Source organism: Pseudomonas sp. NFPP12 (genome assembly GCF_900103205.1).
Classification (GTDB): domain Bacteria; phylum Pseudomonadota; class Gammaproteobacteria; order Pseudomonadales; family Pseudomonadaceae; genus Aquipseudomonas; species Aquipseudomonas protegens.
In genome coordinates, this window is the sequence record NZ_FMWW01000005.1 from 282,247 (window position 1) to 337,667 (window position 55,421).

Consider the following 55,421-nt stretch of genomic DNA (forward strand, 5'->3'; position numbering starts at 1 on the left):
ACTGCGCCGGGCCTTCCACAGCATGGCGGAGATCCAGTTCGCCGGCGGCGCCAAGGCGGTCAAGCCGCTGCACAGCGATGCACGCTTCGCCAAGAGCCTCGACGAAGTGCGGGCGCAGATCGACGGCCTGGACCTGGCCCTGTACCGCACCCGCCTGGGCAGTGCCCACGTGATGGGCGGTTGCGCCATGGGCGAAGATCCGAAAACCGCGGTCACCGACAGCCTCGGGCGCCACCATCAACTGCATAACCTGTCGGTCCACGACGGCTCGCTGTTTCCCACCAGCATCGGCGCCAACCCGCAGCTGTCGGTCTATGGGCTCACGGCGCAATTGGCCAGCGCCTTGGCGGAGCGCCTGAAATCAGTGTGAAAAAGCGGGATATTCTCGTCGTCTATAGTGCTTTCTTCCCTAAAAGGCGACTTGGCCGACCGGGAAGGCTGCGATACCATCCGACTCCCCAACGGATTCCCGCCAGGACGACGCGATGAACCGAGTGTTGTACCCAGGTACCTTCGACCCTATTACCAAGGGCCATGGCGATCTGGTCGAACGCGCCTCGCGCCTGTTCGACCATGTGATCATCGCCGTTGCCGCCAGCCCCAAGAAAAACCCGCTGTTCCCCCTGGAGCAGCGCGTGGAACTGGCGCGCGAGGTGACCAAGCATCTGCCCAACGTTGAAGTCGTCGGCTTCTCCACCCTGCTGGCGCATTTTGCCAAGGAGCAGAACGCCAATGTCTTCCTGCGCGGCCTGCGGGCGGTTTCGGACTTCGAATACGAATTCCAGCTGGCCAACATGAACCGCCAGTTGGCCCCGGACGTGGAAAGCCTGTTTCTCACCCCTTCGGAGCGCTACTCGTTCATTTCCTCGACCCTGGTCCGTGAAATCGCTGCCCTGGGCGGTGATATCACCAAGTTCGTGCACCCGGCGGTCGCCGACGCGCTGACCCTGCGCTTCAAGAAATAAGCCGCGCGGCCCCGCACCGGGGCCCTCGCCTGACGTCAGCCATCGCGCCCGCGTGCACTGTGGGCGTCAATACGGCACAATTGCGCGCATTCGTTTTTACATGCCCGGGCCTGCCGCCCAGGCCGGAGTACCCCATGTCCCTGATCATCACCGACGATTGCATCAACTGCGACGTCTGCGAACCCGAGTGCCCTAACGCGGCGATTTCCCAAGGCGAAGAGATCTACGTCATCGATCCGAACCTGTGCACCCAGTGCGTCGGCCACTACGACGAGCCGCAGTGCCAGCAGGTGTGCCCGGTGGATTGCATTCCGCTGGACGAAGCCCGCCCGGAAACCGAAGAAGAGTTGATGGCCAAGTACCGGAAGATCACCGGCAAGGCTTGAGTGATATGGCGCCCTTTCGGCTCCCACAAACACCTGTAGGAGCCGGCTTGCCGGCGAAGCTTCTCAGCTCTGGCAACGCGGGCAATAGACACTGGCCCGCTGGCCCAGCTTGATTTCCCGCAGCCCGGTGCCGCAGACCTTGCAGTTCTCCCCGCCACGCCCGTAGACGAACAGTTCCTGCTGGAAGTAGCCCGGCTGGCCATCGCCACCGATAAAGTCGCGCAAGGTGGTGCCGCCGCGCTCGATGGCGGCCGCCAGGATGCGTTTGATCTCGATCGCCAGCTTCAGGTAGCGCGCTCGGGAAATTCCCTTGGCTTCGCGGCGCGGGTCGATGCCCGCGGCGAACAGCGCCTCGGTCGCATAGATATTGCCCACCCCCACCACCACCGCGTTGTCCATGATGAACGGCTTGACCGCCATGGAACGTCCGCGGGACAGCTGATACAGGCGCTCGCCGTCGAACAGGTCGGTCAGCGGCTCGGGCCCCAGGCGCACCAGCAATTCGTGATTCAGCGGGTCGTGGCTCCAGAGCATGGCGCCAAAGCGCCGCGGATCGGTGTAGCGCAGGGCCAGGCCGGACTCCAGCTCGATATCCACATGTTCGTGCTTGGCCGCCGGCAGCCCGACCTCCACCAGACGCAGGTTGCCGGACATGCCCAGGTGGCTGATCAGGGTACCGACTTCGGCATTGATCAAAAGGTATTTGGCCCGCCGCTCCACCAGCACAATGCGCTGCCCGGACAAGCGCACGTCCAGATCTTCGGGGATCGGCCAGCGCAAGCGCCGGTCACGGACGATGACCCGGCTGACCTTCTGGCCTTCCAGATGCGGCGCGATTCCGCGCCGGGTGGTTTCGACTTCCGGTAATTCAGGCATATGCGCCCCTGGTACTCATCGCGAAATGAACGATCAGTGTGCGCCCAGCTCGCGCACGGTTTCCTTGAGGTTCTCGAAGTCGTAGTCCGACAGGCCGACGTAATCGAGAATCAGGTGGCCGATGCTGTTCCACTCGTGGTCTTCCACCTGGTTGCCCAGCACCCGGTAGGACGCGCAGATGTGCTCGGCCATCTTGAGGATCGCTAGCAGGTTCTTCAGCTGGCTGTTGCGCGAGGACTCGTCGCTGAAGATCGCCAGGGCGTTGTGATGGTTGGCGATGGCGTTGGTCACGTGCTCCGGCAGACGCCAGGATTTGGCGGTGTAGTAGCCGACCACCGCGTGGTTGGTATTGAAGGCACGGTTTTCCGTGTCCACCACCCGCTGCTCCGGGCCGGCGCTGCCGTAGGCCTCTTCCAGCACAGTCATGTAGTCGGGGAAGCGCTTGAGCATCAGCGGCACGCCGCAGTCATGGAACAGGCCCAGGGCATAGGCCTCGTCCACAGCCTGGGAGCCGGTGCGCTTGGCCAGGGTCAGGCAGGTCATGGCCACGTCCTGGGCGGTATCCCAGAAGCGGTTGAGGGTGACGATGGTTTCATCGCTCATCTCGCCCTTGATCGACTGCGCATTGATCAGGTTGATGATCGAACGGCTGCCCAGGAGATTCACCGCCCGCTGGATCGAAGCAATCTTGTTGCTCAGCCCGTAATACGGTGAATTGACGATCTTCAGCAGCGCGCCGGACAGGCCCGGGTCCTGGGAGATCAGCTTGGCGATCACCTCCAGATCGGGATCGGGCATGTACTGCTCCATCTGCAAATCCACCATGATTTGCGGTTGGGGCGGCACGCTGATGCCTTGCAGGGCCTGTTGAATCTGTTCGGCTGATAGCTCTTGGGACATAAGTACACGCTCTGGGTGAGCCGGGGATTCTAACCTCTAACACGGGAATGTTGGGCGACCGGACAGGAACTTTACCCAATGGTTGCGGCAAAGGGCTCCCGCCGCAGGTCCATTGGCCATCGCTTGCGCCCCGCGACGGGGTATAATCGCGCCCTTTTTTCCGGAGCGACGTCATGTCCCTGCCAAGCCTGCGCCTCAAAGCCAACGCCGATCGCCGCCTGCGCGCCGGCCACCTGTGGGTCTACAGCAACGAAATCGATGTAGCCGCCACCCCTCTGCACGGCTTCAAGGCAGGCGACCAGGCAGTGCTGGAAGCCGCCGGCGGCAAGCCCCTGGGCGTGGTCGCCATGAGCCCGAACAACCTGATCTGCGCCCGCCTGCTGTCGCGCGATGCCAAGCTGGCCCTGGACAAGTCGCTGCTGGTGCACCGCCTGAACGTGGCCCTGTCCCTGCGCGAGCGCCTGTTCGACAAACCGTTCTACCGCCTGGTATACGGCGACTCCGACCTGCTGCCGGGCCTGGTGGTCGATCGTTTCGGCGACATCCTGGTGGTACAGATCGCCTCCGCGACCATGGAAACCCACAAGGACGACATCATTGCCGCCCTGACCCAGGTGCTCAAGCCCAGCGGCATCCTGTTCAAGAACGACTCCGCCGCCCGTGACGCCGAAGGCCTGGGCCGCTACGTCGAAACCGTGTTCGGCCTGGTGCCGGAGTGGGTCGCCCTGGAAGAGAACGGCGTGAAGTTCGAAGCCCCGGTGATCCAGGGCCAGAAAACCGGCTGGTTCTACGACCACCGCATGAACCGTGCCCGCCTGGCGCCTTATGCCAAGGGCAAGCGCGTGCTGGACCTGTACAGCTACATCGGCGGCTGGGGCGTGCAGGCCGCGGCTTTCGGCGCCAGCGAAGTGTTCTGCGTCGACGCCTCGGCCTTCGCCCTCGACGGCGTGGAGCGCAACGCCGCGCTGAACGGCTTTGCCGAGAAAATGACCTGCATCGAAGGCGACGTCTTCGAAGCCCTGAAGGAACTCAAGGCCAGCGAAGAGCGCTTCGACGTGATCGTTGCCGACCCGCCCGCCTTCATCAAGCGCAAGAAAGACCTGAAGAACGGCGAAGGCGCCTACCGCCGCCTGAACGAGCAAGCCATGCGCCTGCTCAACAAGGACGGCATCCTGGTCAGCGCTTCGTGCTCGATGCACCTGCCCGAGGACGACCTGCAGAACATCCTCCTGACCAGCGCCCGCCACCTGGACCGCAACATCCAGCTGCTGGAGCGCGGCGGCCAGGGCCCGGATCACCCGGTACACCCGGCCATCCCGGAAACCCGCTACATCAAGAGCATCACCTGCCGCCTGCTGCCCAACAGCTGAGGCCGGGCCAATGGCCATTCCCGCCCAGCGCGGGATGGCCAGCACCTCCGATTGACTTTGCAAGGCCACGGCTGGAATCTCGTCCCCCTCTCAAGGATCGAGACTCCGCACCATGGGCCACTCCCCCGCCGCCGCGAAAAAGACATCGGCAATCATCCTGCTGATGACCATGACCCTGCTCGGGGTCTTTCCGCTGGATGTCATCCTCCCCTCGTTTCCAGCCCTGGCAGAGCGCTTCCAGACCTCCAGCGCCGATATCGCGCTGTCTATCAGCCTGTTCGCCATTGGCTTGTCGTTTTCCCTGATGGTGGTGGGACCGCTGTCAGACTCCCTGGGGCGAAAGAAGCTGCTGCTGGCAGGCATGGCTGTGGCCATCGCCGGGGCGCTCGGCTGCATCGCTGCCACGCAATACGGCTGGTTCCTGCTGTTTCGTGTGCTGCAGGCCATCGGCTGCGGCTGCTTCGTGCTGTCTCAGGCATTGGTGCAGGACATGTTCGCGGGCAAGGAGCAGGAACGCCTGCGCATCGCCCTGGTCACCGCCAGCGGCATCTTCATTTCCCTGTCACCGCTGCTGGGCACCTGGCTGCAGGCTCGACTGGGCTGGCAAGGCAGCTTCGAGGTGTTCGTCGGCCTCGGCCTGCTGGTCATCCTCAAGGCCTGTTTCCTGCTGGAAAACACGCCTGGTACGGCCTCGGCAAGCCAGCGCAATATCCTCACCGCCTACCGGCTGGTGTTTGCCGACCTTTCGTTCGTGGGCTACTGGCTGATCTCGGCTCTGGCCTTCGCCTGCCATTTTTCGTTCATTGTCACTTCACCGATCATTTTCATGGAGCAGTTGCAGCTCTCGTCCTACCAGTACTCCCTGGCGCTGCTGCTGTACGGTGCCGCCTACGTATTGGGCGGTGTGGGTGCCGGGGTGATGAACCGCTACCTGCGGGCCAGCCCCCAGATCGTCACCGGGCTGGGGCTGATCGCCCTGTCCGGCTTGCTGATGCTGCTGTTGCAACAGTTCGAGCCGTCCGTGACCACGGTTCTGGTGCCGATGATCGTCTGCACCGCCGGCACCACCATCACCCGCCCGGTGGCGACCTCGCGAGCCATGGGGATTTTCCCGCAGAACGCCGGAACCTCGGCCTCGGCGGGCAACATGCTGATCTTTATCAGCGGTGGCTTGATCAGCGGCTTCATCAACTTGAGCGCCAACAACCTGGTGACGGCCCTGGGCCTGTGCTTCCTGGTGCTGAGCGCTACCGCCCTGGGCCTGAACAGCCTGGCCAACCGTCGTTATCAGGGCGCTTGCGTCTGAAGATCGCGCAGGCGGCACAAATCCCTGAGGTACAGGATGCAGGAGAATGCCAGGGGGGGCCCGGTGAAGTAGCGCAGAGACATGAACCCACTCTTGAAGGGGTCCAGATGATGCTCGTGGGTCCAGAAATCGAACAACGCCTGCACCAGCCACGCAGCGCCAAGGGCCACCAGCATCCAGGCGCCTTCACCCAGCAGCCGTCGTTCAAAGCCGTCACGTCCCTGCAGCCAAGTGGCACTGAACAGCGTCATCAGCAGCAGGAGTACCACCACGCTGCAGATCACCCCATTGGTGAAGGGCAAATCACTGCACGCCTGCACCAGCACCGCCGTCGCGAGGGCCAGCAGCAGGGCTGCTCGCCAGGTGCGCCACTGGCGGCGGCGCCCGGCCAGCAGTTGCACGAACCCGCCGCCCGTCAGCAGCGCAGCTCCCACCACGGCGATGGTACTGCCGGGCCAGTCGCTATAGAGCACCAGCCACATCAGCAGCAGCCCCTGCAGCAGGCCAATGCCCAGGTAGAACCTCAGGGATCGCATGTTTGCGGACATTCCAGCTCCATTGGAAGGTAATCGAAGGGCGGCGAGTCTAAACCAGGATGGCAGCGTCCGGTGATATCCAGGCAATCAATGCCACAGAGCGGCCTCGGCATTCCTTCCTGACGCCAGCGGTGTAGAATCGGCGAATTCATCGCCAGTCATCCCCCGGCGGGTTTATGAGCTCAGGCTGAGGCGCGCGGCGATCCCGCAGCGTCATCGGCAGCTTTCGGACACACGGCCATTTCTGAGTGTTCCCGAGGTCAATAGAAGCTCACTCCCCATTTGTTACCTGATTAGCCGCCCGGAGTGCTCCATGCCTGATTACCGCTCGAAAACATCCACCCATGGCCGCAACATGGCCGGTGCTCGCGCCCTGTGGCGCGCCACGGGGATGAAAGATGACGACTTCAAGAAGCCGATCATCGCCATTGCCAACTCCTTCACCCAGTTCGTCCCGGGGCACGTGCACCTGAAGGACCTGGGCCAACTGGTGGCCCGCGAGATCGAACGCGCCGGTGGCGTGGCCAAGGAATTCAACACCATCGCCGTGGACGACGGCATCGCCATGGGCCATGACGGCATGCTGTATTCCCTGCCGAGCCGCGAGATCATCGCCGACTCCGTGGAGTACATGGTCAACGCCCATTGCGCCGACGCCATCGTGTGCATTTCCAACTGCGACAAGATCACCCCCGGCATGCTGATGGCCGCCCTGCGCCTGAACATTCCGGTGATCTTCGTTTCCGGCGGCCCGATGGAAGCCGGCAAGACCAAGCTCGCCTCCCACGGCCTGGACCTGGTAGACGCCATGGTCATCGCCGCCGACTCCAGCGCTTCTGACGAGAAGGTTGCCGAGTACGAGCGCAGCGCCTGCCCGACCTGCGGTTCGTGCTCCGGCATGTTCACCGCCAACTCCATGAACTGCCTGACCGAAGCCCTGGGGCTCGCCCTGCCGGGCAACGGTTCCACCCTGGCCACCCACAGCGATCGCGAAGAGCTGTTCCTGCGGGCCGGGCGCACCATCGTCGAGCTGTGCCAGCGCTACTACGGCGACAACGACGAGTCGGTCCTGCCGCGCAACATCGCCAACTTCAAGGCGTTCGAGAACGCCATGACCCTGGACATCGCCATGGGCGGTTCCACCAACACCATCCTGCACCTGCTGGCCGCCGCCCAGGAAGCCGAGATCGACTTCGACCTGCGGGACATCGATCGCCTGTCGCGCCACGTGCCGCAGCTGTGCAAAGTGGCGCCGAACATCCAGAAGTACCACATGGAAGACGTGCACCGCGCCGGCGGCATCTTCAGCATCCTCGGCGAACTGGCCCGTGGCGGCCTGCTGCACACCGACCTGCCCACCGTGCACAGCAAGAGCATGGCCGAAGGCATCGCCCAGTGGGACATCACCCAGACCAGCGACGAAGCCGTGCATCACTTCTTCAAGGCCGGCCCGGCAGGCATCCCGACCCAGACGGCGTTCAGCCAGTCGACCCGTTGGGACAGCCTCGACGATGACCGTGAAAACGGCTGCATCCGCAGTGTCGAGCATGCCTACTCGAAAGAAGGCGGCCTGGCCGTGCTCTACGGCAACATCGCCCTGGACGGCTGCGTGGTGAAGACCGCCGGTGTCGACGAGTCGATCCATGTCTTCGAAGGCAACGCCAAGATCTTCGAGAGCCAGGACAGCGCGGTGCGCGGCATCCTCGCCGACGAAGTGAAGGAAGGCGATATCGTGATCATCCGTTACGAAGGCCCGAAAGGCGGCCCGGGCATGCAGGAAATGCTCTATCCGACCTCCTACCTGAAGTCCAAGGGCCTGGGCAAAGCCTGCGCCCTGCTCACCGACGGCCGCTTCTCCGGCGGTACTTCGGGCCTGTCCATCGGCCACGCCTCGCCAGAAGCGGCAGCCGGCGGCGCCATCGGCCTGGTGCAGGATGGCGACAAGGTACTGATCGACATTCCCAACCGCTCGATCAACCTGTTGGTCAGCGATGAGGAACTGGCGGCCCGCCGTGTCGAGCAGGACAAGAAAGGCTGGAAACCGGTGGAAGCACGCCCACGCAAGGTGACCACCGCGCTGAAGGCCTACGCCCTGCTGGCCACCAGCGCCGACAAGGGTGCGGTGCGCAACAAGGCCATGCTCGACGGCCTGTGATCATCGCCTGCCAATGAAAATGCCCCGCCAAGTGCGGGGCTTTTTTTTGACCTTGCCGGCGCTTGCGCTGGCAGCCTGGCCCCGTAGGAGCCGGCTTGCCGGCGAAGGCAGCTTTGAACCTTGCATCGCCCTCGACCGCGCCTTCGCTGGCAAGCCAGCTCCTACAGCAGCATTCAAGGTGGTGGCGCCGCCGCTGAAGCGGTGCCGGGAGCTCAAGGCATGCGTTCGCCCAATTGCCCGCGCAGGAAGCGATACAAGCCATCGGCGCTCTTGCGGTAACCATCGGCGGTCAGGTGGATCAGGTCGTTGCGGGCCAGGTCGCTGCTCTGCCATTTGCTGATGGAGCAGTCCCCCCCCATGAACGCCTGCCAGTCCCAGAACAGGGTGCGACTGTTCTTCGCCACGTCCTTCTGGATCTGGATGATCTGCCGCAACGGCTGGGGTTGGGAGGCCGCGCAGCTGCCAGCATTGCGGCGCTTGATGGAATCCGGCGGCCCCACCAGCAAAATCACGGTCTTGGGCAGGTTCTTGCGCAACAGCGCGACCTTCTGCTGCAACTGGCTGCGGTAGAGCTGCAGATCCAGGTCGTCGTCGAAGGCTTCGTTGGTGCCGTAGGCCAGCACCACCATGTCCGGGCGCAGGGCCTTGAGGGCTTCCAGCCAGCCGGGCTGCCACTTGTCCAGCACGTCCAGGCGCGCGCCGTTGATCCCCAGGGCGGAATAGATCACCCCGGCACTCTTCTGCCCGAGGATGTTCCAGCCGCCCAGGGCCAGGCCCTGGTTATTGGCCACGTTCAGGTCCAGGGGCAGGGTCAGGTTGTTGAACGGCGGGCTGAAGCGCCATTGCCCCCCCGTAGCGGCCAGCATGCGGCTGCTTTTGTTGAGGTTGTCCCGGGCGATCAGGGTGCTGTTGCTGGACGCCTGGTACAGCGCGGAAATCCGGTACTGCTGGTTGCTCGGCTGGCGTTCGGCGATATGCACCCGCGCGCCTGGGGTCAGGGGCAGCGACAGGTAGCCGCCCAGGGGAAACTGGTTGCTCTGCTGGTTGCGTGCCGATACCAGGGACCACTGGCGCTTGGCGGCACCGAGAATCACCCGCTCATAGCGGGTGCCGGGCACTGGCGTGGCTGCCACGAAACCGATGCCGCCATCGCCGTATTGCGCCTGCAGCAGGCGCCGCACCTCACCGCTGAACAGGTCGGCGGCGGTGTGGGAGTCGCCCAGTTGCACAATGGTGATGGGGGTGCGGTTGGAAGTGCTGAATTTGCGTGCCAGCAGCGCCAGGTTCGGGTCGGTCCCGGTGGTCAGGACTTTTTTCGCCGTCATCCCGGACTTGGCCAGCGCCGAAGCGGGAGTGGCCTGGACCTCGGTGGTCGGGCTGCAACTGCTCAGCAAGGTGATGCCCAGCAACAGCGCAATGCCTTGCAGTCGCCCCATAGTCAGTGCTCCGTCAATTGTTGGCTGGGAAAGTTGATCAGCGAGATCACACGCTCAGCGATCAGCTTCTGCCCAGTAGTGGTGAAATGGATACCGTCGTCGACCCGGGTCTTGACCTTCTTGCCATCGCCGGTGGTGCGGTAATAGGAGAATTCGTCGCTCTGGTAACCGAGAATCTCGTTGGCCGAGACGTAGTGCTGGTGGTACTGCTCGATCTGGCCCTTGTACAGCTGGCTCAGGTAGGCCATGGCTGTAGACAGCTTGGGCTTCTCCATGTTCGGCGGCCCGACCCAGATCACCTGCACATTATGCGCCTGGGCGGTGTCGAGGATCGAATCGATGCGCTGGCGATAGGCTTCTTCCCAGTCCGGGGTCTTGAAGCGCAGGAACGGCTTGCCCTTGACCACCGGCATGTCCCAGGGGTCGTTGGGGCCGAGGAAAATCACCATCAGGCGAATGTTGGGGTTGCTGGCCAGGGTGCTTTCAACCGTCTTGGGCCAGTTGAAGAAGCTCGGGTAGGCAAGGCCGGTGCTCTGCTTGCTGAGGTTCAGGCTCTTGACGTTGTAGCGTTTGCGCAAGGTGTTGGCCATGTGTGGCGCCACGCCCTGCATTAGGGAATCACCGACGAAGAACACTTCATCCCCGGTGGCCAGGCTGGCCATCAGCGGCGTGGTTGCCCCCGGCTCGACCTTAGGCGGATGGCTGACCACCGGGGCCACGGCCACCGGCTGCGGGTGCACTGCAGCCGACGCCTGCGGAGCGGGATGCACGGGGGCCGGATGCACCGGCGCAGCATGGGCGGTCGCAACCGGCGCAGGTACGGGCGCAGGCTCCTCGGCCAGCGTCGGCAAAGGAGGCAGCTCTTGCTCCGCGGCGGCCTCGGCCACCATCACCTGGCCGGTAAAGCTGCCGACAAAGGCCACCCGGGCATTTTCCAGGGCCTGGTTGAGTTGCGCGCCAAAGCGCCACTGCGGGTTCTGCGACAACCCGGGGACCTCGCAGTCGTCGTGGTACTTCTGCTGGCAGTAGAGGCGGATCGACTGCTGGTTGAACCACACCAGCAGCAGGCTGGTGACCACCAGGGCGTAGAAGACCTTGGCCGCGCTACCGAGGCTGATCGACAAGGGCGAACGGTTAGAAACTGGCATAGATGAACCCCGGCACGCCCGACGGAGAGGCGAAGATGACCACGCAGATAAACAGCCCCAGCGGCACTGGATAGAACAGCCACGGCAAACCGGTGGCAGCATCGAACAGGCGGCGCAGCAGCGCCACGATCCGTGGGTAGAAGGCCACGAACAGAAGGCAGCCCAGCAGGCTGGCGCCGCCGCCGAGCAGGCCGCCCAAGGACAGCTCGCCCAGGCCCTTGAGCATGTCCATGGCATCGGACAGGGTCGCGCAGCGGAAGAAGATCCAGGCGAACGCCACATAGTGGAAGGTCAGCAGCCGCGCCATGAGGTCGGCGCCGATCCAGCTCGGGCCCCGGGCCAGCAGCGGGCTGCACAGCTTGTACAGGGCCAGGCCGATACCGTGCAGCGCGCCCCAGATGATGAAGTTGGCGCTGGCGCCGTGCCACAGGCCGGAAATCAGCATCGCCAGCAGCATGTTCAGGTTGCCGCGCCACACCGGGCCACGGTTGCCCCCCAGGGGGATGTACACATAGTCCCGGATGAAGGTCGACAGGCTGATGTGCCAGCGGCCCCAGAATTCCTTGAGGTTGCGCGCCGCGTAGGGGTAGTTGAAGTTCTGCGGCAGGCGGAAGCCCAGCAGCAGGGCGATGCCCGTCACCAGGTCGGTGTAGCCGCTGAAGTTGAAGTAGATCAGGAACGAATAACCGTAGACCGCACGCAGGATCTGCTCGGCAGAATAGGCCACCGGGCTGTCGAATACCGGGTCGACCCATTCGTTGGCCAGCCAGGAACTGAGGAAGAACAGCTTGACCACCGCCACCGCGATCAGGCCCAGGGCGCGCTGCGGCTCCAGCACCTCGCGCAACTGCGGCGGGTTGATCTGCGCCAGCATGGGAATCGCCCGGTTCACCGGACCGGCGATCAGGCTGGGGAAGAAGGCCAGGTACAGCGCCAGGTCGAAGGGCGAGCCGGGGGTCAGCTCACGGCGGTTGATCGACACCAGGTAACTGACCGAGTGGAAGGCATAGAACGACAGCCCCACCGGCAGCAGCACCTCCAGCAGCGGTAGCGACACCTCGACACCGAACTGGGCGAAGGCGTTCTGCACCGTACTGGTGAAGAAATCCTGATACTTGAACAGGTAGAACGCCCCGAGCACCAGCAGCAGCATCAGTCCGTTGACCCAGCCGCGCCCGGGGTAACGCTGGCTCAACAGGCCGAGCAGGTACACCAGGGCCGTGTAGCCCAGCAGGATGTAGAGGAAGTTCAGGCTGAAGCTGGCAAGGATCGCGTAACTGGCGACCAGCAGCAGGACGTTCTGCAAGCGCAGGCTGAAGCCCAGGCCCCAGTACAGAACGAAGAACAGGATGAAGCAGAGGCCGAATTCGATCGAGAGATAGCTCACAACGTAGTCCATTACGTGCAGTCGGGGACAAACCCGGCACAAGGGAGAGCAGGCGGGGGGATGGGAAACGGACGCGATTATGGCAGAGGGGGTTTGGCAGTCACAAGTTGAAACATTCTCCGCCTATAGCGGACGCCGGCTCCGCATCGAACGACAGACACCCCTTGCAGGAGCTGGCTTGCCAGCGAAGGCGTCCGCGAGGGCGACGCCCGGCCCAAAGGCCTCTTCGCCGGCAAGCCGGCTCCTACAGAGGGGCGGTGTAGCGGGCAGGCTTACTGGATGTCTTCGGGCTTGACGATCACCCAGTTCTTGTCGGCGGTCACCGGCAACCCTTCCTTGGCCTGGGCCGCGGCGTGCTTGGCGATCATGCCGTTGAGCTGGGTCATGTACTTGTCCTTGCGGTTGATCCACAGGTGGATGCCGCCCTTGGCCACGTCAACATCGTGGAACAGCATGTAGCCGTCGCTGGTGGGGGTGTCGCCGCCCACCAGCACCGGTTTCTTCCACTCGTCGATGTAGGTCAGGATCGCCGCATGCTTGCCCGCCATCCAGGTGGCCGGGGTCCACAGGTAGGGGGTCAGTTCAAGGCCGAGGTTGGCCTTCTCGTCATATTTGCCTTCGCTGATCTGCTTGCGCGCGGTGGTCAGGGCGCCAGTCTTGCGATCCTTGAGCAGGGTGGTCACGCCGATGACGTTCTGCGGCTTGACGTTGTAGCCGTACTTGGGATCGGCGGCGACCATGCGCACCAGCTCTTCGGAGGCGGCGGTCATCACATAGACCTCGATACCGTTCTCCATCAGCTTGTTGTACAGCTCGGCCTGGCCGGTGAAGACCTTGGGCGGGTTGACCTCGATGGTCTTGACCACATCACCGTCGTAATAGGTGCTCGGCACCGGCTTGCCGGAAGCCATCAGCTCATCGACATAGCCCTTGAGCTCCTTGAGGGTAAAGCCGGAGAACACCTGGGCGACCCAGGGGTAGCAGACCATGTCGTCGATTTCACAGAGGCGGTAGTAGTAGCTGAACAGGCTTTCCTTGTGCTCGGCGGTGTCCTTGAACGGGATCAGCTTGAGCGACGGGTCAAGCGTGTCGCGGGTAATCAGGCCCTTGTTTTCCATGAAGGGCAGCAGGGATTCTTCCAGGTCGTAGCGGTAACTGGTGTTGTCCATGTCGAACACCGCGTAGTTACCCTTGTTGGCATTGGCCGCGATCATCGCGTCCAGCTGCTTGGCCTGTTCCGCGGGCCAGTGCTTCAACTCGGTGGCCAGGGCCTGGCCGGCAAGGCCCAGGCAGAGTGCGACTGCGAGCAATTTCGGAGCGAGTTTCATCGGCGGTTTTCTCCCTGAGTGAAAGCCTTCGACGCTAACAAATCCCTGTGACAGTTCTCGTCTCCACGCGACCGCTTGCGTCCCGTAAGCGCCAGCCACATGCGCCTGAACGTCAATCGCTTATTCCAAAAACGACAGTTGCCATGCGATATCGTTATTAATTCAATAGATTTCAAGCTGTTAGGCTTGCCGGTTCGCAATCGCCCTGAGCCGCGATTGGCACAAGCCTTATCGGAGCCCCAATGAATCTGCCGCTGTTCCTCAACCTGCTGGTGTTCCTGGCCTTGCTGCTGGGCCTGGCACAAACCCGCCATACCACCTGGAGCCTGGCCAAGAAAGTCCTGCTGGCCCTGGTGCTGGGCGTGGTCTTCGGCATCGCCCTGCACAGCCTCTACGGCGCCGGCAACCCGGTGCTCAAGGCCTCCATCGCCTGGTTCGACCTGGTGGGCAACGGCTACGTGCAATTGCTGCAGATGATCGTCATCCCCCTGGTGTTCGCCTCGATCCTCAGCGCCGTGGCCCGCCTGCACAATGCTTCGTCCCTGGGCAAGATCAGCTTCCTGACCATCGGCACCCTGCTGTTTACCACTGCCATTGCCGCGCTGGTGGGCATCGGCCTGACCAACCTGTTCGGCCTGACCGCCGAAGGGCTGGTGGCCGGCACCCAGGAGATGGCCCGCCTGCAAGTGATCCAGAGCGACTACGCAGGCAAGGTGGCCGACCTCAACGTGCCGCAGCTGCTGCTGTCGTTCATCCCGCAGAACCCCTTCGCCGACCTGGCCCGGGCCAAGCCGACCTCGATCATCAGCGTGGTGATCTTCGCCGCCTTCCTCGGCGTCGCGGCGCTGCAGCTGCTCAAGGACGATGCCGACAAGGGCCAGAAAGTGCTCAACGCCATCGACACCCTGCAAGCCTGGGTGATGCGCCTGGTGCGCCTGGTGATGAAGCTCACGCCCTACGGTGTGCTGGCGCTGATGACCAAGGTGGTGGCCGGCTCCAACCTGCAGGACATCATCAAGCTGGGCAGTTTCGTGGTGGTGTCCTACATCGGCCTGGGGCTGATGTTCGTGGTCCACGGCCTGCTGGTGGCACTGGCCGGGATCAACCCGCTGCGCTTCTTCCGCAAGGTCTGGCCAGTGCTGACCTTCGCCTTCACCAGCCGCTCCAGCGCCGCCAGCATTCCCCTGAGCATCGAGGCCCAGACCCGGCGCCTGGGCATTCCCCAGTCCATCGCCAGCTTTGCCGCCTCGTTCGGCGCCACCATCGGCCAGAACGGCTGCGCCGGCCTGTACCCGGCCATGCTGGCGGTGATGGTTGCCCCGACCGTGGGCATCAACCCGCTGGACCCGCTGTGGATCGCCACCCTGGTGGCCATCGTCACCCTGAGTTCCGCCGGCGTTGCAGGTGTGGGCGGCGGCGCAACCTTCGCCGCGCTGATCGTGCTGCCGGCCATGGGCCTGCCGGTGTCTCTGGTGGCGCTGCTGATTTCCGTGGAGCCGCTGATCGACATGGGCCGCACCGCGCTCAACGTCAGCGGTTCGATGACCGCAGGCGCGATCACCAGCCAGGTGATGCAGCAGACCGACAAGGCGCTGCTGGACGCCGATGAGCACGAAGAACTGGCTCAGGCCTGATTGATCTCTTCGCCGGCCCGCCGGCTCCTTCGGGAGCCCGGCTGGCTGGCGGAGCGCTCAGCGCTTCTCCCACACCTCGAAGCTGTACGCCGGCTTGTCCCCTTCCGCCGGGTTCGGCACCTCTGACACCCGCTTCCACTGCTGTTCATCGAACTCCGGAAACCAGGCATCGCCTGCCGGGCTCAAGGCTACCCGCGTCAGGTACAGGCGATCAGCCTGCTCCAGGCCCTGGCTGTAAAGCTGTGCGCCCCCGATCAGCATCAGCTCGCTGGCGCCCTGCTCCAGTGCCCATTCCTCGGCCCGTTCCACCGCAGCCTCCAAAGACGGGTAGACCTCGGCACCTTCGAGCACCAGGCCGGTCTGACGACTGACCACGATATTCAACCGCCCCGGCAACGGCCGGCCGAGAGAATCCCAGGTCTTGCGCCCCATGATGATGGGCTTGCCCAGGGTGGTGGCCTTGAAGAATTTGAAATCCCCCGGCAAATGCCAGGGCATGCTGTTGTCGACGCCGATCACGCGGTTTTGTGCGAGGGCCGCGATCAGGCTGAGAGGGAGAGATTTTTTCATGCCGGCGAGGATACCAGAGGACCAGGACCTGGCAACGTACCCCGATCCGCGCTGCAGCAGTTATGCTCAGCGCACTTTTGAGCGATGGAATGACGCGTGACTGCACTGACTCCCCTGCAACGCCTGTGGCTGACCGAAACCGTGCGCCTGCGCGAGGAACACGCCGGCCCGCTGGAAGATCAGGAAGCCAATCGCCTGGCCCGCAACCAGGGCGGCGACCTGGCGACCCGGATCCAGAACCGCGCCCTGTGGCTGGCCCAGCGTGACGGCCTGCACAGCGCCCTGCTGCACTGGCACCAGGGCGCACGCCTGGCCCTGCTGGCGCTCTCGGTTCTGGCGGTGATCAGCGGTGCCGGCCTGGCCTTCAGCGCCCTGGGCAGCACCCAGCAACCGGTGAACGTGTTCTGGGCCCTGGGCAGCCTGCTGGGAATCAACCTGATCCTGCTGCTGAGCTGGCTGGCAGGCCTGCTGTTCGCCGGCGAGCACGGCGCCAGCCTGGGCCGCCTGTGGCTGTGGCTCAGCGAGAAATTCTCCCGCGATGCCAAGGCCGCGCAGTTGCCGCCGGCCCTGCTGCTGTTGCTGCAACGGCGCAAGCTCAACCGCTGGGCCCTGGGCAGCCTGATCAACGGCCTGTGGTGCCTGGCCCTGTTCAGCGCCGTGGTCATGTTGCTGTTGCTGCTGACCACCCACCGCTACAGCTTTGTCTGGGAAAGCACCCTGCTGGGCAGCGATGCCTTCGTGGCCATTACCAACACCTTGAGTGCCCTGCCTCGTGGCCTGGGCTTTGGCGCGCCGAGCGTGGCGAGCATCCAGGCCAGCACCCGGGATGTCTACAACACCGAACTGATCCGCCAGTCCTGGGCCATCTGGCTGGTGGTGCTGGTGACGATCTACGGCGTGCTGCCGCGCCTGCTGCTGATGCTGTTCTGCCGCTGGCGCTGGAAACACGGGCAGGCGCGCCTGCAACTGGACCTCAACCTGCCGGGCTACGCCCAATTGCGTGAGCGCCTGATGCCCAGCAGCGAGCGCCTGGGGGTCAACGATGCGGCCCCCGAGCAGTTGCACCGGGTCGAAGGCGGCGTCAGTGCCCAGGACAGCAGCGGCGCCCTGCTGGTGGCCATCGAACTGGACAACCAGCGCCCCTGGCCGCCGCAACTGCCGGAGAGCGTCAAGGACGCCGGCATCCTCGACAGTCGCGAGTCGCGCAGCCGCCTGCTGGAGCAGATGAGCCGTTTCCCCCCGGCGCGCCTGGTGATCGCCTGCGACCCGCGGCGCTCGCCGGACCGAGGCAGCCTGGGGCTGATCGCCGAACTGGCGCGCAACGCCAGCGCCACCCGGGTCTGGCTGCTGCAAGCCCCGCCCGGCCAGGCCCTGGACGCCGATCGCCTGGGCGACTGGCACAGCGCCCTGCACCAGCTGCAGCTGCCCTTCGCCGATTGCGCCCCCCTCGACTGGCTGGAGAACGGTCATGACTGATACCCGCCACAAGCCACTGAAACTCGCCGTGGTCGGCCACACCAACGTCGGCAAGACCTCGCTGCTGCGCACCCTGACCCGGGACGTGGGTTTTGGCGAGGTCTCCCATCGCCCCAGCACCACCCGGCACGTGGAAGGCGCCCGCCTTTCGGTGGATGGCCAACCCCTGCTGGAGCTCTACGACACCCCCGGCCTGGAAGATGCCATCGCCCTGCTGGATTACCTGGAGCGCCTGGAGCGCCCGGGCGAACGCCTGGACGGCCCGGCGCGGATGGCGCGGTTTCTCGACGGTAGCGAGGCTCGCCAGCGCTTCGAACAGGAAGCCAAGGTCCTGCGCCAGCTGCTGGCCTCGGACGCCGGCCTGTATGTGATCGACGCCCGCGAGCCGGTGCTGGCCAAGTACCGCGATGAGCTTGAAGTGCTCACCGGTTGCGGCAAGCCGCTGCTGCCAGTGCTGAACTTCGTCAGCGCCGAGCAGCGCGAAGGCGACTGGCGCGATGCCCTGGCCCGCCTGGGGCTGCACGCCCTGGTGCGCTTCGACAGCGTGGCGCCACCGGAGGACGGCGAACGGCGCCTGTATGAAAGCCTGGCGCTGCTGCTGGAGCACGCACGCCCGGCCCTGCAACGCTTGATCGACGACCAAGAGGCCCAGCGCCTGGCCCGCCAGCACAGCGCAGCGCGGCTGATTGCCGAGCTGCTGGTGGACTGCGCCGCCTGCCGCCGCAGCGTAGCCAGCGATGCCCAACAGGAACAACAGGCCATAGGCGAACTGCGCCAGGCCATCCGCCAGCGCGAGCAGCGCTGCGTCGAGGCCTTGCTCAAGCTCTACGCCTTCCGCCCCGAGGATGCGTCGGCCAGCGACCTGCCGCTACTGGACGGGCGCTGGGGCGACGACCTGTTCAACCCGGAAACCCTCAAGCAACTGGGGGTGCGGGTGGGCAGCGGCATCGCCGCCGGAGCCGCAGCCGGCGCTGGGGTGGATTTGCTGGTGGGTGGTTTGACCCTGGGGGCCGCGGCGCTGGCCGGGGCTATTGCCGGCGGCGCCCTGCAGACCGCCCGCAGCTACGGCAGCCGCCTGCTGGACAAACTCAAGGGCCAGCGCGAGCTGACCGTGGACGACAGCGTGCTGCGCCTGCTGGCCCTGCGTCAGCGCCAGCTGGTACAGGCCCTGAACCTGCGCGGGCATGCGGCCATGGACAGCATTCGCCTGGCCACGCCGGAGGACAAGAGCTGGCGCGAAGGCAAGTTGCCAGAGGCCCTGAACAAGGCCCGGGCGCACCCGCAGTGGTCATCGCTCAATCCGCAGAAGCGCCTGAGCCAGGCCGAGCGCCAGGAGCAGATCGAGGGGCTGGCTCAACATCTGCTGTAGCCGCTGCCGAGCCCGCGAGGCTGCGCAAAGGGCCGCAGGACCTTCAACAACCCCAAAAGCGGCGCCTCCTTCGGAGCCGTTCGCAGCCTACGGCAGCGGCTACAAAAACCAAGCCTGTACCCGCTAAAGCAATGCCAGCGCCTTGTCCTTGAGCACCTGCAAATCCATCACCGGCACCCACATTTCCTTGGCCTGCTCGTCCCAGTGGCGCATGCGCAAACTCACCGCCCACAACGGGTCGAGTTCGAAGGCTGCCGCCTCTGCCGCGCTCATCACCCCACCCTGGTACTCCAGGGTGCGCCGGCTGGCTTCGCTCAGCCGCTGGTAATAACCGGGGTCCTTGAAGGTCAGGTAGCGCTTGGCCTGGACGTGGTATTCCACCAGCCGTGCCAGGCGTTCGCTGAAACCCGCCCGGCGCAGGTAGTCCGCCCCCAGGCGCTCATGGCTGACCACGCCGAAGCCGCCCATGTTCTCGGCATCCTGCTGGCAGATATGCCCGATATCGTGGAAGAACGCCGCCAGCACCACCTCGTCGTCATAACCTTCCGCCAGGGCCAACTGCGCGGCCTGGGACATGTGCTCGATCTGCGACACCGGCTCGCCGATGTAGTCGCAGTCGCCGAAACGCTCGTACAGACCGAAGACCTCGTCGACCACCTGCTGTCGCCGCTCCATCACGCTTCCTCCAGCAGTCGGGCGATATTGCCCTCGGCCATGGCCGGGCCAACGCTCATGCCGACCCCGGTGTGCATCAGGGCCACATGGACCCCGGGGGCCGCCTCCAGGAAGGAGAACGGCGCCGGGCCGCGCGCGCCGTAGACACCCTGCCAGCGCTCCACCACCCGGACCCTGCAACCCAGGGTCTGCTCGGCCAGTTCGAGCAGCCAGTTATCCACCTGTTCAGCATTGAACGGTGAAGGATCGCTACCGTAATCGTGGGAATCGCCGATGATCAGTTCACCGTAGGGAGTCGGGCTGATCAACAGGTGGATACCATGCTCGTGCAGATGGGGCGCCTCGCGCAGAATCTGCGCTTGCACCGCGGCGGCTTCCGGCAGGTCGGCGAAGGCCCCGTAGTGCACGCAACTCAGACCGGTCAGCAAGGCATGTTGCAGGTTGAGATTGGCCTCGGGCCGCGCCCGGAGCATCTGCAAGCGGCAGATCTGCGGCTGCAAGGCAGCGATCTGATCCGCCAGCAGGGTCTGATAATCGTGCCCCGAACACAGCACGATCCGCGGCGCGTGGAAGTTGCCGGCGGTGCTGCGCAACTGGCCCGGCTGGATATCCCGCACCAGGGTCGAGAAGTGAAACTGCACCCCCAGGTCCCGGCGCAGGTAATCGATCAACTGCGGGATCGCTTCACGGGAATACAGCTGCTGGTCGTCCAGGCCGTGCAAGGCCGCCCGGTGATGGCGGAACTGGCCGCCGTACAGATCATTCAGCGCCGCGCCCTGGAGCAGCTCGACGCGGTAGCCGTGCTCCAGCGCACGCCCGGCGCAGAAGGCTTCGAGCAACTGCTCCTCGGCTTCACTGCGGGCGAACAGGAAAGAGCCGTTGCGCTTGAGTTGCAGGCCTGCCAACTGTTGCCAGTCGGCCCAGATCTCGCGGCTGGCCCTGGCCAGCTCCAGCATGGTGCCCGGCGGCTGGCCGGTGACCAGGGCCTGGCCGAAGTTGCGCACCGAAGCGCCCAGGGGCGTGGCGCTGCGCTCGAAAACGTGCACCCGCAGACCGCGTTTGGCGGCGGCATAGGCATGGGACAGGCCCAGGATGCCGGCGCCGACGATCAGCAGATCGCTGTGATTGGTCATGAGTTGTTTCCTGGATGGGGAGCGCCTTCGCCGGCAAGCCGGCGAAGGCGATTGATCGGCTACTGCTTGGCAACCTTTTCCGACTTGCCGTCATAGCGCTTGCGCCATTCGGCGAGGATCTCGTCGCGGTTCTTCGAGGCCCAGGCAAAGTCGTTCTTGATCAGGCGCTGCTCGTAGTCGGCCGGCAGTTCGGTCTGCGGCTTGGCGATGCCCGGCTGGGCCAGCACGGCGAAGTTTTCCTTGTACAGCTCCATGGCCTCGGGGCTGGCGGAGAAGTCGGCGAGTTTCTTCGCCGCCTCTTCATGAGGCGTGCCCTTGATCACCGCGGTGGCTTCGATTTCCCAGCCCAGGCCTTCCTTCGGCAGGACAATGTCCAGCGGCGCGCCCTGGCGCTTGAGCTGCACGGCCGGGTACTCGAAGGAGATGCCAATCGGGAATTCACCGGCCGCGGCCAGCTTGCAGGGCTTGGAACCGGAGTGGACGTACTGGCCGATGTTCTGGTGCAGCTCATCCATGTACTGCCAGCCCTGCTTCTCGCCGAAGGTCTGCAGCCAGGCGCTGACGTCGAGGAAGCCGGTACCCGAGGAGGCCGGGTTGGGCATGACGATCTTGCCTTTGTACTCGGGCTTGGTCAGGTCCTGCCAGCTCACCGGCTTGGTCAGGCCCTGCTTTTCGGCCTCCACGGTGTTGAAGCAGATGGTGGCGGCCCAGACGTCCATGCCGACCCAGGCCGGTGGGTTGGCGGCGTCGCGGTAGTTCGGGCCGATCTTGCCCAGATCCTTGGGCGCATAGCTTTGCAGCATGCCCTGCTGGTCGAGGATCGCCAGGCTGGACGCGGCCAGGCCCCAGACCGCATCGGCCTGCGGGCGGGCTTTTTCCGCCAGCAGCTTGGCGGTGATGATCCCGGTGGAATCACGTACCCACTTGATCTCCACGTCCGGATTGGCCTTTTCGAAGGCTTGCTTGTAGGACTTCAGTTGCTCGGCTTCAAGGGCGGTGTAGACCGTCAGCTCGGTTTTCGCAGCAAAGGCGTTCAGGCTGACAGCAGAGAGGACGGCAGCGGCAAGAGCCAGGGGCTTGAACATGGTGCGGTTCCTTAGTGAGTGCAGATCAGAGTGGGGGTGGGTGAAGCGCATCAGTGGCCCGGCGTGCCCTGGCGCCAGGCCTGGGAGCGGCGCAGCAGACCGCGCGAAGCCCAGGCCAGGAGCAGCGAGACGCCGGCCGAAGTGAACAGGATCAGAGTCGACATCGCCGCGGCGCCGCCGACGTTGCCGGCGTCGTCCATGTTCAGCACGGCCACGGCGGCAAGGATGGTGTCCGGGCTGTAGAGGAAGATCGCCGCCGACACCGTGGTCATGGCCGAGACGAACAGGTAGCGCACGATGTCCAGCAGCGCCGGCAGGCAGATCGGCACGGTAACCCGCAGGTAATGCCGGTACAGCGGCGCCTTGAGCGACAGCGCGGCCGCCTCGAACTCGGCATCCAGCTGGCGCAGGGCGGTGGTGGCGGTCATCTGCGCGGTGGTCAGGTAGTGGGCGATGGTGCACACCACCAGCAGGGTCATGGTGCCGTAGAACACATGCAACGGATTGCCATTGAGGTTGAAGAAGAAGACGTAGCCCAGGCCCAGCACCAGCCCGGGCACCGCCATGGGCACGAAGCTGAGCATGCGCAGCGCCAGGTTCAAGCCGCGCTGGCCGTTGGTCTTCTCCATCAGGTAGGCGCCAGTGAAGATCACCACGCTGCCGATCAGCGCCGTGCACAGGGCCATGGTCAGGCTGTTGCGGTAGGCCAGCCAGCCACCGCCGGCGGTGTCGTTGAACTGGTAGTGGTTCAGCGACAGCGACAGGTTGTAGGGCCAGAATTTCACCAGCGACGAAAACACCGCCATGCCGAACACCAGCAGCAGGGCAGCGCAGATCAGCAGCACAATGGCCAAGTAGCAGCCATCGCGCAGTGGCGACGGCGCAGGCTTGAATACCTGGGCACGGCCGCTCATGGAGTCGCCATGGCGCCGGCGCAGCCAGGCGTCGACACCGAAGCTGAACAGGGCCGGCAACAGCAGGATCATGCCGATCAACGCGCCGCGGCCGAACTGCTGCTGCCCCACCACCGCCTTGTAGGCTTCCAGGGCCAGCACCTGATAGTCGCCACCCACTACCACTGGCACGCCGAAGTCGGTGATGGTCAGGGTGAACACCAGGCAGAACGCAGCGAACACCGCCTGCCGGGTCGCCGGCCAGGTGATGCTGCGAAAGGCCTTGGCGGGGCTGGCGCCCATGCTCGACGCGGCGTCGAACAGCCGCGCGTCCGCCAGGGACAGCGCCGAGAGCAGGATCATCAGGGCGTGGGGAAAGGTGTAGATGACCTCGCCGAGGACGATGCCCCAGAAGCCGTAGATGTTCTCGGCGAACAGGCCACGCAGCATCCCCTGATTGCCAAACAGATAGACCAGGGCAATGCCCGGGAGCATCGACGGCGCCATCAGCGGCAACAGCGACAGGCCGCGCCAGATGCCCTTGCCGGGAATCAGCGTGCGTTGCAGGGCGTAGGCGAACAGGTAGGCCAGGGGCACGACGATGGCGGCCACGCTGAGGGAGACTTTCAGGCTGTTGCCCAGCAACCAGTGGAAGTTTTCGCTGGCCACCAGCTCGCGAGCCGCCAGCCAGCCTCCGCCCTGCCCGGCCTCGGCGCTGAAGCCGCGCCAGAAGATCGCCAACAGGGGCAACAGCACCGCTACACCCAGCAGGAGCAGAAGCAGGACCTTGCCGCCGACGACAAAAATGCGGTCGCCGATCTCGGCACGAGAAGCCTGGCGCGCCCGCTTGGCGGGTAGCGGCAGGGACATGTGCGCAGTCATCTTAGGCAAACACCTGGAGGCTGCGCGGCGGCAAGGCGACCCAGATATCCTGGGCCCCCAGGCGCGGCATGGCTTCCGGTGCCAGCTCGGCCAGCAGCGCATGCCCCGGCAGTTGATTGAGTTCGAAGCTCATGCGGCAGCGATTGCCGAGGAAGGTGATCTCGCGGACCTTGGCCGGGAACAGGTTTTCCTCGTGCACCAGCGGATTCACGCTGATGGCTTCGGGACGGCAGAACAGCCGGCCCGAGGCGGTCTTGGCCGAGCCGTCGGCCAGGCGCACATTCATGCCGCCAACCTGGGCATGGCTGTCGCTGTTGCGGCTGAAGGGCAGCCAGTTGCCCTGGCCGACGAATTCGGCGACGAACGGCGTGGCCGGACGGTCGTAGATTTCCTGGGGCGTGGCGTACTGCTCGACCTTGCCGTTGTTCATCACGGCAATGCGGTCGGCCATCAGCATGGCTTCGTCCTGGTTGTGGGTAACCATCAGGGTGGTGATCCCCAGGCGCCGCTGCAGCTGGCGCAGCTCGGTGCACAGGTGCTCGCGGACCCGTGCGTCCAGCGCCGACATCGGCTCGTCCAGCAGCAGCAACGACGGCGCCGGGGCCAGGGCACGGGCCAGGGCCACGCGCTGCTGCTGGCCGCCGGACAGCTGACCGGGGTACTTCTTCTCGCTGCCGGTCAGCCCCACCAGTTCCAGCATCTGCGCCACGCGCTTGCGCGCTTCTTCGCGGCCACTGCCGGACAGGCCGTAGGCGATGTTGGCTTCTACCGTGAGGTTGGGGAACAGCGCGTAGGACTGGAACAGGATCCCGTAGTCCCGGGCCTGGGGCGCCAGCAGCGACACGTCCCGATCCCCGAGGTACAACTCGCCCTGGTCCTGGCGTTCCAGGCCGGCGATGCAGCGCAGCAAGGTGGTCTTGCCGCAGCCGGACGGCCCCAGCAGGCACACCAGCTCACCGGCAGCGACGTCCAGGGACACGTTATCCAGCGCGGTGAAGGCACCGAAGCGCTTGTGGATACCGCGCACCTTCATCGGTGCACCGGGGTTGCTCAGGGCAGTTGCAGCGGAGTTGTTCATGGACGCACCTCATCTAGCAGATGAGGCAAATCCTAGAGTTGCAATGCGTCGGTCATATGGCAGTAAGGCAAAAACGACCGATAGTGGTATTCAGGGATTTGGGTTCACTTGTAAATCATGTGCTCGCGAAGGCATCGGCATGGCCGATGCAGATCTTTCAGGCGGGAGCCATTTCCTGGGCCAGGCCGAGAAAGGCGGCGGGCAGGCGCGCGTTCTTGCGCTCCTTGAGGCAATACAGGTACTCGGCGATCTGCGGCGCGTTTTCGATGGTCAGGACCCGCAGTTGCGGGTCGTGGGGCACTTCCTGGCGGGCAATGATGCTGATGCCGATATTGCGCAGCACCGCCTCGCGGATCGATTCACGGCTGCCGATCTCCAGCAGCGGGCCAAAGCTGACGTTGGCGTTCTTCAGCAGACCTTCGGTGAGGCTGCGGGTGGTGGAGCCGGGTTCGCGCATCAGCAGCGTGTGCCCGGCCAGGGCGTTGAGGGGCACGTGTTCCAGCGCCGCCAGGGGGTGATTGCGATGCACCGCCAGCACCAGCGGATCGCTGCCCAGCACCCGGCGGACCAACCGCGAATCCTCCAGCAGTTGCGAGGAAGCGGCCACATCCACCCGATAGTCTTCCAGCGCCTCCAGGACCTGCTGGGAGTTGCCGATTTCCACCGAGACCTCCACCTGGGGCAGGCGCTGGCGGAAAGTCTTCACCAGATCGAGGATGTAGTACGGCGCGGTGGCGGCGATGCGCAGCGTGCCCTGCACCTGCCCACAGTTGCGCAGGAAGAATTCGATGTCCGACTCTTTCTGCAGCAGCTCCTTGACCATCGGCAGCAGGCGCGCGCCCTCATCGCTCAGGCTCAGGCGGCGCCCGCCTCGGTAGAACAGCTCCACCGCGTACTGGCTCTCCAGGTTGCGGACCTGGGTAGTCACCGTGGGCTGGCTGAGGCCGAGCTTCTTCGCCGCCTGGGTAATGCTGCCCAGGCGGGCGACCATGTAAAAAGCCTTTAGCTCGGCACTCAGCACAGGGTTCTCTCGTTGCTTATTTGCGCAGCAGGCGCAGACCGTTGAACACCACCAACAGGCTCACGCCCATGTCGGCGAACACTGCCATCCACATGGTGGCCAGCCCGGCAAAGGTTACCCCAAGAAAGATCGCCTTGATGACCAGGGCCAGGACGATATTTTGCTTGAGCACCACCGAGGTCTGGCGCGACAGGCGGATAAACGCCGGGATCTTGCGCAAATCATCGTCCATCAGGGCAACATCCGCGGTCTCGATGGCGGTGTCGGTGCCCGCCGCAGCCATGGCGAAACCGATTTCGGCGCGGGCCAGGGCCGGTGCGTCGTTGATCCCGTCGCCGACCATGCCCACCCGGTGGCCCTGGGCGTACAGGTCTTCGATGGCCTGCAGCTTGTCGGTGGGCAGCAGGTCGCCCCGGGCCTGGTCGATACCCACCTGGGCCGCGATGGCCTGGGCGGTATGCGGGTTGTCGCCGGTGAGCATCAGGGTCTTGATCCCCAGCTCATGCAATTGCTGGATGGCTTCGCGGCTGGATTCCTTGACCGTGTCTGCCACGGCGAACAGCGCCAGCGGGCCATTGCGGTCCAGCAGCAGGACCACGGTCTTGCCCTGCTTCTCCAGGGCGAAGAGTTTTTCTTCCAAAGCCGGGGAGCACAGTCCCAGCTCTTCCACCAGACGATGGTTGCCCAGATGGTACAGCTCGCCATTGATCTCGCCGCGTACGCCTCGGCCGGTCAAGGCCTCGAAGTTATCCACAGGGTGCATGGCCAACTGCTTATCCACAGCCGCCTGGGCAATGGCCAGGGACACCGGGTGGTCGGAACGCCCTGCCAGGCTTGCAGCCAGGGCCGGGGCGGTGTCCTGGGCCAGCGGGTCCAGGGACAGGAAGTCGGTCTGCACCGGCTTGCCGTGGGTGATGGTGCCGGTCTTGTCCAGGGCCAGGTAGTCGAGCTTGTAGCCGCCCTCCAGGTAGACCCCGCCCTTGACCAGAATGCCCTTGCGCGCGGCAGCCGCCAGGCCGCTGACAATGCTTACCGGGGTGGAGATCACCAGGGCGCAGGGGCAAGCCACTACCAGCAGCACCAGGGCGCGGTAGATCCAGTCGAACCAGACGCCGCCCATGAACAGCGGCGGAATCAGCGCCACCGCCAGGGCGAAGGCGAATACCGCCGGGGTGTAGATTTTCGAGAAGCTGTCAACGAAGCGCTGGGTCGGAGCCCGGGCGCCCTGGGCCTGTTCCACAGCGTGGATGATCCGCGCCAGGGTCGAATTGTTGGCGGCGGCAGTCACTCGGTATTCCAGGGAGCCGGCCTGATTGATGGTGCCGGCGAAAACCTTGTCGCCCACAGTCTTTTCCACCGGCAGGCTTTCACCGGTGATCGGCGCCTGGTCGATGGTGGAGTTGCCGGACACGACCTCGCCGTCGAGGCCGATGCGCTCGCCGGGACGCACCCGCACCAGTGCGCCCAGTTCGACGCTTTTCGCTTCCTGTTCGCTCCAGTTGCCGTCTGCCTGCTGCACCGTGACCCGTTCCGGGGTCATCTGCATCAGGCCGCTGATGGCGTTGCGCGCCCGATCCAGGGAACGGGCCTCGATCAATTCCGCCACGGTGAACAGGAACATCACCATCGCCGCTTCCGGCCATTGGCCGATCAGCACGGCGCCGGTCACGGCGATGCTCATCAGGGCATTGATGTTGAGGTTGCGGTTCTTCAGGGCGATCCAGCCCTTCTTGTAGGTGGTCAGGCCACCACTGAGGATCGACACCAGGGCCACCAGGGCAATCACCCAGTCGGGCGCGGCATTGGTGAAATGGATGACCTCGGCAGCCAGCGCGCCGATACCGGACAGGGCCAGCGGCCACCAGGGCTTCTTCACGGGCGCTGCGGCAGGCGCGGCTTGGTCACCCTCCTGTTCCAGGGGTTCGGCGTGCATGCCCAGTGACTTGACCGCCTCGATGATAGGCGCGGTGCTCGGCAGGTCGTGGGTCACCCCCAGCACGCGGTTCATCAGGTTGAACTCCAGCGCCTGGACCCCGGCCAACTTGCCCAGCTTGTTCTGGATCAGGGTCTGTTCGGTGGGGCAGTCCATGGCTTCGATGCGAAAGCTGCTCAAGCGCGCGCCGGCGGTCGGGGTCTCGCTCAGGGTGACCCTGGACGGCGCCAGGTCGGCGGAACCGCAGCAGGAAGCGCCATGGGCGGCATGATCGTGTGCCTTGACCGGCTGCAGCTTGCCCGCGTGCGCATGGGAATGGCTGTGGCCATGGCTGTGATCGTGATCGTGATCGTGATCGTGATCAGCCTGGGGCTGCTGATCCGCGGTTTTGCGCGGGCTGTGGAGAGAATCGCTCATTAGGGTCCCTTCCGAATTAAGGTGCTTGTTGCCAAGTGAACACCCTGTAGCCACTATAGGGTCAAGCACCCATTCGGAGACGACGGCAATGAAGATTGGCGAACTGGCGAAACTCACCGACTGTCAGGTCGAGACCATCCGTTACTACGAGCGCGAAGGGCTGCTGCCCGAACCGGCCCGCAGTGAAGGCAACTATCGCCTCTACACCCAGGCCCACACCGAGCGCCTGACCTTTATCCGCAATTGCCGCAGCCTGGACATGACCCTCGAGGAGATCCGCAGCCTGCTCAACCTGCGCGACAGCCCCCAGGACCAGTGCGCCAGCGTCAACGCCCTGATCGACGAGCATATCCATCACGTCAAGGCGCGCATTGACGGCTTGCTGGCCCTGCAGGAACAACTGCTGGACCTGCGCCAGCGCTGCAGCGAGGGCCCGGACCTTGAGCACTGCGGAATTCTCCAGCGCCTGGAAGTCAGCGGCTCGGTGGCCCCCAATGAGAGCGAGCCCTCCCATGTCGGGCGCAGCCACGGGCACTGAACCCCTGGCGCGGTTTCAGGCGCCGCGCCGAACGCTGGCCGTCAGCCGCAGATAAGCCCCTTCGAGGATTGCCAGCAGCCGCTGGTCCAGATGCTGCCAGGCCAGCCCCTGGCGCACCAGCCAGGCGCTGAGCCCCCCCACCAGGCAGCCACCCAGAATGTCGAAAGGGAAATGCACGCCCAGGTAGACCCGTGCCCAACTCACCAGGATCGCCAGGCCCAGCATCACCAGCCCGGTCTTGCGCAGGCTGGCCAGGATCAGCGCGAAAGCCATGGCGAACATGCCACTGGCGTGGTCGCTGGGGAAAGACGCCCCGGGCGCGTGGGCGAGGAAGTTCTGCCCCAGGCCGATCATGAACGGCCGCGGATGGAACCACAGCTCACGGATCAGCAGGTTGCAGACCAGGGCCAGGACAATGCTCAGGCCGGCGAGCAACACGATCATGCGCTGGCGGCGCTCGCCGAAAACCCAGAACACCACCAGCAGCAGCGGCACGCTGAGTACCACCCATTGCGCGAGGAAAACCGCCAGTGCACGCATCGGCATGGACGCCCCGGCACTGGCGTTGATGGCCAGGAACAGGCTGTGATTGAGTTCTTCCATTCGGAGCTCACGTTGAATGTCACAAGGACCACACCCCGCACCTGGCAGGGCTGCTACTCAGAGCGTAGCTGGCCGCCGGGCACAGCCATGCCCGGAACGGCTCCGGGCACAGGTCGATAAGGGCAACAGGATCAATCGACAAGGGCCGCGCGGCCCTTGCTGCAGTAGCTGGATGCTCAGACCGCCATCGGCGCCGTCATGGGCGCGTGGTGCTCATAGCCTTCCAGGGAGAAGTCGCTCGGCTCGATCAGCTCCAGCCACTCCGGCTGGTAGACGCCGGTCTTGGCGAACTCCGGCACACGCTCGGAAATCACCAGCTTGGGCATCGGGAACGGCTCGCGCTTGAGCTGTTCGTTGAGCATGTCCAGATGGTTTTCATAGACGTGGGCATCACCGATGAAATAGGTGAACCAGCGCGGCGTGTAGCCGGTCAGGCGGCCGATCAGGCTCAGCAGCGCAGCACCCTCGGTGAGGTTGAACGGCGTGCCCAGGCCCAGGTCGTTGGAGCGGATGTAGAGGGTCAGGGAGATTTCCCGGGTCTGGACATTGGGATGGAACTGGTAAAGCAGGTGGCACGGCGGCAAGGCCATTTCATCCAGCTGGGCGCAGTTCCAGCCGTGGAACAGGATCCGCCGGCTGCCCGGGTCGTTGATGATGGTGTCGACGCACTGGCGCACCTGGTCGATGGCCTTGTACAGCACCACGTAGCCCTGGCCGTCTTCCTCGCCCGCGGCGATCTGCCGGTAGCCCTGGCTCAGCGCCAGGTCGATGGCCGCCTGGTTGCTGGTCTTGATCTGTTTGTAGGCCGGCCACTTGCGCCACTGCACGCCGTAGATCTCGCCCAGGTCGTCATCGCCCTGGCGGAACGGGTTGGCCAGCCACTGGGCGTTTTCGTTGGCGTTCTGGTCCCAGACCTTGCAGCCCAGCGCACGAAACTCGGCGGCGTTGTTCACCCCGCGCAGGAAGCCGACCATCTCGCCGATGGCCGACTTGAAGGCCATCTTGCGGGTGGTGATGGCCGGGAAACCTTCCTTGAGGTCGTAGCGCAGCATGGCCCCGGGGAAGCTGATGGTGTTCACACCGGTGCGGTTGGCCTGCTTGGTGCCGTTGTTGATGACGTGGGCCACCAGATCAAGATATTGCTTCATGAATTACCTGCATCCTTGAACCCGGGGCACGCCCCGGGGTTCGAATTTATTGCGCCGCGCTCTTGGCCGGAGCGCGATGATAAGCCAGCCAGATCAACCCCAGGCCACCGAGAATCATCGGCACGCACAGGACCTGACCCATGGTCAGCCAGTTCCAGGCCAAGTAGCCCAACTGGGCGTCCGGCACCCGGACGAACTCGACGATGAAACGGAAGATCCCGTAGAACAGGGCGAACATACCGGAAACCGCCATGGTCGGCCGGGGTTTGCGCGAGAACAGCCAGAGGATCAGGAACAGCGCCACGCCTTCCAGGGCGAACTGATACAGCTGCGAGGGATGGCGCGGCAATTGCGCCGGATCGCTGAACGGCGGGAACACCATGGCCCAGGGCAGATCGGTGGGCTTGCCCCACAGTTCAGCGTTGATGAAGTTGCCGATGCGCCCGGCGCCCAAGCCGATCGGCACCATCGGCGCGACGAAATCCATCAGCTCGAAGAAGGTCTTGTTGTTGCGCTTGCCGAACCACCAGGCCGCCAGCATCACCCCGATGAAACCACCGTGGAACGACATGCCGCCCTTCCACACCTCGAAGATCAGCGTCGGGTTGGCCAGGTAGGCGCTCAGGTCGTAGAACAGCACATAACCCAGGCGACCACCGACTATCACCCCCATGGACATCCAGAACACCATGTCCGAGAGCTTCTCCTTGCTCCAGGTCGGATCGAAACGGTTCAGGCGGCGCGACGCCAGCAACCAGGCACCGCCAATGCCGATCAGGTACATCAGGCCGTACCAGTGGATTTTCAGCGGGCCGATGGCCAGGGCCACCGGATCAATCTGCGGGTAAGGCAGCATTGCGACTCCTCGTAAGGGTTAGAACTTCAGATTCCCGGGGCAAACTGCCAGCCCAGGATTAAGCCAGGATTGCGTCACCACTCAGAACAGGAAGCTGAGCCCCACGCAGAACAGTAGCGCGGCGAACATGCGTTTCAACAGGCGTGGCGACAGTTTGTGGGCCAGGCGCGCGCCGATGCGGGCGAACACCATGCTGGTCAGGGCAATGCCCAACAGGGCCGGCAAATAAACGAAACCGAGACTATGGGCCGGGAGCAGCGGATCATGCCAGCCCAGAATCATGAAACTTAAGGCACTGGCCAGGGCGATGGGCAAACCGCAGGCCGATGAGGTAGCCACCGCCTGCTGCATGGGCACGCTGCGCCAGGTGAGAAAAGGCACGGTGAGGGAGCCCCCGCCGATGCCGAAGATCGCCGAGGCCCAGCCAATCACACCGCCGGCGGCCGTCAGGCCCAGCTTGCCGGGCACCTGGCGGCTGGCCTTGGGCTTGAGCTCCAGGGTCATCTGCAGAGCCACCACGAGGGCGAACACACCGATGATTTTCTGCAGGTGCGGGCCGGAGATAGCCTCGGCGGTCAGTGCGCCGAAACCGGCGCCCAGGAGGATACCCACGGTCATCCAGGCGAAGATCGGCCAGCGCACAGCGCCACGCCGATGGTGCTCGCGCACCGCATTGACCGAGGTAAAGATGATGCTGGCCAGGGAGGTGCCGACCGCCAGATGGGTCAGCACCGAGACATCGAAGCCTTGCAGAGTGAAGCTGAACACCAGCACCGGGACTATGATGATCCCGCCGCCCACGCCGAACAGCCCGGCCAGTACGCCCGCACAGGCGCCCAGCAGCAGATAGAGCAGAAATTCCATGGGAGCATCCGAAAAATAGATCGGCATGGTAACGGAAGCGCCGCCCCGGACTCCACTGGATGGCGATGGATACCCGCCGGATCTGTGCGTAAAGTGGGCAAAAACACACAGGGGGCCACCTTAATGTGCTTGATCGTTTTCGCCTGGCGGCCGGGTCATGCTCAGCCACTGATCGTCGCGGCCAACCGTGATGAATTCTACGCGCGGCCGAGCCTGCCCCTGGGGCAGTGGCCGGAACTGCCGCAGATCCACGCCGGTCGCGACCTGGAAGCCGGCGGCACCTGGCTCGGGGTCGGCGCCGAGGGCCGCTTTGCCGCCCTGACCAATATCCGCAACCCGCACCAGCCTCCGGCGCGGCGCTCGCGGGGTGAACTGGTGGCGCGCTTTCTCGCCGGCGACGTGCCCCTGGATGATTATTTGCGCGATGTAGTCGGGCGCTCGGTGGAGTACGCCGGGTTCAACCTGCTGCTGGGCAATGCCGAGCAGCTGTGGCACTACAACGCTCGGGACCCGCAGCCGCAACGGCTGGAGCCTGGGGTCTACGGCCTTTCCAATGCCGGGCTGGATACGCCCTGGCCCAAGCTGCTCAAGGCCAGGGCGGCGTTGCAGGAGGTGTTGCATGATCCACAGCCCCAGGCACTGCTGGCGCTGTTGAGCGACCCGCAGACAGCGCCCTTCGCCGACCTGCCGGACACCGGCGTGGGCTTGGCCACCGAAAGCCTGCTGTCCAGCGTGTTCATCGCCAGCCCCAGCTACGGCACACGAGCCAGCACGGCACTGATCGTCCACGCCGATGGCTCGCGGCATCTGCTGGAGCGTAGCTTCGGCCCCTATGGCGGGCATCTGGGAGAGGTCGAACTGAAGGTCTGAAGCGTTCCCCGGCACGCCGGCTCCCACGAACGCTTCTGTAGGAGCCGGCTTGCCGGCGAAGAAAACAACCCGGTTACAGGGTCTTGCTCGAAGCCGGATTGATCATCCGCGCCAGCCCGAGTTTCTTCAGCGCCAGTTGCAGCGAACTGTGGATAACTTGCGGGTTGTCGATGGTCATCATTTCCGCCAGCAGTTCCTTGGCCTTGGTCATGCTGACCTGACGCAGCATCCACTTCACCTTCGGCAGGTTGGTGGCGTTCATCGACAGGCTGTCGAAGCCCATCGCCATCAGCAGCACTGCCGCCGCCGGATCACCGGCCATCTCGCCGCAGATGCTCACTGGCTTGCCTTCGGCATGGGCATCACGCACCACGTTCTGCAGCGCTTGCAGCACCGCCGGGTGCAGGTAGTCGTAGAGATCGGCCACCCGTGGGTTGTTGCGGTCCACCGCCAGCAGGTACTGGGTCAGGTCGTTGGAGCCCACCGAGAGGAAATCCACCTGGCGCGCCAGTTCCTTGGTCTGGTACACCGCGGCGGGGATTTCGATCATCACCCCCACTGGCGGCATCGGTACGTCAGTGCCTTCATCGCGCACTTCGCCCCAGGCCCGGTGGATCAGGTGCAAGGCTTCTTCCAGCTCGTGGATGCCGGAAATCATCGGCAGCAGGATGCGCAAATTGTTCAGGCCTTCGCTGGCCTTGAGCATCGCCCGGGCCTGTACCAGGAAGATCTCCGGGTGGTCGAGGGTCACGCGGATCCCGCGCCAGCCAAGGAAGGGGTTGTCTTCCTTGATCGGGAAGTACGACAGCGACTTGTCGCCGCCGATGTCCAGGCTGCGCATGGTCACCGGTTGCGGGTGGAAGGCCGCCAGCTGTTCGCGATAGATCGCCAGCTGTTCCTTCTCGCTGGGGAAGCGCTGGTTGATCATGAACGGCACTTCGGTGCGATACAGGCCCACGCCTTCGGCCCCGCGCTTCTGCGCCCGGGCTACATCGGCCAGCAGGCCGGTGTTGACCCACAGCGGCATGCGATGGCCATCGGGGGTGATGCAGGGCAGGTCGCGCAGGGCATCCAGGCCCTGGGCCAGTTGCCGTTCTTCTTCCACCACATCGGCGAACTGCTTGCGCAGCACGTCGCTGGGGTTGGTGTAGACCTCGCCGTGGTAGCCGTCGACGATCATCTGGATGCCGTCGACCTTGGAGTACGGCAGGTCCACCAGGCCCATCACCGTCGGGATTCCCATGGCCCGTGCCAGGATCGCCACGTGGGAGTTGCCCGAACCCAGCACCGAGACCAGGCCCACCAGCTTGCCTTCCGGCACTTCGCCGAGCATGGCCGGGGTCAGTTCTTCACTGACCAGGATGGTGTTGTCGGGATAGACCAGGGTCTGCTGGCGCTCTTCCTGCAGGTAGGCCAGGAGCCGGCGGCCCAGGTCCTTGACGTCCGAGGCCCGCTCGCGCAGGTAGGCATCGTCCATCAGTTCGAAACGGTTGACGTGATCGGTGACCACCTGGCGCAACGCGCCCTGGGCCCATTGCCCGGTCTTGATCACGGCCTTCACTTCACTGCCCAGGGAGGCGTCGTCGAGCATCATCAGGTAGACGTCGAACAGCGCGCGCTCTTCAGGGCGCAATTGAGTGGCGAGCTTTTCCGACAGCGCGCGCATATCGGCCCGCACCCCTTCCAGGGCGCTCTTGAACAGGGCCAGTTCGGCGTCGATGTCGGTGACGTGCTTGTCCGGCACCACATCCAGGTCGGCCGGCGGCAGCATCACCACCGCGCTGCCCACCGCCGCGCCGGGCGAGCCCGGTACGCCGACGAACTTGGCTTCCTGAATGCCCTTGCCCTGGCGACCCAGGCCACGGATCGAACCGGTGGCCTCGGCATGGGCGATAACCCCGGCCAGTTGGGCACTCATGGTCACCAGGAAGGCTTCTTCGCCTTCGTCGAACTGGCGCCGCTCCTTTTGCTGGATAACCAGCACGCCCACCACCCGGCGGTGGTGAATGATCGGCGCACCGAGGAAGGAGGCGTAACGCTCCTCACCGGTTTCGGCGAAGTAGCGATAGCGCGGGTGGTCGGCGGCGTTTTCCAGGTTGAGGGGTTCTTCGCGAGTGCCCACCAGGCCTACCAGGCCTTCGTTGGGCGCCATGCTGACCTTGCCGATGGAGCGCTTGTTCAAGCCCTCGGTGGCCATCAGGACGAAACGGTTGGTTTCCGGGTCCAGCAGATAGACCGAGCAGACCTGGCTGCCCATGGCCTCTTTGACGCGCAATACAATAATCCCCAACGCCGCCTTGAGATCCTTGGCGGAGTTAACTTCCTGGACGATCTTGCGCAGCGTATTGAGCATGGCTCGGGGTCGAACTCCGTCGTCAGTCGCGCACTAGCAGGCGCGGGGCAAGCTCTTTGAGAGCGCGGCGATACACTTCGCGCTTGAATGTCACCACCTGGCCCAACGGATACCAATAACTGACCCAGCGCCAGCCATCGAATTCCGGTTTACCGGTCAAATCCATCCGCACCCGCTGCTCGTTGGAGATCAGGCGCAGGAGAAACCATTTCTGCTTCTGGCCGATGCACAGCGGTTGGCTGTGGGTCCGGACCAGACGCTGCGGCAAACGATAGCGCAACCAGCCCCGGGTGCAGGCGAGAATTTGCACATCTTCGCGCTCCAGACCCACTTCTTCGTTCAACTCGCGATACAAGGCGTCTTCCGGCGTCTCATCGGGGTTGATTCCCCCTTGAGGAAACTGCCAGGCATCTTGATTGATACGGCGAGCCCATAGCACCTGTCCGGCATCATTGGTCAGAATGATCCCGACATTGGGGCGGAAACCATCGGGGTCGATCACGGCTACAACCTCGCAAACGCATGTCGCCGCATTGTTCCACAAAGCTTGGGAATGCAGCAACGAGGCTGCTTACCTTATGTGCACTCTTGTGAAAAGACCGTATTCTGGGCACCTTTTTCCGCGACTTTTCAGCGAGTAACTGCAATGCGCCTGGCTTTATTCGACTTGGACAACACGCTTTTGGGCGGCGACAGCGACCACGCCTGGGGCGACTATCTGTGCGAGCGGGGCTTCCTCGACGCCGTCGCCTACAAGACCCGCAACGACGAGTTCTATCAGGATTACCTGGCCGGCAAGCTCGACAATGCCGCCTACCTGAACTTCTGCCTGGAAATCCTCGGCCGCACCGACATGGCCGTGCTCGAAGAGTGGCACCGCGACTTCATGCGCGACTGCATCGAGCCGATCCTCCTGCCCAAGGCCCAGGCCCTGCTGGACAAGCATCGCGCTGCCGGCGACAAGCTGGTGATCATCACCGCGACCAACCGTTTCGTGACCGCGCCGATCGCCGAACGCCTGGGCGTGGAAACCCTGATCGCCACCGAATGCGAAATGCAGGATGGCCGCTACACCGGGCGCAGTACCGATGTGCCGTGTTTCCGTGAAGGCAAGGTCACCCGCCTCAACCGCTGGCTGGAAGAGACCGGCCACAGCCTGGAAGACAGCTACTTCTACAGCGACTCGATGAACGACCTGCCCCTGCTGGAGCAAGTGACCACCGCCGTGGCCGTTGACCCGGACCCGAACCTGCGGGCCGAGGCCGAGAAACGTGGCTGGCAGGTCATCAGCCTGCGCGACTAGAAAGCTCGCCGGCGAGCCGGCTGTAGGCGCTGGCTTGCCAGCGAAAAAACCTACGCCGGCTTGGCCACCATCAGATAGAAAATCGCCATGAAGGCCAGGAACGCCGGCCAGCCCAGGGCGAACCACCAGCGCATATAAAGGGTTGCCCGCAGCGGCATCGGTGTCCCGTCCTGCAGGGCCTGCTCGGCCATCTTGTGCACTCGGATCTGCAACCAGACCACCGGCAGCCAGCACAGCCCCGCCACCACATACAGCCCCAGGCTCCACATCAGCCACGCCTGCTGCAGCGACCAGCCTGCCAGGTGCACCAGCCCCAGCCCGCTCAACGGCTGGAATACCGCCGTGGTGGCGGTAAAGGCCCAGTCGGCGAACACCAGGTGCTTGAAGGTCACGGCGATCACTTCCACCCGGCCACTGCGCCAGGCCCGCAGGGCGTAATAGGCCGACCCCGCGCCGAGGCCGAACAGCACGGTGGAGGACAGGATATGCAGGGTTTTCAACAGCAGGTAAGCGCTCATTGGTGGGGTTCGGTCCACAGCAGCCATAGGGTCGCCACCATCAGCACCAGGTTCTTGGCGACGGCGGCATAAGGGTCAAACCAGAAGTGCGGCAGGATCAGGCTGATGATCAGGGTGTAGCCGAGCATCAGCCCCAACTGCGCTTGCAAGGCCCGCCGGCGCCAGCGCCGCAGCAGCAGGCCGACACCCAGCAGCGCATCACAGAGTGAACCGCCGATCACCGCCAGGGCCGCCCAGATGCCCTGCACGCCAGCCTCGGCCATGATCCGCAGGCCCCAGTCGTAACCCGGGCCGATGCACACCAGCGCGGTACCCAGCCAGATCAGCACCATCACTGCCAGCAACAGCGGGCGCAGGGCCAGTTGGGTGCTTTGCGCCGTCTGCGGCCAGTCCTGCAAGCGGGCCGCCAGCGGCGCCGCGTGATACCCGCAGACCGAGGCCAGCACCTGCGGATCCGCCAGGTTGTCGTGGTGGGCCATGGCCAGGCTCTGCCGGTTCAAGGCTCGCCAGCCCAGACGATCGCCAGCAGCGGCCACCAGCCGCAGCAAGACCGCTGGCAGCTTGAAGTAGCGCGCCGGGCCCCAGCCCTGGGCCGACCGCAGGCGATCGAGCAGTTGCGCCATGGTCATGCGTTCCGGGCCGACCAGGGGCAGAACCATGGATTCCTGCGGCCACTGCCTGAGCAGCGCCAGCACCGCGGCGCTCAAGTCCTCTATATGCAAGGGCTGCATCTGCGCCTTGGCGGACAGCAAGGGAATCAGCGGCCAGGGCGACAGCCTCGTCAGCCAGCCGCTGCTGGCACCGCCAGCGCCGAGCACCAGCGAGGGCCGCAGCACCACCGCCGGTACTCCCAACTGCAGCAGGTAATCATCCGCCGCCGCCTTGCTGGCAAGGAACGGCACCTGGGGCAGGATCCCGGCCCCCAATGCGGAAATCTGCAGTACCCGCACGCCCCGGGCCGCCGCCAGATCGAACAGCGCGCGGGTACCCAGGTCCTGGGTCAGGCTCAACGCCCGCGCATCAGTGCTCAACAGCCCCGCGGCGTTGATCAGCAGGTCGGTGTCGGCAGGCAGGGCAAAGGGCTGGGGCTCGCGGCCCAGGCAATCGAGATCCAGCTGGCGCCACTCCACCCCGGGCAACCCCTGGGGCTGCGGGCGACGGCTGGTGGCAATCAGCTGATGGCCGGCAGCGTGCAATGCCGCCAGCAGATGACGGCCGACAAACCCTGTGGCCCCCACCAGAACGACCTTCATGGCAATCCTTGAGAGTTAGACCGGCTTGGCGCCCATAAGACCGGCAATGGTCACGAAACATGCGGCGCTGAACACCGCCAGCACCAGGGTGAACGCCAGGCCGCTGGCAACCTTGGCCACCCGCAGGCGGTTGAGGCGCACCATCAGCCACAGCCAGGCCAGGGCCCCCAGGGTATAGAGCACACTGGAACCCAGGACCCAGGTCTGCCCCAGCGGCCAACCCACCAGATGCACCAGCCACCAACCGCTGAACGGCAATGTCAGCATGCCCAGCGCCAGCAACAGCCAGCCGAACAGGCCCGGACGGTGCAGCACCCGGCTATAAACCGTGGCATCCCCCTGGCGGCGCAGGCGCCAGACCCAGATCGCCAGCCCCAGCGCACTGCCCAATAGCAGCACGGTGGCCAGTACATGAAGCGTCTTCAGCGTGGTCAGTGTTTCCATGTTTTCGCTTCCTTAAGGCTCCGATCCTCAGCGTAGTCGTTCAGCCGAGGAACAGCTGGTAGGCCGGGTTGTCGCTTTCATCCCAGTACGGATAGCCAATCTGCTCCAGCGCCGCGGGCACCAGGTGACGTTCATCGGCCGGCACTTGCAGGCCGGCGACTACCCGGCCATCCGCCGCACCATGGTTGCGGTAGTGGAACATCGAGATATTCCAGCGCCCGCCCAGCTTGTTGAGGAAGTTGAACAGCGCCCCCGGACGCTCCGGGAACTCGAAACGCAGCACCACTTCGTCGCTGACCTTCTCGGCATGGCCGCCGACCATATAGCGGATGTGCAGCTTGGCCAGTTCGTTGTCGGTCAGGTCGATCACCGGAAAGCCCTGCTCGGTCAGGCTGGCGATCAGGGCGCTGCGCGGATCGTTTTCCGGGTGGGTCTGCACGCCAACGAAGATGTGCGCTTCGCTGCCGGTGTTGTAGCGGTAGTTGAATTCGGTGATCTGGCGCTTGCCCACCGCCTCGCAGAAGGCCTTGAAGCTGCCGGGCTTCTCGGGGATGGTCACGGCGATGATGGCTTCGCGGCCTTCGCCCAGTTCGGCGCGCTCGGCCACGTGGCGCAGGCGGTCGAAGTTGACGTTGGCCCCGGAGTCGATGGCCACCAGGGTCTGCCCGCTGATACCGCGCTGCTCGACGTACTTCTTGATCCCGGCAACGCCCAGGGCGCCGGCAGGTTCGGTGATCGAGCGGGTATCGTCGTAGATATCCTTGATTGCCGCACAGATCTCGTCGGTACTGACGGTAATCACTTCATCCACATAATCCTTGCAGATGTCGAAGGTGTGCTGGCCAATCTGCGCCACCGCCACGCCGTCGGCGAAGATCCCCACGGTCGGCAGCACCACGCGCTCACCGGCGGCCATGGCCGCCTGCAGGCAGTTGGAGTCGTCCGGCTCGACGCCGATGACCTTGATCTGCGGGCGCAGGTACTTCACATAGGCCGCGATACCGGCGATCAGGCCGCCGCCGCCGACCGGAACGAAGATCGCATCCAGCGGGCCGGGGTGCTGGCGCAGAATCTCCATGGCCACCGTGCCCTGCCCGGCAATGGTGTGCGGATCATCGTAGGGATGGATGTAGACGTAGCCCTTCTCGTCCACCAGCTTCAGGGAGTAGGCCAGCGCTTCAGGGAAGGTATCACCGTGCAGCACCACCTTGCCGCCACGGGAGCGCACGCCCTCGACCTTGATCTCGGGGGTGGTCTTGGGCATCACGATAGTGGCCTTGACCCCCAGCACCTTGGCCGCCAGGGCCAGGCCCTGGGCGTGGTTGCCCGCCGACGCAGTGACCACGCCGCGGGCGCGCTCGGCATCGCTGAGCTGGGTCAGCTTGTTGTAGGCACCACGGATCTTGAACGAGAACACCGGCTGCAAGTCTTCACGCTTGAGCCAGATCTGATTGCCCAGCCGCTCGGAGAGCTGGCGGGCAGTCTGCAATGGGGTTTCTACGGCAACGTCATAAACGCGCGAGGTGAGGATCTTCTTGACGTACTGTTCGAGCATCGGAAAGCATCACTGAGCGGGTTGGGCAGGGCCAGGGAGTCTAACCCAGCGTTTGCCCGGGCGACCACACGAATACAGAGGTTTTAGCCGCCCCCTCGCCTTCTCTGAAGCCCGGCCGATTAGCCAAACGGGCAATGACCTGATCTGCCGCGGCGCCTATAATGCCGGCCTTTGTGCCCCCCTTGCCCGCTTCGGAGCCCGCATGACCCAGGATCAACTCAAACAGGCCGTTGCCCAGGCCGCCGTCGACCTTATCCTCCCGAAACTCGATGACAAGAGCATCGTCGGGGTCGGCACCGGCTCCACCGCCAACTGCTTCATCGATGCCCTGGCCCTGCACAAGGGTGCCTTCGACGGCGCCGTGGCCAGCTCCGAAGCCACCGCCGCGCGCCTCAAGGGCCACGGGATTCCGGTCTACGAGCTCAACACCGTGAGCGACCTGGAGTTCTACATCGACGGCGCCGACGAAAGCGACGAGCACCTGAACCTGATCAAGGGCGGCGGCGCCGCCCTGACTCGGGAAAAGATCGTCGCCGCCGTGGCCAAGACGTTCATCTGCATCGCCGACGCCAGCAAGCTGGTGCCGGTGCTGGGCAACTTCCCGCTGCCCGTGGAAGTGATCCCCATGGCCCGCAGCCACGTGGCCCGTGAACTGGTGAAACTGGGCGGCGACCCGGTGTACCGCGAAGGCGTGATCACCGACAACGGCAACATCATCCTCGATGTGCACAACATGCAGATCACCAATCCGGTGGAACTGGAAAGCCAGATCAATGCCATTGTCGGCGTGGTCACCAATGGCCTGTTCGCTGCACGCCCCGCCGACGTGCTGCTGCTGGGTACCGCCGAAGGGGTGAAGACCCTCAAGGCCTGAGCCGGCCTGCGGATTGGAGCCGGCGAGCGGGCGAAGGCGGTTTTGAAGGCCTCTTCGCTGGCAAGCCGGCTCCTACATCGGTTTCTTGAAGACGTAGAACAGGTTCGGTTCGCTCACCAGGTACAGGGTGCCGGCGTCATCCATGGCCATCCCTTCCGCCTGAGGCACTGCCTTGCTCAGGCCCTGGCGCCACTTGCCCAGGGCCAGGGTACTCAGCGGGCGCCCCTCGACATCCAGCTCCACCACCAGCCGCGACTCGTCCGACAGTGCCAGCAGGTGGCCACTGCGCTCGTCGTATTGCAGGCTGGATAGATCACGCACGAACAGACCAGCATCGCGCTTGGGGTTGTTCACCACATGCATCCCGTAGGACTGCTCCGGATCTTGATGGGGGAAGCCCTGCACTTCGTAGATCAGCATCGGGTCGCGCTCCTTGGCGACGAACAGGCGCTTGCCCTGGGAGTCGTAGGCCAGCCCCTCAAAGCCTTTGTTGCCGGCAAGGTGCACGCCCAGGGTTATCTGCTCGGCTTCTGCCGCATCCACCGCCGTGGTTTCATCGTCCAGCTGGATCTTGATCAGCCGGTGCTGGCGCTCGTCGCTGATCACGTAGGTATTGGCACTGATGAACTCCACCGCTTCCGGATCGCCAAAGCCCACCAGAGCGATGCGGCGCAGGATCTGCCCGTCCAGGGACAGCTCGATCAGTTCGGAATTCTTGTTGGTCACGGTGAACAGGCTATTGCGCAGCGGATCGTAGGTCAGCGCCGAGACCTCATCCAGGCCCTCGATGGGCTGCGCCTCCAGCACGACCCGGTAATCGCCCAGCCCCAGGGATTGGGGGGCCGCCACCTGCCAGTAGGATTGCCAGTCGAACCAGGCGCGCTGCCACAACCTGTGGTTATGGACAAACACCGCCAGCAGCACGGCCATCAGGCAGAGGATCAGGTAAAGGGGTTGCAGGCGGGTGAGGCGATACATGGCGGGCAGGCTCGAAATCAGGACAGGCTGATGAAATATCACAGCCGCCTGAATTAAAGCTTAATGCCCTGAATGGCCCGGCTCGAGTGCCAGGCTAGGGCTCACTGCTTTTCGAAGCGATAGAACAGGTTGGGCTCGCTGACCATGTAGAGGTTGCCGGCCTCATCCATGGCCACCCCTTCGGCCCGGGGAATGGTTTTTTCCAGGCCATTGAAGCCACCGAGCAGGGCCATGAAGCTGACCTGTTCGCCCTGCTCGTCCAGCTCCAGCAGCAGATGGGAATCAGCCGACAGCACCAGGGTATGGCCGGTGCGCGGGTCGATGCCCAGGGCCGAAAGGTTGCGCAAGTCGAGCTCGTCGCTGGCCAGCTTCTGCTTGTCGCCCTTGAGTACCTGGCTACCGTCGCTGCTCCAGGTAAACAACGCCGGCGGGCGCTCCTCCCCCAGCAGCAACTGTTGCTTGCGCGGGTTCCAGGCAATGGCTTCGAACGCCTTGTTCTGGTCTGCCGAAGGGCCCAGGTCGTATTTGGGGAAGTCCGCAACATTCAGCGACTGGGTATTGGCATCAACCTTGACGATCACCAGCGAATGCTCGCGCTCATCGACAATCGCCAGCAGGCCATTCTCCAGGACCGCAACCCCTTCCGGGTTGCTCCAGCCCACCAGAGGCATCTTGCGCAGGACGTCGCCTTGCAGCGACAGCTCCACCAGGAATGGGTTTTTGCCCATTACCGAAAACAAGGTCTTGGTCTGGGGGTTATAGGAAAGATCGGAGGCTTCGTCCCGCTCCATGCCTGGCAGGACCTTGGCGTCGATCACTGCCCGGTAGCTGGGCAGCCAGATACTGGAGCTGCGTTCGGCGGTACTGACAAAACCTTCCTGAACCCAGAGAGCCCCACGATCATCCCAATGCATGAGGCTGGCTACGCCATAGCAGATCACGCCCGCCAACAGCAGCCAGGAATACCAGCGCATGCGCAATCGCAAGCGGCGGATGAGACGAGGTTTAGGTAGAGGGTGGGCGTCCATCACACAGATTCCAGAAACGCGGCCAAAGGTAGTAGCACAGGGATTTCAGATCCGCGAACCATAAGCTTCGGAATTATCCGGGATAAAATGTGAAAAAACGGTTAAAGCCGCTGATCTCTCTGCGCCGGGCCCAGGATTACCGGGCCCAGCGCAGAAAGATTCGGATCAACGGACGCTGCTGGTGAAACGGCTGGCACCGGGAAGCTCCAGCACCAGCTCATCGCCGACATTCAGCGGCCCAACCCCGACCGGCGTGCCCGTGAGGATCACATCGCCGGCCTGCAGGGAGAAACAACCGGCCATGTACTGGATCATCGGCACTATGGGGTTGAGCATGATGGCGCTGTTGCCGTCCTGGCGTACTTCACCGTTGATGGTCAGGCGGATGCCGATGTCGGTCAGGTCGGCGAAGGTACTGCCCACCACAAAGGGCGCGATCACCGCCGCGCCGTCGAACGACTTGGCGATTTCCCAGGGCAGGCCCTTGGCTTTGAGTTCGGCCTGCTTGTCCCGCAGGGTCAGGTCCAGTGCCGGGGCAAAGCCGGAAATGGCATCCAGCACTTCTTCGCGGCCGGGTTTGGTGGAGAGCGGCTTGCCGATCAACACCGCGATTTCCGCTTCGTAGTGCACCGAACCACGCTCGGTGGGAATCGCGAACCCACCTTCCAGGGGCACCACACAACTGCCCGGCTTGATAAACAACAGGGGTTCGGTAGGTACCGGGTTGTCCAGCTCCTTGGCGTGCTCGGCGTAGTTGCGACCGATGCACACCACCTTGCCCACCGGAAAATGGATCCGGGTACCGTCGACATACTGGTGCTGATAGCTCATTACCGACTCCTGCTTGTGTGCGTTATCTGGACACTACCCGGCCTCAGATCGCGAAGATCTTGCCCGGGTTCATGATGCCGTTCGGGTCGAACGCGGCCTTGACCGCCTTCATGTACTCGATCTCCACCGGCGAGCGGCTGTAGGTCAGGTAATCACGCTTGGTCATGCCCACGCCGTGTTCCGCGGAAATCGAGCCGTTGTACTTCTCGACCGTCTCGAACACCCACTTGTTGACCGTCGCGCACTTGGCAAAGAACTCGTCCTTGCTCAGGTTGTCCGGCTTGAGGATGTTCAGGTGCAGGTTGCCGTCGCCGATGTGGCCGAACCAGACGATTTCGAAGTCCGGGTAGTGCTTGCCGACGATGGCGTCGATTTCCTGAAGGAAGGCCGGGACTTTCGACACAGTGACCGAAATGTCGTTCTTGTATGGCGTCCAGTGGGAAATGGTCTCGGAAATGTATTCGCGCAGCTTCCACAGGTTGTGCAACTGGGTTTCGCTCTGGCTCATCACGCCGTCCAGCACCCAGCCCTGCTCGACACAGTGCTCGAAGGTTTCCAGGGCGTGGTTGGCCACTTCCTCGGTGGTGGCTTCGAACTCCAGCAGCGCATAGAACGGGCAGTCGGACTCGAACGGTGCCGGTACGTCGCCACGGGCCAGGACCTTGGCCAGGGCCTTGTCGGAGAAGAACTCGAAGGCCGTCAGATCCAGCTTGCCCTGGAAGGCGTGCAACACGGGCATGATCGAGTCGAAATCAGGGGTGCCCAGGACCATCGCCGTGAGGTTCTTCGGGGCCCGGTCCAGGCGCATGGTGGCCTCGACCACGAAGCCCAGGGTGCCCTCGGCGCCGATGAACAGCTGGCGCAAGTCATAGCCGGTGGCGTTCTTGATCAGGTCCTTGTTCAGCTCCAGCAGGTCGCCCTTGCCGGTGACCACCTTCATGCCAGCCACCCAATTGCGGGTCATGCCGTAGCGAATCACCTTGATTCCGCCGGCATTGGTACCGATATTGCCGCCAATCTGGCTGGAACCTGCAGAAGCGAAATCCACCGGGTAGTACAGGCCGTTTTCTTGCGCCAGGTTCTGCAACTGCTCGGTGACCACGCCCGGCTGGCACACTGCGGTGCGGTCGGTCAGGTTCAGGTCGAGGATCTGGTTCATATAGTCGAAGGACACCACCACCTCGCCGTTGGCTGCCACCGCTGCCGCCGAAAGCCCGGTGCGACCGCCCGAAGGCACCAGCGCAACCTTGTGCTGATTGGCCCAGCGCACAATGGCCTGGACCTGCTCGATGGTTTTCGGAAACACAATGGCTGTCGGGGCCGGGGCGAAATGCTTGGTCCAATCCTTGCCATAAGCATTCAGGGAGTCAGCGTCGGTCAGCACCTTGCCAGGCTCAACCAGGGTCTTCAGCTCATCAATCAGGGCAGGATTGGTCATCGACAGAACTCTCGAACAATTCATGGTCATCCTGAGAACGCTTCACGTCGCAGGAATGAGTGTTTAGCGGGGCGCGTATGCTAGCATACCGCCCCCGCAGGAGAGTGCCCAAGGGCCTTTCTGCGGTGTCGGCCCAGTGCCGCCCAGGTCAGCTCAAGCTGTCCACTTCCCTGCCATTTTTCTCCGGGACACAGGTTTACGCAGATGAGCAAGACTTCTCTCGATAAGAGCAAGATCAAGTTCCTTCTCCTCGAAGGCGTCCACCAATCCGCTGTCGACGTCCTCAAGGCCGCCGGCTACACCAGCATCGAGTACCTCACCGGTTCTCTGCCGGAAGCCCAGCTCAAGGAAAAGATCGCCGATGCACACTTCATCGGCATTCGCTCCCGCACTCAACTGACCGAAGAGATCTTCGACCACGCGAAGAAACTGGTCGCAGTGGGCTGCTTCTGCATCGGCACCAACCAGGTTGACCTGTCCGCCGCTCGTGAGCGCGGCATCGCGGTGTTCAACGCGCCGTACTCCAACACCCGTTCGGTTGCCGAGCTAGTGCTGGCCGAGGCCATCCTGCTGCTGCGCGGCATCCCCGAGAAAAACGCTTCCTGCCACCGTGGCGGCTGGATCAAGAGCGCGGCCAACTCCTTCGAAATCCGTGGCAAGAAGCTGGGTATCGTCGGCTACGGCTCCATTGGTACGCAGTTGTCGGTCCTGGCTGAAGGCCTGGGCATGCAGGTGTTTTTCTACGACACCGTGACCAAGCTGCCACTGGGCAACGCCACCCAGGTGGGCAACCTGCACGAACTGCTGGGCATGTCCGACATCGTCACCCTGCACGTGCCGGAAACCGCGGCCACCCAGTGGATGATCGGCGAGAAGGAAATCCGCGCCATCAAGAAGGGCGGCATCCTGATCAACGCCGCCCGCGGCACCGTGGTCGAGCTGGACGCCCTGGCGGACGCGATCAAGGACAAGCACCTGATCGGCGCGGCCATCGACGTATTCCCGGTGGAGCCGCGCTCCAACGACGAAGAGTTCGAAAGCCCGCTGCGCGGCCTGGACAACGTGATCCTGACCCCGCACATCGGCGGTTCCACCGCTGAAGCCCAGGCCAACATCGGCCTGGAAGTGGCAGAAAAACTGGTCAAGTACAGCGACAACGGTACCTCGGTGTCCTCGGTCAACTTCCCTGAAGTGGCGCTGCCGGCCCACCCGGGCAAGCACCGTCTGCTGCACATCCACGAGAACATTCCGGGCGTGATGAGCGAGATCAACAAGGTCTTCGCCGAAAACGGCATCAACATCTCCGGCCAGTTCCTGCAGACCAACGAGAAGGTCGGCTACGTGGTGATCGACGTCGACGCCGAGTACTCGGACCTGGCGCAAGAGAAGCTGCAGCACATCAACGGCACCATCCGTTGCCGCGTGCTGTTCTAAGCCTCGACCGCGGCACAAAAAAGGGAGCCCACTGGGCTCCCTTTTTTATCGTGTTTACGATTATTTCACTGTTACTGTGATTTTCTTGGAAACGATCACCGGGTTGAAAGGCACGTGGTTCTTGTCCCCCAGTTCCAGTTGCAGGGTGTGCTTGCCGGGTGTCAGGGTCACTTCGGTTTCGGTCTGGGCCTTGCCGAAGTGCAGGTGGTTGGCGTCCATCGGGATCGGCAGGTTCTCGGCAGGCAACTGATCGACATCGATCAGCAGGTGATGGTGGCCGGTGTTGGCGGTCTGATCGCCCGCCGGAGCCAGGGCGATGCCTTCAACGCCGAACTTGACCTTGAAGGTCTTGTCCACGGTGGCCCCGTCGGCCGGGGAAACGATAGTCACCTTGGCGCCGGCAGGTGCCTCGGTACGCGGAATTTCCGCTGCACCGGCCAGCATCGAGGTTCCCAGCAACAGACCGGCCAAAGCAGCACGCGACATAAAAATTTTCATTATCTTCTCCAGTTTTTCCGCAAATCTTTTACGGTTATGACAACTTCGTGGCAATTCGTTGTCGAAGGCACTCAACACCTTAGCAAAGCGAGCCTGAACGGCGCATCGCTCATATAAATTCAAGGAGTGACCATGCGTTTCCTGCCTGGCCTGTTACTTTTGCTGCCCCTTGCGAGCACTTGCGCTCAAGCCGAACTGATGGACGATATCAATGACCGCGGCGAGCTGCGCATCGCCCTGGAAGCCGATACGCCGCCCTTCAATTTCAAGGACGACGGCAAACTCACCGGTTTCGAGGTGGAGTTGGGGCAACTGCTGGCCAGTGAACTGGACGTACGCGCGGACTTCGTGGTGACCGAGGCCGCCGAACTGCTCCCGGGAGTGGAAAGCGGCAAGTTCGACGTGGCGATCAACCACATAGCAATGACCCCGGAACTCAAGGATCGTTTCGATTTCAGCGAACCCTACAGCTATTCCAGTGCGCAGTTGATTGTGCGCAAGGAAGAGCAGCGTCCGCTGTTTTCCCTGCAGGCCCTGCGCGGCCAGGCGCTGGGGGTGGCCCAGGGCAGCCAGTTCGTCGATCAGGCGCGGACTGTGGAAGGGATCAACCTGCGCAGCTACGCCGATGCCCAGCAGCCGATCAAGGACGTGGCGGACAAGCAGATCGACGCCGCCATCAGCGATCGCCTGCTGATTCCCTACGCCATTCGCGACAGCCGCCTGCCGGTGAAAGAAGGCGCCAAGGTCGGACCGACCCTGAGCCTGGCGATCCCCTTCCAGAAAGGTAACCCGGCGTTTCGCGCGAGCCTGGACAGCGCCTTGCAGCGGATCAAGGCCGACGGGCGCCTGATGGCCCTGTCGGAGAAATGGTTCGGCATGGACGCGAGCAAACCGCCGAAGGCCGAAGCCGGGCAGTAAACGACACAAGCTGCCTGGATTGACCTGTAGCCGCAGCCTGCGAACGGACCGAAGGGACGCAGGGGCTTCATGGCCGCCAGAGGTCGGCGGAAACCGTCAAGCAAGGCCCTTAGGGCCTTTTCTCAGCCTCGCTAAAGCTCGGCAGCGGCTACGAGGACAATGCAGCCAGGGCGCTGGCGGCCTCGGGCAGTTGCAGCTCGCTGAAGACTTGCACCCCGTGCTGCTTGAGCAACGCGGCGGTGACGCCCTCCCCCGAAACCTTGACCCCGCTGAAGCTGCCGTCATAGGTCAGCAGGTTGCCACAGGATGGGCTGTGGGCCTTGAGCACGGCAACACGGATCCGGTGCTTTTCCACCAGCTCCAGGGCCTGGCGGGCGCCAGCCAGGAACTGGGCACTGACATCTTCACCTTCGCAGGTCATCACCGGTGCCCGGCCCTCAAGCACATCGACACCCTGCCCGCCGGGGATCTCCGCTGGCGCCCGTGGCGTGGGCAAACCACCAGCAACCTCCGGACACAGGGCAACCACTCGTCCCTCTTGCTGCCAGGCGGCCAGTTGATCGAACGGGCCGCTGGCACCGCCGTCGTAGCGTACGCGGTGGCCCAACAGGCAGCGGCTGACCAGGATCTTGTGCATATTCAGAACGGCTCGTTACCACGGCGCCGGAACCAGCCGGTCAGGGACAGGCGTTCCCGGGTCGCAGGCATGACTTCATGGGGGACTTCGCCGGAAAGAAACACCACCAGCCGCCCCCCGACAGGGACTACATCGTATTGCCCCCGGTCATTGAGGTACATGCGCAATTGCCCGCCCTGCTCGGGCAGCCACTCCTCATTGAGGTAGACCACCGCCGAGACCATGCGCCGGTCGTCATCGCGAAAGCGATCCACGTGGCGCTTGTAGAAGGCTCCCGGCGGGTACATCGCGAAATGGCATTCGAAATCTTCAAGCCCGAGGAACAGGCCTCGGTTCAGAGCCTCGCGCAGGCTGTCCATCAGTTCCAGGTAGCTATCGCAGGCCTGGGCCTGACCGGGTTCGAGCCACTGGATATGGTCGCCGCGAATACCCTCGCGGATCTCCTGGGCCGGCCCGCGTCCTACCGCCGCCGGCGCCAGTTCACCTTCAGCCGCACGTTTACGGCACTCAGCCGCCAGTTCGAGGGTCAGAGCCTCGGACAGGAAGACATTTTGCTGCGACCAGCCACAGGCGGCCAGGTCGTCGACAATGTTCAACAACAGCGGATGATCAGAGGGTATTTGCATGGCGCGCATAGTATCCAGCCTCAGAAAAATCTGACAGAGCCGCAGAGCGGAGGATGAAGCATTTTTTTCAATGGGCTTACACATCATCGGTTTGCCGAGGGATGCTGATACGAATTCTCGACAACCACCCTCTTGCCCCGGAGAATAGTCGCCTGCTGACAGGAGTCCTTATGCGCCGTTTGCTTTTCTCACTGTTGATCCTCTGCGCCTTGCCTGCCTGGGCAGACAGCCACGACCAGTTGTACCAGGTCGCCGGTTGGGCGCAACAGCGCGCGCATTTCAACGATGCCCTCAGCGCCGCCCAGCAGCGCTACCAGAGCAGCCTGCCGCCGGCGGTCTATCAAGCCCTGGTGGACAACAGCAACCAGCGCTTCGCACCTCAGGCCGTGGACCGTCGCGCCGAGGCCCAACTGCGGCAGAACCTGGCGGACCCCGCACCGGCCCTGGCCTTCTTCCAGTCGCCCCTGGGCCGCAAGATCGTCGCCGCCGAACTGCTGGCGACTCGCCGCGACCAATTGGCCAAGAACGCCCAGGGCCTGCCGAAGATGCAGGCCAGCGACAACCGCCAATTGATCATCGGCCACCTGGCCCAGGCCCTGCCGGCCCGGGAAGCGGGTGCAGAGGTGAGCCTGGCGATTGCCGGTGTCGCTGCCGACAGCCTGAGCCAGATGATTCCCGGCCTGCTGGGGGGCGGCCAGGCCCAGGGCATGCTCAACGGCCAGCGCCAGCGGCTGATGCAGCAGATCGGCAACGACCTGAACAACACCTTGCTGTACGTCTATCGGGATCTGTCCGACACGGAGCTGGAAGAGTTCGCCACCTTCGCCGAATCCAGCGAAGGCAAGGCCTACTACCAGGCCGCCCTGGCGGCGATTCGCGCCGGCCTGGCGGTCGGCCAGAGCACTTCCAGCCTCGCCCCCTGACCCGGCAACTCGCCTGTGACCGCTGCCGAGCCCACAGGCCCTTGCCTGGCAATCGCCTGACGAGCCTGCAGTAGCCTTGGGCTCTTGCGTCCCTTCGGGCCGTTCGCAGCCTGCGGCAGCGGCTGCACCAATCTCTAGAGGTGCTGGGTCAGAAAGGCGAAGTACTGATCGCGATACAACGGGATTTCATTGGCCAGGTGGTGCCGCGCATCGGGCAGCATCAACAGCTCGGGCGCGGCGAACTTGCCGCGAATCACCTGCAGATTGTGCTGCCAGTCCACGGTCATGTCCGCATCCCCCTGAACGATCAACGGCTGCCTGGAGCTGCGGGGCGCCGCCTCCAGGCGCTTGATCCAGCGCGACAGCGCTCCCACCCAGGCCGTCGGCAAGCGTTGCGGCTGCAACGGGTCGACCTGCAGGAACGCGAGGAAATCCGGGTCGTTGGAGTTTTCGCTGAAGCGCCGGGCAATGCCGGTGACGAAGGGCCGCAGCGCGTAATAACTGAGCATCGACCAGCCCCAGGCCCGCGGCCGCACCAGCGGCGAGAGCAGCATCACCTGGCCCTGGGCCGGGCTCTCGGCGCCCTGGTTGAGCAGGTGGTCCATGATGATCGCGCCGCCGGTGCTTTGCCCGAACAGGTGCCAGGGCTCGGGGAGTTCCAGGGACCGGGCCTCGGCGAACAGGCCTTGCAGCACCCGCTGGTACACCGCGAAATCATCGATACTGGCCCGCTCGCCACTGGTAAGGCCGTGCCCGGGCAGGTCGCAGGAAATCACCACGAAACGCCGTTGCAGCGCCCACTCGATCACATGCCGGTACAAGCCCATGTGGTCATAGAAGCCGTGGAACAGAAACAGCGTGGCCCGTGGCTGCTCCGGCCACCAGACCTGGCTCACCACGTCGTAGCCGTCCACCTGGAAACGCCCCAGGCGGCTGCGCGGCACCAGCGCCCGCCCGGCGAAATCCAGCCCATAGAAGCGCTGGTAGGCCTGCCCCTCCACCGACAAAGGCTGCCCGGCGACCAGAGGTTGCAGGCTGGCACGCAGGTGGTCGGGGTCGAAAGTGGCGGGCATAGAGAATTCCAAAGCGGGGGTACCGGCGACAAAACGGGCTTTCTGGGCCTGCGATATTCATCTGTCGCGGCAAGCATGGCAAGCTACGCGACCTTCGAGGACCGATCTTAATGCGCCAGTCTTACCGCACGCCCCTGCTTGCCAGCCTGCTCGTCCTGATCTGCGCCGTGGTGCTGTGGAACGCCTACGAATGGTTCCAGGGCCGCTATCTGCGGGCGTTCAGCGAGCACACCGCGATGTTCTCCGGCGACCCGTTGCAACTGCCCGCCGAACTGGCCGGCCCCGGGGCGATCCGCCTGGTGCATTTCTGGGACCCGGCCTGCCCCTGCAATGTCGGTAACCAGCAGCACCTGGCCGAGCTGATCGAAACCTATGGCCCGCGGGGCGTGGAGTTCTATGCCGTACAGAAGCCCGGCAGCCATGGCCAGCTACCCGCCACCCTGAGCCGCCTGAAGCACCTCGACAGCCTGCCCGGAGCGGAACAGATCCCCGCCAGCCCGGCAGTGGCGATCTGGGACCGCAACGGCAAGCTGGCCTACTTCGGCCCCTACAGCGAAGGCCTGACCTGCAATTCCAGCAACAGCTTCATCGAGCCCATCCTCCAGGCCCTTGAGGACAATCGCCCGGTCAGCGCCACCCACACCCTGGCCATCGGCTGCTACTGCCCCTGGCCGGCCGAACAAGGCATTCGCGACTAATCAAGGACTGCCTCCTGCGCGGGGCCCCTGACTTGTGCTAAATCTCTGCAGCTCTCCCAAGGCGGCATTGAATACAACAACAGCAAGGAGCCCGCATGAAACGCAGCCTGACCGTCGTCGCCGTACTGATCCTCGCCCTGTTGGCAGGGCTTGCCGGCTACCTGTACAGCAAGCAGCCGACGCGTCAGGGCCAGGTCGAGCTCAATGGCCTGCAAGGCTCGGTCACCGTGCGTTACGACGAACGCGGGGTGCCGCACATTCGCGCCGAAAACGAAGCCGACCTGTACCGCGCCCTGGGCTACGTGCACGCCCAGGACCGGCTGTTCCAGATGGAAGTGCTGCGGCGCCTGTCCCGGGGCGAGCTGGCAGAGGTGCTGGGGCCCAAGCTGGTGGACACCGACAAACTGTTCCGCAGCCTGCGGATTCGCGAACGGGCCGACAGCTATATCGCCGGGCTCGACCATCAGTCACCCGCCTGGAAGGCCCTGGAAGCCTATCTGGACGGCATCAACCAGTATCAGGACAGCCACGCCAGCCCCATCGAGTTCGACGTCCTGGGTATCCACAAGCGGCCTTTCACCGCAGAAGACACCGTCAGCGTCGCCGGTTTCATGGCCTACAGCTTTGCCATGGCCTTTCGCACCGAGCCGCTGCTGACCTACATCCGCGACGAGCTGGGCAATGACTACCTGAAGGTGTTCGACCTCGACTGGCAGCCCAAGGGCGTGCTGGCCAAGGGCAAGACCCAACCTTCAGCACCACTGGCCACCGTCGACTGGCAGGGCCTGGGCCGAATCGCCCGCCTGAGCCAGCAAGCCCTGGAAGAAGCCGGGCTGCCGCAATTCGAGGGCAGCAATGCCTGGGTGGTTTCCGGCTCGCGGACCAAGAGCGGCCGCGCGCTGCTGGCCGGCGACCCGCATATCCGCTACTCGCTGCCGTCGGTGTGGTACGAGGCCCAGCTCTCGGCCCCTGGCTTTGAACTCTACGGTCATCACCAGGCCCTGGTGCCCTTCGCCTTTCTCGGCCACAACCTGGACTTCGGCTGGAGCCTGACCATGTTCCAGAACGATGACCTCGACCTGATCGCCGAAAAGGTCAACCCGGAGAACCCCAATCAGGTCTGGTTCCACGACAAGTGGGTGGACCTGATCACCAGCGAGCAGCAGATCGCCGTCAAGGGCCAGGCCCCGGTGACCCTGACCCTGCGCCAGTCGCCCCACGGCCCGATCATCAACGACATGCTCGGCACCACCGTGGGCAAGGCGCCGATCGCCATGTGGTGGGGTTTCCTGGAAACCCCGAACCCGATCCTCGACGGCTTCTACCAGCTCAACCGCGCAGACACCCTGGCCAAGGTCCGCGCTGCGGCCGCCAAGGTCCATGCACCGGGCCTGAACATCGTCTGGGCCAACGCCAAGGGCGACATCGGCTGGTGGGCGGCGGCGCTCCTGCCCAAGCGCCCGGCGGAGGCCAAGCCGGCCTTCATCCTCGATGGCAGCACCAGCCTGGCGGACAAGGAAGGCTTCTACCCCTTCAGCGCCAACCCCCAGGAAGAGAACCCGGCCCGGGGCTATATCGTCTCGGCCAACTTCCAGCCGGTATCCCCCACCGGCATGGAGATCCCCGGCTACTACAACCTGGCCGACCGTGGTCAGCAACTGGATCGGCAGCTCAGCGACAAGAGCCAGAAATGGGACCTGGAGAACACCCAGAAACTGCAGTTGGGCACCACCACCGCCTACGGGCCGCGCCTGCTGGCGCCGCTGTTGCCGGTGTTGCGTGAAGTGGTCAGCGACCCCGAGGAACTGAAGCTGGTGGAGCAACTGGCGAAATGGCAGGGCGACTATCCTCTGGAATCCACCAGCGCGACGCTGTTCAACCAGTTCCTGTTCAACCTGGCCGATGCCACTTTCCATGAAAAACTCGGCGACGCCTATTTCGACGCCCTGATCCAGGCCCGGGTGGTGGACGCCGCCCTGCCCCGGCTGGCGGCGGACCCCGACTCGCCCTGGTGGGACAACCGCACCACGCCCCAGCGCGAAAGCCGCGCCGACACGGTCAAGCTGGCCTGGCGCGCCAGTATCGACCACCTGCGCCTGACCCTGGGCGCCAACCCGGCGCAATGGCGCTGGGGCCAGGCCCACACGCTGACCCACGGCCACCCGCTGGGCATGCAGAAGCCCCTGGACCGGCTGTTCAACGTCGGCCCCCTGGACGCCCCCGGTAGCCACGAGGTGCCGAACAACCTCACCGCCAAGATCGGCCCGGCGCCCTGGTCAGTGGTCTACGGGCCCTCGACCCGGCGCATCATCGACTTCGCCGACCCGGCCCACAGCCTGACCATCAACCCGGTGGGCCAGAGTGGCGTGCTGTTCGACAAGCATTACGACGATCAGGCCGAAGCCTATATCGAAGGGGTCTACCAGCAGGCGCACTTCAGCGACGAGGAAGTCACCGCCAACACCCGCAGCACCCTGAAGCTGCTGCCGGCACGCCCCCGGGTCCCCGCGCCTTGACCAGCGGCGGGTGTAGAAGCGAGCTGGCCAGCGAAGAGGCCCGCAAGCCCTGCACTCCGCTGAAGGACGCCTTCGCCGGCAAGCCGGCTCCTACAAGGGTACGGTGCTGAAGTTCAGGCGGAACTGTTGCGGGGTCAGCCCCAGGCGCCGGTTGAACACGCTGCGCATGTGCTGGGCATCGCGAAAACCGCAGGCGTAGGCCACGGTCTTGAGCGGCGCCGCGCTGCGTTCGAGCATCCCCCGCGCCGCATCCATCCGCGCGCCTTCGACAAATTCCGCCGGAGTCACCCCCGCTTCTCGAACGAACACTCGGGCAAAATTGCGCGGGCTCATGTTCACCGCCCGGGCCAGCTCGGCAATGCTCAGGTCCGCCTGCAACCGGTCCTGCACATGCTGCTGGACCCGAGCCACGGTGGAGGTGGCCTCGGCCTGGGGCAGCAGAAACGGGCTGAACTGCGACTGCCCCCCCGTGCGCTGGGTGAACACCACCAGACGCTTGGCCACGCTCAGGGCCACCCCCGCACCATGATCCTGGGCCAGTAGGTACAGCGACAGGTCGATGCCGGCGGTGACCCCCGCCGAAGTGAACAGCCTGCCGTCCTGGACGTACAGTCGATCAGCCTCGACCCGAGTGCCCGGGCACAGCGCAGCCAGCGCCGGCGCATCGCTCCAGTGGGTGGTCACC

The 55,421-nt window shown here is 64.2% G+C and carries 52 protein-coding genes (2 of these 52 only partly in view); 18 read left to right on the forward strand and 34 right to left on the reverse strand.

The features are described 5' to 3' along the window. The 3 genes from BLS75_RS22435 to BLS75_RS22445 form a co-directional block, all read left to right on the forward strand. Positions 1-370, forward strand: partial view of a GMC family oxidoreductase gene (locus BLS75_RS22435; protein WP_072451810.1) — the end only. Its footprint begins 1,226 nt before the window's first position; only the last 370 of its 1,596 coding nucleotides appear in the window; its start codon lies beyond the left edge, outside the window; the stop codon is at positions 368-370. Positions 371-485: 115 nt separating this feature from the next. Next, positions 486-965 carry a pantetheine-phosphate adenylyltransferase gene (gene coaD / locus BLS75_RS22440; protein ID WP_003176711.1) on the forward strand — a complete coding sequence of 160 codons (480 nt, stop codon included), beginning with the start codon at positions 486-488 and terminating at the stop codon, positions 963-965. Positions 966-1,099: 134 nt separating this feature from the next. After that, on the forward strand, positions 1,100-1,351 hold the full coding sequence (locus tag BLS75_RS22445) for a YfhL family 4Fe-4S dicluster ferredoxin (protein WP_011064042.1): 252 nt from the start codon (positions 1,100-1,102) through the stop codon (positions 1,349-1,351). Between the two features lie 63 nt (positions 1,352-1,414). Here BLS75_RS22445 and mutM read toward each other — a convergent pair whose 3' ends face one another. After that, positions 1,415-2,227, reverse strand: coding sequence for a bifunctional DNA-formamidopyrimidine glycosylase/DNA-(apurinic or apyrimidinic site) lyase (gene mutM, locus BLS75_RS22450; protein ID WP_011064043.1), 813 nt, complete (start codon positions 2,225-2,227; stop codon positions 1,415-1,417). A gap of 33 nt (positions 2,228-2,260) precedes the next feature. Next, on the reverse strand, positions 2,261-3,073 hold the full coding sequence (locus BLS75_RS22455; protein WP_162865006.1) for an HDOD domain-containing protein: 813 nt from the start codon (positions 3,071-3,073) through the stop codon (positions 2,261-2,263). A 227-nt stretch (positions 3,074-3,300) separates the two neighbouring features. Here BLS75_RS22455 and BLS75_RS22460 point away from each other — a divergent pair, with 227 nt between their 5' ends. Next, positions 3,301-4,497 carry a class I SAM-dependent rRNA methyltransferase gene (locus BLS75_RS22460; protein WP_011064045.1) on the forward strand — a complete coding sequence of 399 codons (1,197 nt, stop codon included), beginning with the start codon at positions 3,301-3,303 and terminating at the stop codon, positions 4,495-4,497. Positions 4,498-4,609: 112 nt separating this feature from the next. After that, positions 4,610-5,803 (forward strand): MFS transporter, encoded by a 1,194-nt coding sequence (locus BLS75_RS22465; protein WP_072451811.1) that lies wholly within the window; start codon positions 4,610-4,612, stop codon positions 5,801-5,803. Here the strand turns inward: BLS75_RS22465 and BLS75_RS22470 are convergent. Beyond that, positions 5,785-6,351 carry a hypothetical protein gene (locus BLS75_RS22470; RefSeq protein ID WP_072451812.1) on the reverse strand — a complete coding sequence of 189 codons (567 nt, stop codon included), beginning with the start codon at positions 6,349-6,351 and terminating at the stop codon, positions 5,785-5,787. The two genes, BLS75_RS22465 and BLS75_RS22470, sit on opposite strands and share 19 nt — an antisense overlap. Positions 6,352-6,652: 301 nt before the next feature. Between BLS75_RS22470 and ilvD the strand changes: the two genes are divergently transcribed. Further along, entirely contained in the window at positions 6,653-8,494 is a 1,842-nt protein-coding gene (gene ilvD, locus BLS75_RS22475) for a dihydroxy-acid dehydratase (RefSeq protein ID WP_019095304.1), read from the forward strand. A 212-nt stretch (positions 8,495-8,706) separates the two neighbouring features. Here ilvD and BLS75_RS22480 read toward each other — a convergent pair whose 3' ends face one another. The 4 genes from BLS75_RS22480 to BLS75_RS22495 form a co-directional block, all read right to left on the reverse strand. Beyond that, complete coding sequence (locus BLS75_RS22480; RefSeq protein WP_072451813.1) at positions 8,707-9,930, reverse strand: SGNH/GDSL hydrolase family protein; 1,224 nt, start codon at positions 9,928-9,930, stop codon at positions 8,707-8,709. A gap of 2 nt (positions 9,931-9,932) precedes the next feature. Then, positions 9,933-11,078: an SGNH/GDSL hydrolase family protein gene (locus BLS75_RS22485; protein WP_065365080.1), complete on the reverse strand. Its 1,146-nt coding sequence runs from the start codon at positions 11,076-11,078 to the stop codon at positions 9,933-9,935. Continuing rightward, a complete protein-coding gene (locus BLS75_RS22490; RefSeq protein WP_072451814.1) occupies positions 11,065-12,465 on the reverse strand; it encodes an MBOAT family O-acyltransferase in 1,401 nt (466 codons plus the stop codon). Before BLS75_RS22490 ends, BLS75_RS22485 begins: the two co-directional genes overlap by 14 nt. Positions 12,466-12,737: 272 nt before the next feature. Continuing rightward, complete coding sequence (locus tag BLS75_RS22495; RefSeq protein ID WP_011064054.1) at positions 12,738-13,793, reverse strand: HAD family hydrolase; 1,056 nt, start codon at positions 13,791-13,793, stop codon at positions 12,738-12,740. Between the two features lie 242 nt (positions 13,794-14,035). Between BLS75_RS22495 and BLS75_RS22500 the strand changes: the two genes are divergently transcribed. Then, complete coding sequence (locus tag BLS75_RS22500) at positions 14,036-15,427, forward strand: L-cystine transporter (protein WP_011064055.1); 1,392 nt, start codon at positions 14,036-14,038, stop codon at positions 15,425-15,427. 57 nt (positions 15,428-15,484) lie between these two features. Here the strand turns inward: BLS75_RS22500 and BLS75_RS22505 are convergent, their stop codons facing one another. After that, positions 15,485-15,997, reverse strand: a complete 513-nt coding sequence (locus BLS75_RS22505) for a dihydrofolate reductase (RefSeq protein ID WP_072451815.1) — start codon at positions 15,995-15,997, stop codon at positions 15,485-15,487. Between the two features lie 96 nt (positions 15,998-16,093). Here BLS75_RS22505 and BLS75_RS22510 point away from each other — a divergent pair, with 96 nt between their 5' ends. Next, on the forward strand, positions 16,094-17,473 hold the full coding sequence (locus tag BLS75_RS22510) for a DUF2868 domain-containing protein (RefSeq protein WP_041120280.1): 1,380 nt from the start codon (positions 16,094-16,096) through the stop codon (positions 17,471-17,473). Beyond that, the gene (locus tag BLS75_RS22515; protein WP_072451816.1) at positions 17,466-18,842 is read left to right on the forward strand and encodes a GTPase/DUF3482 domain-containing protein; all 1,377 of its coding nucleotides are present in this window, start codon (positions 17,466-17,468) and stop codon (positions 18,840-18,842) included. Before BLS75_RS22510 ends, BLS75_RS22515 begins: the two co-directional genes overlap by 8 nt. 123 nt (positions 18,843-18,965) lie before the next feature. On the opposite strand, the gene BLS75_RS22520 is transcribed toward BLS75_RS22515, so the two are convergent. The 7 genes from BLS75_RS22520 to BLS75_RS22550 form a co-directional block, all read right to left on the reverse strand. After that, positions 18,966-19,517, reverse strand: a complete 552-nt coding sequence (locus BLS75_RS22520) for a phosphonate degradation HD-domain oxygenase (RefSeq protein WP_019095932.1) — start codon at positions 19,515-19,517, stop codon at positions 18,966-18,968. Beyond that, entirely contained in the window at positions 19,517-20,650 is a 1,134-nt protein-coding gene (locus BLS75_RS22525; RefSeq protein ID WP_011064060.1) for a TIGR03364 family FAD-dependent oxidoreductase, read from the reverse strand. Before BLS75_RS22525 ends, BLS75_RS22520 begins: the two co-directional genes overlap by 1 nt. A gap of 59 nt (positions 20,651-20,709) precedes the next feature. Next, positions 20,710-21,735 carry a putative 2-aminoethylphosphonate ABC transporter substrate-binding protein gene (locus BLS75_RS22530; RefSeq protein WP_011064061.1) on the reverse strand — a complete coding sequence of 342 codons (1,026 nt, stop codon included), beginning with the start codon at positions 21,733-21,735 and terminating at the stop codon, positions 20,710-20,712. Between the two features lie 50 nt (positions 21,736-21,785). Next, the gene (locus BLS75_RS22535; RefSeq protein WP_072451817.1) at positions 21,786-23,510 is read right to left on the reverse strand and encodes a putative 2-aminoethylphosphonate ABC transporter permease subunit; all 1,725 of its coding nucleotides are present in this window, start codon (positions 23,508-23,510) and stop codon (positions 21,786-21,788) included. A 1-nt stretch (position 23,511) separates the two neighbouring features. Next, positions 23,512-24,588, reverse strand: coding sequence for a putative 2-aminoethylphosphonate ABC transporter ATP-binding protein (locus BLS75_RS22540; RefSeq protein ID WP_053160346.1), 1,077 nt, complete (start codon positions 24,586-24,588; stop codon positions 23,512-23,514). 157 nt (positions 24,589-24,745) lie between these two features. Next, complete coding sequence (locus BLS75_RS22545) at positions 24,746-25,609, reverse strand: LysR family transcriptional regulator (protein ID WP_072451818.1); 864 nt, start codon at positions 25,607-25,609, stop codon at positions 24,746-24,748. Between the two features lie 16 nt (positions 25,610-25,625). Then, the gene (locus BLS75_RS22550; RefSeq protein ID WP_072451819.1) at positions 25,626-27,959 is read right to left on the reverse strand and encodes a heavy metal translocating P-type ATPase; all 2,334 of its coding nucleotides are present in this window, start codon (positions 27,957-27,959) and stop codon (positions 25,626-25,628) included. A gap of 88 nt (positions 27,960-28,047) precedes the next feature. On the opposite strand from BLS75_RS22550, the gene cadR reads away from it, so the two are divergent. Then, positions 28,048-28,497 (forward strand): Cd(II)/Pb(II)-responsive transcriptional regulator, encoded by a 450-nt coding sequence (cadR, locus tag BLS75_RS22555; RefSeq protein ID WP_011064066.1) that lies wholly within the window; start codon positions 28,048-28,050, stop codon positions 28,495-28,497. A 15-nt stretch (positions 28,498-28,512) separates the two neighbouring features. Here cadR and BLS75_RS22560 read toward each other — a convergent pair whose 3' ends face one another. The 4 genes from BLS75_RS22560 to BLS75_RS22575 all read right to left on the reverse strand — a co-directional run bounded on the left by BLS75_RS22560 (position 28,513) and on the right by BLS75_RS22575 (position 31,968). Further along, positions 28,513-29,100 (reverse strand): undecaprenyl-diphosphatase, encoded by a 588-nt coding sequence (locus BLS75_RS22560; RefSeq protein WP_072451820.1) that lies wholly within the window; start codon positions 29,098-29,100, stop codon positions 28,513-28,515. 176 nt (positions 29,101-29,276) lie between these two features. After that, positions 29,277-30,248 carry a thymidylate synthase gene (locus tag BLS75_RS22565; protein WP_011064068.1) on the reverse strand — a complete coding sequence of 324 codons (972 nt, stop codon included), beginning with the start codon at positions 30,246-30,248 and terminating at the stop codon, positions 29,277-29,279. A 46-nt stretch (positions 30,249-30,294) separates the two neighbouring features. Then, positions 30,295-31,104, reverse strand: coding sequence for a prolipoprotein diacylglyceryl transferase (lgt, locus tag BLS75_RS22570; protein WP_011064069.1), 810 nt, complete (start codon positions 31,102-31,104; stop codon positions 30,295-30,297). Between the two features lie 81 nt (positions 31,105-31,185). Next, the gene (locus tag BLS75_RS22575) at positions 31,186-31,968 is read right to left on the reverse strand and encodes a sulfite exporter TauE/SafE family protein (RefSeq protein WP_026020005.1); all 783 of its coding nucleotides are present in this window, start codon (positions 31,966-31,968) and stop codon (positions 31,186-31,188) included. A 123-nt stretch (positions 31,969-32,091) separates the two neighbouring features. On the opposite strand from BLS75_RS22575, the gene BLS75_RS22580 reads away from it, so the two are divergent. Next, entirely contained in the window at positions 32,092-32,838 is a 747-nt protein-coding gene (locus BLS75_RS22580) for an NRDE family protein (RefSeq protein ID WP_011064071.1), read from the forward strand. 73 nt (positions 32,839-32,911) lie between these two features. Here BLS75_RS22580 and ptsP read toward each other — a convergent pair whose 3' ends face one another. Both ptsP and BLS75_RS22590 read right to left on the reverse strand, forming a co-directional pair. Beyond that, a complete protein-coding gene (ptsP, locus tag BLS75_RS22585; protein ID WP_011064072.1) occupies positions 32,912-35,191 on the reverse strand; it encodes a phosphoenolpyruvate--protein phosphotransferase in 2,280 nt (759 codons plus the stop codon). Between the two features lie 22 nt (positions 35,192-35,213). Further along, positions 35,214-35,693 carry an RNA pyrophosphohydrolase gene (locus BLS75_RS22590; RefSeq protein WP_011064073.1) on the reverse strand — a complete coding sequence of 160 codons (480 nt, stop codon included), beginning with the start codon at positions 35,691-35,693 and terminating at the stop codon, positions 35,214-35,216. 144 nt (positions 35,694-35,837) lie between these two features. Between BLS75_RS22590 and BLS75_RS22595 the strand changes: the two genes are divergently transcribed. Continuing rightward, entirely contained in the window at positions 35,838-36,494 is a 657-nt protein-coding gene (locus BLS75_RS22595) for a histidinol-phosphatase (protein ID WP_019093432.1), read from the forward strand. A gap of 50 nt (positions 36,495-36,544) precedes the next feature. On the opposite strand, the gene BLS75_RS22600 is transcribed toward BLS75_RS22595, so the two are convergent. From BLS75_RS22600 to ilvA, 4 genes are read right to left on the reverse strand one after another with little or no spacing between them, the layout of a single operon-like run. Beyond that, a complete protein-coding gene (locus tag BLS75_RS22600; RefSeq protein ID WP_011064075.1) occupies positions 36,545-37,012 on the reverse strand; it encodes a DUF2269 family protein in 468 nt (155 codons plus the stop codon). Beyond that, the gene (locus tag BLS75_RS22605) at positions 37,009-38,265 is read right to left on the reverse strand and encodes an SDR family oxidoreductase (RefSeq protein WP_072451821.1); all 1,257 of its coding nucleotides are present in this window, start codon (positions 38,263-38,265) and stop codon (positions 37,009-37,011) included. Before BLS75_RS22605 ends, BLS75_RS22600 begins: the two co-directional genes overlap by 4 nt. A gap of 15 nt (positions 38,266-38,280) precedes the next feature. Next, the gene (locus BLS75_RS22610) at positions 38,281-38,709 is read right to left on the reverse strand and encodes a DUF2269 family protein (protein WP_011064077.1); all 429 of its coding nucleotides are present in this window, start codon (positions 38,707-38,709) and stop codon (positions 38,281-38,283) included. A gap of 40 nt (positions 38,710-38,749) precedes the next feature. Then, on the reverse strand, positions 38,750-40,264 hold the full coding sequence (gene ilvA / locus BLS75_RS22615; protein WP_072451822.1) for a threonine ammonia-lyase, biosynthetic: 1,515 nt from the start codon (positions 40,262-40,264) through the stop codon (positions 38,750-38,752). 202 nt (positions 40,265-40,466) lie between these two features. Here ilvA and rpiA point away from each other — a divergent pair, with 202 nt between their 5' ends. Next, positions 40,467-41,138, forward strand: coding sequence for a ribose-5-phosphate isomerase RpiA (gene rpiA, locus BLS75_RS22620; RefSeq protein WP_016963479.1), 672 nt, complete (start codon positions 40,467-40,469; stop codon positions 41,136-41,138). 72 nt (positions 41,139-41,210) lie between these two features. Here the strand turns inward: rpiA and BLS75_RS22625 are convergent, their stop codons facing one another. From BLS75_RS22625 to BLS75_RS22640, 4 genes are all read right to left on the reverse strand, one after another. Then, positions 41,211-42,116, reverse strand: a complete 906-nt coding sequence (locus BLS75_RS22625) for an SdiA-regulated domain-containing protein (RefSeq protein WP_015637404.1) — start codon at positions 42,114-42,116, stop codon at positions 41,211-41,213. 101 nt (positions 42,117-42,217) lie between these two features. Then, on the reverse strand, positions 42,218-43,144 hold the full coding sequence (locus tag BLS75_RS22630) for an SdiA-regulated domain-containing protein (protein ID WP_072451823.1): 927 nt from the start codon (positions 43,142-43,144) through the stop codon (positions 42,218-42,220). Between the two features lie 165 nt (positions 43,145-43,309). Then, the gene (locus tag BLS75_RS22635; protein WP_072451824.1) at positions 43,310-43,975 is read right to left on the reverse strand and encodes a fumarylacetoacetate hydrolase family protein; all 666 of its coding nucleotides are present in this window, start codon (positions 43,973-43,975) and stop codon (positions 43,310-43,312) included. A 43-nt stretch (positions 43,976-44,018) separates the two neighbouring features. Further along, positions 44,019-45,413 (reverse strand): FAD-binding oxidoreductase, encoded by a 1,395-nt coding sequence (locus BLS75_RS22640; protein ID WP_019093428.1) that lies wholly within the window; start codon positions 45,411-45,413, stop codon positions 44,019-44,021. 204 nt (positions 45,414-45,617) lie between these two features. On the opposite strand from BLS75_RS22640, the gene serA reads away from it, so the two are divergent. Continuing rightward, the gene (serA, locus tag BLS75_RS22645) at positions 45,618-46,847 is read left to right on the forward strand and encodes a phosphoglycerate dehydrogenase (RefSeq protein ID WP_011064084.1); all 1,230 of its coding nucleotides are present in this window, start codon (positions 45,618-45,620) and stop codon (positions 46,845-46,847) included. A gap of 60 nt (positions 46,848-46,907) precedes the next feature. Here the strand turns inward: serA and BLS75_RS22650 are convergent, their stop codons facing one another. Then, positions 46,908-47,345, reverse strand: a complete 438-nt coding sequence (locus BLS75_RS22650) for a DUF4399 domain-containing protein (protein WP_011064085.1) — start codon at positions 47,343-47,345, stop codon at positions 46,908-46,910. A gap of 132 nt (positions 47,346-47,477) precedes the next feature. Between BLS75_RS22650 and BLS75_RS22655 the strand changes: the two genes are divergently transcribed. Next, positions 47,478-48,263 (forward strand): transporter substrate-binding domain-containing protein, encoded by a 786-nt coding sequence (locus tag BLS75_RS22655; protein ID WP_011064086.1) that lies wholly within the window; start codon positions 47,478-47,480, stop codon positions 48,261-48,263. 148 nt (positions 48,264-48,411) lie between these two features. Here the strand turns inward: BLS75_RS22655 and BLS75_RS22660 are convergent, their stop codons facing one another. Together BLS75_RS22660 and BLS75_RS22665 are read right to left on the reverse strand one after the other, a co-directional pair. Next, positions 48,412-48,900, reverse strand: coding sequence for a 2-thiouracil desulfurase family protein (locus BLS75_RS22660; protein ID WP_011064087.1), 489 nt, complete (start codon positions 48,898-48,900; stop codon positions 48,412-48,414). Positions 48,901-48,902: 2 nt separating this feature from the next. Further along, positions 48,903-49,535, reverse strand: coding sequence for a 2OG-Fe(II) oxygenase (locus BLS75_RS22665; protein ID WP_011064088.1), 633 nt, complete (start codon positions 49,533-49,535; stop codon positions 48,903-48,905). A 161-nt stretch (positions 49,536-49,696) separates the two neighbouring features. Here BLS75_RS22665 and BLS75_RS22670 point away from each other — a divergent pair, with 161 nt between their 5' ends. Next, positions 49,697-50,449, forward strand: a complete 753-nt coding sequence (locus tag BLS75_RS22670) for a DUF2059 domain-containing protein (protein ID WP_072451825.1) — start codon at positions 49,697-49,699, stop codon at positions 50,447-50,449. Between the two features lie 134 nt (positions 50,450-50,583). Here BLS75_RS22670 and BLS75_RS22675 read toward each other — a convergent pair whose 3' ends face one another. Further along, positions 50,584-51,522, reverse strand: a complete 939-nt coding sequence (locus tag BLS75_RS22675) for a phospholipase BipL (protein ID WP_011064090.1) — start codon at positions 51,520-51,522, stop codon at positions 50,584-50,586. Between the two features lie 110 nt (positions 51,523-51,632). Between BLS75_RS22675 and BLS75_RS22680 the strand changes: the two genes are divergently transcribed. Both BLS75_RS22680 and BLS75_RS22685 read left to right on the forward strand, forming a co-directional pair. Continuing rightward, a complete protein-coding gene (locus BLS75_RS22680; protein WP_019093425.1) occupies positions 51,633-52,220 on the forward strand; it encodes a DUF6436 domain-containing protein in 588 nt (195 codons plus the stop codon). Positions 52,221-52,315: 95 nt separating this feature from the next. After that, positions 52,316-54,736: a penicillin acylase family protein gene (locus BLS75_RS22685; protein WP_072451826.1), complete on the forward strand. Its 2,421-nt coding sequence runs from the start codon at positions 52,316-52,318 to the stop codon at positions 54,734-54,736. A 90-nt stretch (positions 54,737-54,826) separates the two neighbouring features. On the opposite strand, the gene BLS75_RS22690 is transcribed toward BLS75_RS22685, so the two are convergent. Next, positions 54,827-55,421, reverse strand: the 3' portion of a protein-coding gene (locus BLS75_RS22690; protein WP_072451827.1) for a GlxA family transcriptional regulator. It continues 374 nt past the right edge of the window; 595 of the gene's 969 nt are visible here — the last part of the coding sequence; its start codon lies off the right edge, out of view — the gene reads right to left on this strand; its stop codon occupies positions 54,827-54,829.

What these genes read in the sequence shown, in the direction of transcription:
- coaD (WP_003176711.1), top strand. Translation starts at nt 486, where the DNA reads ATGAACCGAGTGTTGTACCCAGGTACCTTCGACCCTATTACCAAGGGC.
- BLS75_RS22445 (WP_011064042.1), top strand. Translation starts at nt 1,100, where the DNA reads ATGTCCCTGATCATCACCGACGATTGCATCAACTGCGACGTCTGCGAA.
- mutM (WP_011064043.1), bottom strand. Translation starts at nt 2,227, where the DNA reads ATGCCTGAATTACCGGAAGTCGAAACCACCCGGCGCGGAATCGCGCCG.
- BLS75_RS22460 (WP_011064045.1), top strand. Translation starts at nt 3,301, where the DNA reads ATGTCCCTGCCAAGCCTGCGCCTCAAAGCCAACGCCGATCGCCGCCTG.
- BLS75_RS22465 (WP_072451811.1), top strand. Translation starts at nt 4,610, where the DNA reads ATGGGCCACTCCCCCGCCGCCGCGAAAAAGACATCGGCAATCATCCTG.
- BLS75_RS22470 (WP_072451812.1), bottom strand. Translation starts at nt 6,351, where the DNA reads ATGTCCGCAAACATGCGATCCCTGAGGTTCTACCTGGGCATTGGCCTG.
- ilvD (WP_019095304.1), top strand. Translation starts at nt 6,653, where the DNA reads ATGCCTGATTACCGCTCGAAAACATCCACCCATGGCCGCAACATGGCC.
- BLS75_RS22480 (WP_072451813.1), bottom strand. Translation starts at nt 9,930, where the DNA reads ATGGGGCGACTGCAAGGCATTGCGCTGTTGCTGGGCATCACCTTGCTG.
- BLS75_RS22485 (WP_065365080.1), bottom strand. Translation starts at nt 11,078, where the DNA reads ATGCCAGTTTCTAACCGTTCGCCCTTGTCGATCAGCCTCGGTAGCGCG.
- BLS75_RS22495 (WP_011064054.1), bottom strand. Translation starts at nt 13,793, where the DNA reads ATGAAACTCGCTCCGAAATTGCTCGCAGTCGCACTCTGCCTGGGCCTT.
- BLS75_RS22500 (WP_011064055.1), top strand. Translation starts at nt 14,036, where the DNA reads ATGAATCTGCCGCTGTTCCTCAACCTGCTGGTGTTCCTGGCCTTGCTG.
- BLS75_RS22505 (WP_072451815.1), bottom strand. Translation starts at nt 15,997, where the DNA reads ATGAAAAAATCTCTCCCTCTCAGCCTGATCGCGGCCCTCGCACAAAAC.
- BLS75_RS22515 (WP_072451816.1), top strand. Translation starts at nt 17,466, where the DNA reads ATGACTGATACCCGCCACAAGCCACTGAAACTCGCCGTGGTCGGCCAC.
- BLS75_RS22520 (WP_019095932.1), bottom strand. Translation starts at nt 19,517, where the DNA reads ATGGAGCGGCGACAGCAGGTGGTCGACGAGGTCTTCGGTCTGTACGAG.
- BLS75_RS22525 (WP_011064060.1), bottom strand. Translation starts at nt 20,650, where the DNA reads ATGACCAATCACAGCGATCTGCTGATCGTCGGCGCCGGCATCCTGGGC.
- BLS75_RS22530 (WP_011064061.1), bottom strand. Translation starts at nt 21,735, where the DNA reads ATGTTCAAGCCCCTGGCTCTTGCCGCTGCCGTCCTCTCTGCTGTCAGC.
- BLS75_RS22535 (WP_072451817.1), bottom strand. Translation starts at nt 23,510, where the DNA reads ATGACTGCGCACATGTCCCTGCCGCTACCCGCCAAGCGGGCGCGCCAG.
- BLS75_RS22540 (WP_053160346.1), bottom strand. Translation starts at nt 24,588, where the DNA reads ATGAACAACTCCGCTGCAACTGCCCTGAGCAACCCCGGTGCACCGATG.
- BLS75_RS22550 (WP_072451819.1), bottom strand. Translation starts at nt 27,959, where the DNA reads ATGAGCGATTCTCTCCACAGCCCGCGCAAAACCGCGGATCAGCAGCCC.
- cadR (WP_011064066.1), top strand. Translation starts at nt 28,048, where the DNA reads ATGAAGATTGGCGAACTGGCGAAACTCACCGACTGTCAGGTCGAGACC.
- BLS75_RS22560 (WP_072451820.1), bottom strand. Translation starts at nt 29,100, where the DNA reads ATGGAAGAACTCAATCACAGCCTGTTCCTGGCCATCAACGCCAGTGCC.
- BLS75_RS22565 (WP_011064068.1), bottom strand. Translation starts at nt 30,248, where the DNA reads ATGAAGCAATATCTTGATCTGGTGGCCCACGTCATCAACAACGGCACC.
- lgt (WP_011064069.1), bottom strand. Translation starts at nt 31,104, where the DNA reads ATGCTGCCTTACCCGCAGATTGATCCGGTGGCCCTGGCCATCGGCCCG.
- BLS75_RS22575 (WP_026020005.1), bottom strand. Translation starts at nt 31,968, where the DNA reads ATGGAATTTCTGCTCTATCTGCTGCTGGGCGCCTGTGCGGGCGTACTG.
- BLS75_RS22580 (WP_011064071.1), top strand. Translation starts at nt 32,092, where the DNA reads ATGTGCTTGATCGTTTTCGCCTGGCGGCCGGGTCATGCTCAGCCACTG.
- ptsP (WP_011064072.1), bottom strand. Translation starts at nt 35,191, where the DNA reads ATGCTCAATACGCTGCGCAAGATCGTCCAGGAAGTTAACTCCGCCAAG.
- BLS75_RS22595 (WP_019093432.1), top strand. Translation starts at nt 35,838, where the DNA reads ATGCGCCTGGCTTTATTCGACTTGGACAACACGCTTTTGGGCGGCGAC.
- BLS75_RS22600 (WP_011064075.1), bottom strand. Translation starts at nt 37,012, where the DNA reads ATGAGCGCTTACCTGCTGTTGAAAACCCTGCATATCCTGTCCTCCACC.
- BLS75_RS22605 (WP_072451821.1), bottom strand. Translation starts at nt 38,265, where the DNA reads ATGAAGGTCGTTCTGGTGGGGGCCACAGGGTTTGTCGGCCGTCATCTG.
- BLS75_RS22610 (WP_011064077.1), bottom strand. Translation starts at nt 38,709, where the DNA reads ATGGAAACACTGACCACGCTGAAGACGCTTCATGTACTGGCCACCGTG.
- ilvA (WP_072451822.1), bottom strand. Translation starts at nt 40,264, where the DNA reads ATGCTCGAACAGTACGTCAAGAAGATCCTCACCTCGCGCGTTTATGAC.
- rpiA (WP_016963479.1), top strand. Translation starts at nt 40,467, where the DNA reads ATGACCCAGGATCAACTCAAACAGGCCGTTGCCCAGGCCGCCGTCGAC.
- BLS75_RS22625 (WP_015637404.1), bottom strand. Translation starts at nt 42,116, where the DNA reads ATGTATCGCCTCACCCGCCTGCAACCCCTTTACCTGATCCTCTGCCTG.
- BLS75_RS22630 (WP_072451823.1), bottom strand. Translation starts at nt 43,144, where the DNA reads ATGGACGCCCACCCTCTACCTAAACCTCGTCTCATCCGCCGCTTGCGA.
- BLS75_RS22635 (WP_072451824.1), bottom strand. Translation starts at nt 43,975, where the DNA reads ATGAGCTATCAGCACCAGTATGTCGACGGTACCCGGATCCATTTTCCG.
- BLS75_RS22640 (WP_019093428.1), bottom strand. Translation starts at nt 45,413, where the DNA reads ATGACCAATCCTGCCCTGATTGATGAGCTGAAGACCCTGGTTGAGCCT.
- serA (WP_011064084.1), top strand. Translation starts at nt 45,618, where the DNA reads ATGAGCAAGACTTCTCTCGATAAGAGCAAGATCAAGTTCCTTCTCCTC.
- BLS75_RS22650 (WP_011064085.1), bottom strand. Translation starts at nt 47,345, where the DNA reads ATGAAAATTTTTATGTCGCGTGCTGCTTTGGCCGGTCTGTTGCTGGGA.
- BLS75_RS22655 (WP_011064086.1), top strand. Translation starts at nt 47,478, where the DNA reads ATGCGTTTCCTGCCTGGCCTGTTACTTTTGCTGCCCCTTGCGAGCACT.
- BLS75_RS22660 (WP_011064087.1), bottom strand. Translation starts at nt 48,900, where the DNA reads ATGCACAAGATCCTGGTCAGCCGCTGCCTGTTGGGCCACCGCGTACGC.
- BLS75_RS22665 (WP_011064088.1), bottom strand. Translation starts at nt 49,535, where the DNA reads ATGCGCGCCATGCAAATACCCTCTGATCATCCGCTGTTGTTGAACATT.
- BLS75_RS22670 (WP_072451825.1), top strand. Translation starts at nt 49,697, where the DNA reads ATGCGCCGTTTGCTTTTCTCACTGTTGATCCTCTGCGCCTTGCCTGCC.
- BLS75_RS22675 (WP_011064090.1), bottom strand. Translation starts at nt 51,522, where the DNA reads ATGCCCGCCACTTTCGACCCCGACCACCTGCGTGCCAGCCTGCAACCT.
- BLS75_RS22680 (WP_019093425.1), top strand. Translation starts at nt 51,633, where the DNA reads ATGCGCCAGTCTTACCGCACGCCCCTGCTTGCCAGCCTGCTCGTCCTG.
- BLS75_RS22685 (WP_072451826.1), top strand. Translation starts at nt 52,316, where the DNA reads ATGAAACGCAGCCTGACCGTCGTCGCCGTACTGATCCTCGCCCTGTTG.